General features: G+C 59.0%; 41 protein-coding genes, 6 tRNA genes and 2 rRNA genes (1 of these 49 cut by a window edge). 5 read left to right on the top strand and 44 right to left on the bottom strand.

Annotated elements, in window-relative coordinates; genetic code table 11:
• Window positions 1-319 carry the 3' end of a M48 family metallopeptidase gene (locus DWY03_RS04950; RefSeq protein ID WP_158558623.1) on the top strand. It extends 458 nt beyond the left edge of the window, so 319 of the gene's 777 nt are visible here — the last part of the coding sequence; the start codon falls outside the window, past its left edge; the stop codon is at window positions 317-319.
• A gap of 6 nt (window positions 320-325) precedes the next feature.
• On the opposite strand, the gene folB is transcribed toward DWY03_RS04950, so the two are convergent.
• From folB to uvrA, 39 genes are all read right to left on the bottom strand, one after another.
• Entirely contained in the window at window positions 326-811 is a 486-nt protein-coding gene (gene folB, locus DWY03_RS04945; protein ID WP_055251396.1) for a dihydroneopterin aldolase, read from the bottom strand.
• Window positions 812-854: 43 nt separating this feature from the next.
• On the bottom strand, window positions 855-1,436 hold the full coding sequence (locus DWY03_RS04940) for an HD domain-containing protein (RefSeq protein ID WP_172622418.1): 582 nt from the start codon (window positions 1,434-1,436) through the stop codon (window positions 855-857).
• A 2-nt stretch (window positions 1,437-1,438) separates the two neighbouring features.
• Window positions 1,439-1,996, bottom strand: coding sequence for a GTP cyclohydrolase I FolE (gene folE / locus DWY03_RS04935; RefSeq protein ID WP_022094399.1), 558 nt, complete (start codon window positions 1,994-1,996; stop codon window positions 1,439-1,441).
• Between the two features lie 66 nt (window positions 1,997-2,062).
• Window positions 2,063-2,644 carry an anaerobic ribonucleoside-triphosphate reductase activating protein gene (gene nrdG / locus DWY03_RS04930; RefSeq protein ID WP_117840032.1) on the bottom strand — a complete coding sequence of 194 codons (582 nt, stop codon included), beginning with the start codon at window positions 2,642-2,644 and terminating at the stop codon, window positions 2,063-2,065.
• 427 nt (window positions 2,645-3,071) lie between these two features.
• A complete protein-coding gene (gene nrdD / locus DWY03_RS04925; protein WP_117583876.1) occupies window positions 3,072-5,294 on the bottom strand; it encodes an anaerobic ribonucleoside-triphosphate reductase in 2,223 nt (740 codons plus the stop codon).
• A gap of 680 nt (window positions 5,295-5,974) precedes the next feature.
• Window positions 5,975-6,049: transfer RNA gene (locus DWY03_RS04920), tRNA-Val, on the bottom strand.
• Between the two features lie 3 nt (window positions 6,050-6,052).
• Window positions 6,053-6,128 (bottom strand) — tRNA-Gly (locus DWY03_RS04915).
• Window positions 6,129-6,270: 142 nt separating this feature from the next.
• The gene (locus tag DWY03_RS04910; RefSeq protein ID WP_147334502.1) at window positions 6,271-8,004 is read right to left on the bottom strand and encodes a glycoside hydrolase family 13 protein; all 1,734 of its coding nucleotides are present in this window, start codon (window positions 8,002-8,004) and stop codon (window positions 6,271-6,273) included.
• A gap of 523 nt (window positions 8,005-8,527) precedes the next feature.
• Window positions 8,528-8,603, bottom strand: a tRNA-Gly gene (locus tag DWY03_RS04905).
• A 42-nt stretch (window positions 8,604-8,645) separates the two neighbouring features.
• Window positions 8,646-8,719, bottom strand: a tRNA-Cys gene (locus DWY03_RS04900).
• 34 nt (window positions 8,720-8,753) lie between these two features.
• Window positions 8,754-8,829: transfer RNA gene (locus tag DWY03_RS04895), tRNA-Gly, on the bottom strand.
• 105 nt (window positions 8,830-8,934) lie between these two features.
• Window positions 8,935-9,681 (bottom strand): anti-sigma factor antagonist, encoded by a 747-nt coding sequence (locus DWY03_RS04890; protein WP_117786316.1) that lies wholly within the window; start codon window positions 9,679-9,681, stop codon window positions 8,935-8,937.
• An 81-nt stretch (window positions 9,682-9,762) separates the two neighbouring features.
• Window positions 9,763-12,108, bottom strand: a complete 2,346-nt coding sequence (locus DWY03_RS04885; RefSeq protein WP_117786315.1) for a GAF domain-containing SpoIIE family protein phosphatase — start codon at window positions 12,106-12,108, stop codon at window positions 9,763-9,765.
• A 59-nt stretch (window positions 12,109-12,167) separates the two neighbouring features.
• Window positions 12,168-12,257: transfer RNA gene (locus DWY03_RS04880), tRNA-Leu, on the bottom strand.
• Between the two features lie 590 nt (window positions 12,258-12,847).
• Entirely contained in the window at window positions 12,848-13,876 is a 1,029-nt protein-coding gene (locus DWY03_RS04875) for an ABC transporter ATP-binding protein (RefSeq protein ID WP_006236139.1), read from the bottom strand.
• Window positions 13,877-14,968 (bottom strand): ABC transporter ATP-binding protein, encoded by a 1,092-nt coding sequence (locus tag DWY03_RS04870; RefSeq protein WP_117635929.1) that lies wholly within the window; start codon window positions 14,966-14,968, stop codon window positions 13,877-13,879.
• Between the two features lie 2 nt (window positions 14,969-14,970).
• Complete coding sequence (locus tag DWY03_RS04865; RefSeq protein ID WP_117635930.1) at window positions 14,971-15,906, bottom strand: ABC transporter permease; 936 nt, start codon at window positions 15,904-15,906, stop codon at window positions 14,971-14,973.
• A 14-nt stretch (window positions 15,907-15,920) separates the two neighbouring features.
• Window positions 15,921-16,958 (bottom strand): ABC transporter permease, encoded by a 1,038-nt coding sequence (locus DWY03_RS04860; RefSeq protein ID WP_117635931.1) that lies wholly within the window; start codon window positions 16,956-16,958, stop codon window positions 15,921-15,923.
• 157 nt (window positions 16,959-17,115) lie between these two features.
• Window positions 17,116-18,792 carry an ABC transporter substrate-binding protein gene (locus DWY03_RS04855; protein WP_117635932.1) on the bottom strand — a complete coding sequence of 559 codons (1,677 nt, stop codon included), beginning with the start codon at window positions 18,790-18,792 and terminating at the stop codon, window positions 17,116-17,118.
• A gap of 290 nt (window positions 18,793-19,082) precedes the next feature.
• Complete coding sequence (secG, locus tag DWY03_RS04850; RefSeq protein WP_006236144.1) at window positions 19,083-19,337, bottom strand: preprotein translocase subunit SecG; 255 nt, start codon at window positions 19,335-19,337, stop codon at window positions 19,083-19,085.
• A 164-nt stretch (window positions 19,338-19,501) separates the two neighbouring features.
• Window positions 19,502-21,055 (bottom strand): 2,3-bisphosphoglycerate-independent phosphoglycerate mutase, encoded by a 1,554-nt coding sequence (gene gpmI / locus DWY03_RS04845; RefSeq protein ID WP_117635933.1) that lies wholly within the window; start codon window positions 21,053-21,055, stop codon window positions 19,502-19,504.
• Window positions 21,056-21,060: 5 nt separating this feature from the next.
• On the bottom strand, window positions 21,061-21,828 hold the full coding sequence (gene tpiA / locus DWY03_RS04840; protein ID WP_117635934.1) for a triose-phosphate isomerase: 768 nt from the start codon (window positions 21,826-21,828) through the stop codon (window positions 21,061-21,063).
• Window positions 21,821-23,011: a phosphoglycerate kinase gene (gene pgk, locus DWY03_RS04835; protein ID WP_117564871.1), complete on the bottom strand. Its 1,191-nt coding sequence runs from the start codon at window positions 23,009-23,011 to the stop codon at window positions 21,821-21,823. The genes tpiA and pgk overlap by 8 nt, the downstream gene beginning before the upstream one ends.
• Window positions 23,012-23,151: 140 nt before the next feature.
• Window positions 23,152-24,177, bottom strand: coding sequence for a type I glyceraldehyde-3-phosphate dehydrogenase (gene gap, locus DWY03_RS04830; protein ID WP_099431436.1), 1,026 nt, complete (start codon window positions 24,175-24,177; stop codon window positions 23,152-23,154).
• Between the two features lie 193 nt (window positions 24,178-24,370).
• A complete protein-coding gene (gene whiA / locus DWY03_RS04825; RefSeq protein ID WP_099431435.1) occupies window positions 24,371-25,300 on the bottom strand; it encodes a DNA-binding protein WhiA in 930 nt (309 codons plus the stop codon).
• A gap of 6 nt (window positions 25,301-25,306) precedes the next feature.
• Window positions 25,307-26,227: an RNase adapter RapZ gene (rapZ, locus tag DWY03_RS04820; RefSeq protein WP_022094878.1), complete on the bottom strand. Its 921-nt coding sequence runs from the start codon at window positions 26,225-26,227 to the stop codon at window positions 25,307-25,309.
• A 101-nt stretch (window positions 26,228-26,328) separates the two neighbouring features.
• A complete protein-coding gene (locus tag DWY03_RS04815) occupies window positions 26,329-27,015 on the bottom strand; it encodes an N-acetylmannosamine-6-phosphate 2-epimerase (protein ID WP_022094877.1) in 687 nt (228 codons plus the stop codon).
• Between the two features lie 140 nt (window positions 27,016-27,155).
• Window positions 27,156-28,121: an ROK family protein gene (locus tag DWY03_RS04810; protein ID WP_022094876.1), complete on the bottom strand. Its 966-nt coding sequence runs from the start codon at window positions 28,119-28,121 to the stop codon at window positions 27,156-27,158.
• A gap of 171 nt (window positions 28,122-28,292) precedes the next feature.
• On the bottom strand, window positions 28,293-29,213 hold the full coding sequence (locus DWY03_RS04805; protein ID WP_117647503.1) for a dihydrodipicolinate synthase family protein: 921 nt from the start codon (window positions 29,211-29,213) through the stop codon (window positions 28,293-28,295).
• A gap of 68 nt (window positions 29,214-29,281) precedes the next feature.
• On the bottom strand, window positions 29,282-30,133 hold the full coding sequence (locus DWY03_RS04800) for an acetylxylan esterase (RefSeq protein ID WP_117786311.1): 852 nt from the start codon (window positions 30,131-30,133) through the stop codon (window positions 29,282-29,284).
• The gene (locus DWY03_RS04795) at window positions 30,126-31,103 is read right to left on the bottom strand and encodes an acetylxylan esterase (RefSeq protein ID WP_117786310.1); all 978 of its coding nucleotides are present in this window, start codon (window positions 31,101-31,103) and stop codon (window positions 30,126-30,128) included. Before DWY03_RS04795 ends, DWY03_RS04800 begins: the two co-directional genes overlap by 8 nt.
• Window positions 31,104-31,183: 80 nt before the next feature.
• Window positions 31,184-32,011 carry an ABC transporter ATP-binding protein gene (locus tag DWY03_RS04790; RefSeq protein WP_006236159.1) on the bottom strand — a complete coding sequence of 276 codons (828 nt, stop codon included), beginning with the start codon at window positions 32,009-32,011 and terminating at the stop codon, window positions 31,184-31,186.
• Window positions 32,012-34,027 carry a dipeptide/oligopeptide/nickel ABC transporter permease/ATP-binding protein gene (locus DWY03_RS04785; RefSeq protein ID WP_035138893.1) on the bottom strand — a complete coding sequence of 672 codons (2,016 nt, stop codon included), beginning with the start codon at window positions 34,025-34,027 and terminating at the stop codon, window positions 32,012-32,014.
• A 3-nt stretch (window positions 34,028-34,030) separates the two neighbouring features.
• The gene (locus tag DWY03_RS04780) at window positions 34,031-34,987 is read right to left on the bottom strand and encodes an ABC transporter permease (protein WP_055251823.1); all 957 of its coding nucleotides are present in this window, start codon (window positions 34,985-34,987) and stop codon (window positions 34,031-34,033) included.
• A gap of 157 nt (window positions 34,988-35,144) precedes the next feature.
• On the bottom strand, window positions 35,145-36,758 hold the full coding sequence (locus DWY03_RS04775) for an ABC transporter substrate-binding protein (protein WP_035138897.1): 1,614 nt from the start codon (window positions 36,756-36,758) through the stop codon (window positions 35,145-35,147).
• Between the two features lie 365 nt (window positions 36,759-37,123).
• Window positions 37,124-39,064, bottom strand: coding sequence for an excinuclease ABC subunit UvrC (gene uvrC / locus DWY03_RS04770; RefSeq protein ID WP_117840031.1), 1,941 nt, complete (start codon window positions 39,062-39,064; stop codon window positions 37,124-37,126).
• A gap of 6 nt (window positions 39,065-39,070) precedes the next feature.
• Entirely contained in the window at window positions 39,071-40,675 is a 1,605-nt protein-coding gene (gene murJ, locus DWY03_RS04765) for a murein biosynthesis integral membrane protein MurJ (protein WP_231500775.1), read from the bottom strand.
• 81 nt (window positions 40,676-40,756) lie between these two features.
• Window positions 40,757-41,257, bottom strand: coding sequence for a Cys-tRNA(Pro) deacylase (gene ybaK, locus DWY03_RS04760; protein ID WP_117840030.1), 501 nt, complete (start codon window positions 41,255-41,257; stop codon window positions 40,757-40,759).
• Window positions 41,258-41,389: 132 nt separating this feature from the next.
• Window positions 41,390-44,269, bottom strand: coding sequence for an excinuclease ABC subunit UvrA (uvrA, locus tag DWY03_RS04755; RefSeq protein ID WP_117840029.1), 2,880 nt, complete (start codon window positions 44,267-44,269; stop codon window positions 41,390-41,392).
• Window positions 44,270-44,462: 193 nt separating this feature from the next.
• Here uvrA and DWY03_RS04750 point away from each other — a divergent pair, with 193 nt between their 5' ends.
• The 4 genes from DWY03_RS04750 to DWY03_RS04735 all read left to right on the top strand — a co-directional run bounded on the left by DWY03_RS04750 (window position 44,463) and on the right by DWY03_RS04735 (window position 50,585).
• Window positions 44,463-46,616 carry an LTA synthase family protein gene (locus DWY03_RS04750; protein WP_158549377.1) on the top strand — a complete coding sequence of 718 codons (2,154 nt, stop codon included), beginning with the start codon at window positions 44,463-44,465 and terminating at the stop codon, window positions 46,614-46,616.
• 145 nt (window positions 46,617-46,761) lie between these two features.
• Window positions 46,762-47,592, top strand: a complete 831-nt coding sequence (locus tag DWY03_RS04745; RefSeq protein ID WP_117840028.1) for an Mrp/NBP35 family ATP-binding protein — start codon at window positions 46,762-46,764, stop codon at window positions 47,590-47,592.
• On the top strand, window positions 47,593-48,864 hold the full coding sequence (locus DWY03_RS04740; protein ID WP_117840027.1) for an NAD(P)/FAD-dependent oxidoreductase: 1,272 nt from the start codon (window positions 47,593-47,595) through the stop codon (window positions 48,862-48,864). It begins immediately after the preceding gene.
• A gap of 80 nt (window positions 48,865-48,944) precedes the next feature.
• Complete coding sequence (locus tag DWY03_RS04735; RefSeq protein ID WP_117840026.1) at window positions 48,945-50,585, top strand: NAD(P)/FAD-dependent oxidoreductase; 1,641 nt, start codon at window positions 48,945-48,947, stop codon at window positions 50,583-50,585.
• Between the two features lie 65 nt (window positions 50,586-50,650).
• On the opposite strand, the gene uvrB is transcribed toward DWY03_RS04735, so the two are convergent.
• The 5 genes from uvrB to DWY03_RS04710 all read right to left on the bottom strand — a co-directional run bounded on the left by uvrB (window position 50,651) and on the right by DWY03_RS04710 (window position 57,588).
• Window positions 50,651-52,891, bottom strand: coding sequence for an excinuclease ABC subunit UvrB (gene uvrB, locus DWY03_RS04730; protein ID WP_117840025.1), 2,241 nt, complete (start codon window positions 52,889-52,891; stop codon window positions 50,651-50,653).
• A gap of 51 nt (window positions 52,892-52,942) precedes the next feature.
• On the bottom strand, window positions 52,943-53,524 hold the full coding sequence (locus DWY03_RS04725; RefSeq protein WP_117806848.1) for a lytic transglycosylase domain-containing protein: 582 nt from the start codon (window positions 53,522-53,524) through the stop codon (window positions 52,943-52,945).
• Window positions 53,517-54,158: a dephospho-CoA kinase gene (gene coaE, locus DWY03_RS04720; protein WP_117635947.1), complete on the bottom strand. Its 642-nt coding sequence runs from the start codon at window positions 54,156-54,158 to the stop codon at window positions 53,517-53,519. Before coaE ends, DWY03_RS04725 begins: the two co-directional genes overlap by 8 nt.
• 195 nt (window positions 54,159-54,353) lie before the next feature.
• Window positions 54,354-54,469, bottom strand: a 5S ribosomal RNA gene (gene rrf / locus DWY03_RS04715).
• A gap of 146 nt (window positions 54,470-54,615) precedes the next feature.
• Window positions 54,616-57,588 (bottom strand): 23S ribosomal RNA (locus DWY03_RS04710).
• Between the last annotated feature and the right edge of the window lie 83 nt (window positions 57,589-57,671).

Here is a 57,671-nt window from a genome sequence, read left to right as displayed (position 1 = left end):
CGCGTCCGAGGTCACCGCAGCGCTACGCGACATCGTGCACGCGTACGAAATCGCAATGGGCGTCACCGTGGCCCGCGTCTCCGTGCGCAGCATGAAAACGCGTTGGGGCTCCTGCACGCCCAAATCCGGCGCCATTCGCATCGCGCGCGAGCTCGCCGCCTACCCCGTCGAATGCCTCGACATGGTTGTCGCCCACGAGCTCGTCCATCTGCTCGAGCCGAGCCACAATCAGCGCTTTCACGCCCTGCTCGACACGTACTGTCCCAACAATAGAGCACTGTCTCAGCGGCTCAAGCAGCCACCCCTCAACAAGCTCTAGCGTCGACTAGCGCACGCGCTCGATCTCGACGCCGCAGCTTGCCAGGGGCAGGCCAACAGGAGCCCACGGCTTATCGAGCTTTATGCGCACACCAAGCAGCGAGGGATAACGGCGCAGCAGCATCTGGGCTGTCCCCTCGGCTGCCGCCTCGATGAGCTTAAACGTATGCTCGCGCAGATAGCCATCGACATCGTGGCACACCGAGCCGTAGTCAATCGAGGCGTCCAGGTTATCGTGCTCCCCCGCCGCGCGCAGGTCGGCATAGAGCACCAGAGAAACGATGAACTTCTGACCCAGCGCGTTCTCCTCGGGATACACGCCATGGTTGGCAAAAACCTCCAGGCCGTCAATGACAATACGATCGGCATGGCGCAAATCGTCATAGCTCACGTGAGGCACCGCCGTTGCGGTGGATATTTCGCCCCTTCCACGGCGGGCGAGCTCGGCGCCTTCGGTCTTGGTTGCATTCTCGGGCAGTTTCTTGTTACTCAACGCGATCGTCTCCTTCGTCTAGAACCCCGACCGCGCAAACTAACTACACGCGAATCGACAGGTTCTTTTTATCATCGCTCCAGTTGCAAGCGTTGCGCGCGGGGCATGCAAAGCAGGCACGCGACGCTTTGTCGGCTGCATAGAGCAGACGCTCAAGCGGTTGGCTGTTCACGCGCAGCTTTCGATGGCCCAGAATGGCCGTCTTAATGGCTGCGGCATCGGCCGGCTCAAACGCCACGTCATCGGGCATGCCGCCGAGAATCGCATCAGCGACGCGTTCGCTTGCAACATCATGGGATATACCCGATTCATACTGTTCATCTTTGCCGATATCGTGAAGAAGTGCTGTGGCGTAGATGACCTCGCGGTCAAATTCGAGCTGCTCCTCGAGATTCTTGATCCACATAATGCGCGCGACATCGAGCAGATGGTCAATACCGTGGCGGCAGAAGATGCGCCCCGATTCCAACTGTACGATGTTGCCCAGGTGCCGCCGGAACAGCCCGTTGGCACAAATGTAATCAATGCGAGGCATGGCACCAAAGGGGGCCAGGCCCGAAGCCATAAAGCCGCGACGCGACGTCCCCTCATCGGTCTTCGATGTAAAGTCGTTGACGACTCTCATGGTTAGCGGCCCAGCATCCTAAAGAAACGCTCCTCGAGCGCGGGATCGGTCTCAAAGACGCCGCGGCGAGCAAGCGTCACGGTCTTGGTGCCGGGCTTTTGCACGCCACGCATCGTCATGCACATATGCTCGGCCTCCATCAACACAATCGCTCCCTGGGGAGCGAGATAATCCATGAGGGCATCGGCAACCTGTGCGCACAGTTGCTCCTGCAGCTGCAGACGGCGGGCATAAACCTCAACCGTGCGGGCGAGCTTGGAAAGCCCAGCCACCCGACCGTTAGGGATATAACCAATGGCGGCCTTGCCATAAAACGGCAGCAGATGATGTTCGCACAGCGAGTAGAACGTGATGTCGCGCTCGATAACCAAATCGTTCGAAGCGACGGCAAAGGTTTTGGACAGGTGTTCCTCGGCACTCTGGTCCATACCGCCGGCGATCTCACCATACATACGGGCAACGCGCGCCGGGGTCTCCAGCAGGCCCTCACGAGTTGGGTCCTCGCCTATGCCCTCAAGCAACAGCTTAATGGCGGCCTCGACTTTTTCCTGATCGACCATCTGGGCCTCACTTTTCCGATTTCACGTTCGCACTATGGTACCACGCCCTCCGGCATCGACCACAAGCTACATAGTATGGGTCGAATAGACCGGATCATCGCGCCAAAGTTCAACCGCATCACAAAGCGCAACGCCCTCGCGCTCAGCACGGGCGCGCGTAGCGTTCATATCGATCACGCGCTGGTTGCTCGAGCCCCTAAAGCGCAGCGTGATATCGTACAGGTCCTGAACAAACGGGCCGTCCACCAACATGTCGAGGCAGGCAAGGATGCGGTCAGTCACCTCGGTATGATGACGGCCGCCCGGCATAAGCTCCTCGAGCACGTCACCGGTAAAGCACCAAATGGTCTTCCCCGACCCCACTGGATAGGCCGCGCGAACACGCTCGACAAACTCAACGAGCCCCGCCTGGTTCTCGGGCTCCATGGGCTCTCCGCCCAGAATCGTCAGGCCGTCAATAAAGGGATGATCGAGGCTCTCGATAATCTTGTCCTCGACGGCACGATCAAACGGCTCGCCCGCAGCAAAGTCCCACGCGACAGAGTTAAAGCAATTCTTGCACCCACGACGGCACCCACTCACAAACAGAGAAGTACGAACGCCTTCCCCATCAGCAATGTCGAAATACTTAATGTTCGCGTAGTTCATAGGTAACTCTCCCGGGAGGCCGGGACATATCATCCCGTCCTCAAACATTCTCGGCCTTCGGCCTGCGAAACTGCGGGCGGGACGATATGTCCCGGCCTCATGCAAAGGGTAACTCAATGAACGAAGCGAACATCGAGTATAGGGTTCGAGGTCCAATAAAAACTGGGTTGCGGCTCAACCGCCATCGCAAGTAAATCGCAGCTGCAGCTCGAATTATTTCCGCTAAGAACTTCGAGGAGTGAGCAGACCGCGCGCTGCATCTCAGCTACGTCAACTTGGCTGAGCCGAGAGGGCCGCTTGGGCTTTTGCTCGATATGAGTTCCGCACGCAAAGAAGGCCACTTAATGTGGCCTTCGTCTTGCGCAGGACTGTCCGAAATAGCGAGCAAATGCCCAAGCGGCCCTCTCGGTTCAGCCCCGGAGCGGTATTAGAGATGCAGCACGCGGTCGCGGATCTCCTCGGTTCGGCCCTGGTTCCAGAACTGGGTACCGATGTAGCCGCACGTGCGACGGGCGACATTCATCTTCTCCTGGTCGCGGTTGCCGCAGTTGGGGCACTCCCACACCAGCTTGCCATCGTCCTCAACAATCTTGATCTCGCCATCGTAGCCGCACACCTGGCAGTAGTCGCTCTTGGTGTTGAGCTCGGCGTACATGATGTTGTCGTAGATGTACTGCATCACGCGAATGACAGCCTTGAGGTTGTCCTGCATGTTGGGAACCTCAACGTAAGAGATAGCACCGCCCGGCGAAAGCTGCTGGAACATGCCCTCAAACTTAAGCTTATCGAAGGCATCGATCTCCTCGGACACGTGGACGTGGTAGCTGTTGGTAATGTAGCCCTTGTCCGTCACGCCCGGGATAATACCAAAACGGCGCTGCAGGCACTTGGCGAACTTGTAGGTCGTCGACTCCAACGGCGTACCGTACAGCGAGAAATCGATATCGCTTTCGGCCTTCCACTCCGCGCACTTGTCGTTCATGCGCTGCATGACCGCCATGGCAAAGGGCGTGCCCTCCTTCTCGGTGTGGCTGTGGCCCGTCATGTACTTGACGCACTCATACAGGCCGGCATAGCCAAGGCTGATGGTAGAGTATCCGCCCACGAGCAACTTATCGATCGTCTCGCCCTTCTTCAGACGCGCTAGGGCACCGTACTGCCAAAGAATCGGCGCGGCATCCGAAAGCGTGCCCATCAGGCGCTCATGACGGCACAGCAGAGCACGGTGGCACAGCTCAAGGCGCTCGTCGAAGATCTTCCAGAACTTGTCCATGTCCTGATGCGAGCTCAGCGCGACATCGGGCAGGTTGATGGTCACAACACCCTGGTTAAAGCGGCCATAGTACTTGGGTTTGGTCGGGTCATAGTTCAGCGCGTTGGCGACATTGTTAAAGCCGTTGCCCGAGCGGTCGGGCGTCAAGAAGCTGCGGCAACCCATGCAGGTGTAGCAATCGCCGTTGCCGGCGGTCTCGCCCTTCGACAGCTTGAGCTCGCGCATCTTCTTCTCGGAGATGTAGTCGGGCACCATGCGCTTGGCGGTGCACTTGGCAGCAAGCTGGGTCAGGTAGAAGTACGGGGAATTCTCGTGAACGTTATCGTCCTCGAGTACATAGATAAGCTTGGGGAATGCCGGGGTAATCCACACACCGGCTTCGTTCTTAACGCCCTCATAGCGTTGACGAAGCGTCTCCTCCACGATCATGGCAAGGTCGTGCTTCTCCTGGGGCGTACGGGCCTCATTGAGATACATAAAGACCGTCACGAACGGCGCCTGGCCATTGGTGGTCATAAGGGTCACGACCTGATACTGAATCGTCTGGACGCCGCGACGGATCTCGTCACGCAGACGGTCCTCAACGACCTCACGGACCTTTTCGGCAGATGCCGAAACACCGAGCTCCTCGAGCTCGCGGGCAACCTCGCCGCGAATCTTTTGACGGCTCACCTCAACAAAGGGGGCGAGATGGGTCAGCGAAATAGACTGGCCGCCGTACTGGGAAGAAGCAACCTGGGCGATAATCTGCGTCGCGATGTTGCAGGCAGTCGAGAAGCTATGCGGCTTCTCGATCAGCGTGCCCGAGATAACGGTGCCGTTCTGGAGCATATCCTCCAGGTTCACCAGGTCGCAGTTATGCATGTGCTGGGCAAAGTAGTCGGAATCGTGGAAGTGGATCAGGCCCTCGTTGTGGGCATCCACGATCTCCTGGGGCAGCAGCACGCGCTGAGTCAGGTCCTTGGAAATCTCGCCGGCCATGTAGTCGCGCTGAACGGAGTTGACGGTCGGGTTCTTGTTAGAGTTCTCCTGCTTGACCTCTTCGTTATTGCACTCGATCAACGACAGGATCTTGTCATCGGTCGTGTTCTTCTGGCGCTTCAGGCTCTGAACATAGCGATAGATGATGTAGTGGCGGGCGACCTCGTAGCAGTCGAGACGCATGATCTCGTCCTCGACCAAATCCTGGATCTCCTCGACCGAAACGGTGTGGCCCGCGTTCTCGCATGCCTCGGCGACGTTTTGCGCCGCATAAACCACCTGGCGGTCGGTTAGACGAGAGCTCTCCTCGACCTCCAAGTTTGCGGCGCGAATCGCATTGACGATCTTATCGATGTCAAAGACAACCTCGGTGCCGCTGCGCTTGATGATCTTCATCCTCTTGCCTCTTTCGCGTCGTAGTCTCATTGCGCTTCAGAGCCAAACGATGCCCGGCAGGGCTTGCCCCTGTCTTGCGGCGCCGTCGCGCAATCTGTGTTCTCGATAAACCATAGGTCCTCATGCGGACAATCCTCGCGGCCGATCAAGCGGCTCAAAGATCTATCCAAATGGGGCAAATAAGGTCCTCGTTCTCTGTCCGCCATCTATCATACGACAAAGAGGCATCTATATCCTGTATTCTTTTTTTAGTTCAAACACAACATATAGTGTTTCAGCAGGTCAAAGCAATTGGTCATTTTGCAGACGCATTAATTATGAGGGGTTCTTGGCAAGTCGGTAAAACGTTACCAACACGGCTACCTGCATGGCAGTTATAAAACCCCCTTAGTCAAGCCGCTGACAAATCCTACCAAAACCAAGCCGCTCACGCCAAAAGAATCCAAAAGATTATGCTTGACCAACATGTTGCGGTCGTGCCTTGCCGAGCCCCATGTAACCGCGGCACGAATCCTTGAAAGATATGTGTATGCAAACAGAGAAGATGAGAGTTTTCTCGGATGACTACTGAGAAGCATCCCAGAAGATCAAAAAACTCGAAATTTGGTGACGTATTTGGCGACCCATTTGGCGAGCAAAACAAAACAGCCCAGAGGCTAAGCCTCTGGGCTGTGAACATTTGGTGGGCGTTAGAAGATTTGAACTTCTGACCTCTTCCGTGTCAGGGAAGCGCTCTCCCCCTGAGCTAAACGCCCAAATGGAGCGGACAACGGGGCTCGAACCCGCGACCCCAACCTTGGCAAGGTTGTGCTCTACCAACTGAGCCATGTCCGCTTACGAGGATTAATCTTACGTGATACCCGCATCCTATGCAAGAACTTTTTTTGAAAAGTTTTGCGACGCCCTCTCGAACCTCGCGAAGACATCAGCCACCACGGAAAGCGCGAGCAAACGCAAACTCGCCGCAAGAGGCCCCCTACAACTCAGCGAGCATGATCCAGGCAGAGCTGTCCTGCGCAAGTCTGCCGTCTGCAAGCGGTGATGAGGTGAGCAGGACCTTGCCCGCTGGCAGCTCCACGGGTGCTGCACCGAAGTTCGTCACACACGCCCAGCCGCTGTCGCGGCGATAGGCGATGACGCCGCCCTCAGCGCCCTCGGCACCATCCGCAAGGCCGGTGCGCCCGTCAAGATCGAGCCACGCAAGATCGTTAGCGCACCCGCGCAGCTTGCGCCGCAGCCAGAGGGCGTCACGATAGAGCGCAAGCATCGATGTCGGGTCCGCCTCTTCCCTATCGGCAGCGTAATCGGAAAACCATGCAGGCTGCGGCAGATGGGGCGCCGCATCGGCGTCCATCGGCGAAAATCCAAACGATCCGCCCTGCGCGGGATCGTCCGTCGCCACCCACGGCAGGGGTACACGACAGCCGTCGCGCCCCTTCTCGCGCTTCGATCCGTGCGTATTGGTCGCAGTGGGATCTTCGAGTGCAGCCCACGGGATGTCAGCCACCTCAAAAAGGCCGAGCTCCTCACCCTGATACACGTATGCCGAGCCCGGAAGCGCCAGCTCAAGCAAAAGGGCCGCCCGCGCGCGGCGCTCGCCGAGTTCACGGTCCTCGTCATAAGACGACCCGTCGCGTAAGAGCCAGTCGAGCGCAATCTGGTGGTAGCGCGTCGCCTTGATCTGCGGCAGGGCGAAGCGCGTCGCCACACGAGGCACGTCGTGGTTGGAAAGTACCCAGGTCGAGGCGGAATCGGATTCGATGGCTGCCTTCAAGCCCTCCTCGATTGCAGCGTGCATGTCATCATAGGTCCAAGTGGCCTTGGCGAACTCAAAGTTAAATGTCTGGCCAAGCTCGCTGGGGCGCGCGTAGAGATACTGGCGCTCGGGCAGCACCCACGCCTCGGCAACAGCGCTGCGCGGCGGATTATAGCGGTCGAACACGCGGCGCCACTCGCGATAGATCTCGTGAACCTCGTTGCGATCCCACAGCGGATGGGTGCCGTCGTCAACCATGTCATCGCCCTCGGCGAGATGCCACTGGTCGAGATCATCGCGGTCGAGATCCTTGGCGAGACCGTGCGCCACATCAATGCGAAAGCCATCGACGCCTCGATCGCTCCAAAACGCCAGGACGTCGCAAAAGAACGCCTGAACCTCGGGGCATGTCCAGTCAAAGTCCGGCTGCTCGGGCGTAAACATGTGCAGATACCACTGACCGTCCGCAACACGCGTCCAGGCGGGGCCGCCAAAGTTGGCATTCCAATTGGTGGGAGGCATCTCGCCATGCTCGCCGCGACCATCGCGGAAGATATAACGGGCGCGCTCGGGCGATCCGGGGCCGGCGGCAAGAGCAGCTTTGAACCAGGGGTGCTGGTTGGATGAATGGTTGGGCACGATGTCGACGATGACCTTGATGCCGCGCGCGTGAGCCGCAGCGATCATGCCATCGAAGTCGTCAAGCGAGCCGAGACGTGGGTCGACATCGCAGTAGTCCGCCACATCATAGCCGCCATCGACAAGAGGCGATGGGTAAAACGGGCTCAGCCAGATGGCCTCGATACCCAGCCGCTCAAGATAGTCCATCTTCTGGGTAATGCCCGCGATATCGCCCAGACCCGAACCAGTCGAATCCTTAAACGAGCGCGGGTAGATCTGATAGATCGCGGCGTCGGACATCCATGAGCGCGAAGAGGACTTTTCTGTAGCCATGGGGCGAGTCTCCCTTGCAACGAGGTTTTGCGAGATGCCCACGATGATACGCCCAAAGCTGTCATTCGCGGTAAACAACGCCACAGCCACGCCCCAAAAAGCTCGCCCCCTCTCGGGCTCGAGCCTCCTGGGACGAATCGATCGATTAGTGAAAAGAACGGAAGACCCACTCCCCCGGCCACAACAGCGAGCGGGCTCCGGGTGCCCCAGGTTGCCGCGAAAGAGGAGGGAAGCGTACTTTATGTACGTGACCGACGATTGAGGGGCAAGATGGGGTGCCCGGGGCTCGCGCAACGTCAACAAAAAACGCGGTTCGTTAGAACCGCGTAAGATAGTTGGAGCGGACAACGGGGCGTCCGCGTATCCGCTTCGCGGATCCGCACCGGCTTCGGCCGCCTGCCGGCGCCCTCGCCAGCTCGCTACAAACGCTCCGCGCTTGCTTAACGCTCGCTCCCTCTCGGGTTCGAGCCCAGGCGATGGGTACGAAAAAGCCCGGCTACCGTGGTAGACGGGCTGTTGCGCTTGGAGCGGACAACGGGGCTCGAACCCGCGACCCCAACCTTGGCAAGGTTGTGCTCTACCAACTGAGCCATGTCCGCATATGTAAAACAAAACGGGCGCCGGAGCGCCCGGATGTTGCCTGGAGGCGAAGCCCGGATTCGAACCGGGGGTAAAGGCTTTGCAGGCCTCTGCCTTACCACTTGGCCACTTCGCCGAAAAAGGACCGCCTAAACGGTCCGGAAATGCAATGGAGCGGACAACGGGGCTCGAACCCGCGACCCCAACCTTGGCAAGGTTGTGCTCTACCAACTGAGCCATGTCCGCTTGCGGGTTATTAATTTACGCGAGTTGTCCAAAAGACGCAAGTACTTTTTTCAAAAAAGTTGTTCAAAGCAAGTTCACGCAGGGAAATCATGTCAACCTAAGGCGCTAAGCGCACGATTCCAATGCCGAGCTAAACAGCTTCACCATCCGAACGCGTGTGCCGGCGCCATCCGCACGACGGGCAACCTCCACATTATCGACGAGCATGCGCATAAGCTTGATACCACGTCCGCGCTCCTCGGATGCCACCGGCTCGCTCGCCCCATCGATAGAATAGCCAGCGCCCCGATCAAGCACTTCAAGAACAACACGGTCCCCATAGGCCTGAACCGTCAGGATGCAGCCAACACCGCCCGCATGGTCATACGCGTTACCCAATGCCTCCCCCAACGCCAATGCGACGTCATAACGCTCATCACGCCTCAGGGGAAGCGATTCGAGAAGCTCGGCCACACGGTGCCGATAATACGGGAGGTTCTCGATGCCTCGCCGCACTTCGATGCTCTTGCTCCATCGTGGCAACTCTCCCACCGGAATGGCGGGAATCGACTCACGCGCCGGACCCGCAACATGAAGGATGTCGACAAGTCGGGCAATCTCCAAAAAGCGAATGACTTCATCGGAGGCGTTAACGAGCGAAAGCAGGCCCTCTCGCCTCATAAGCTCTCTGGCACGTGTAAGCAAAAACGCCAAACCCGTCGAGTCGATAAAGCCCACGGCCTGGCAATTGATAACAACACGACGCACGCCCCGGTCGATGAGATTATCCAACCGTGGGCGCAGCACGGACACCGAGGCGATGTCGACATCACCCGGTGGCGTCAAAACCGCTATGTCATTCCACTCATTCATACGACCATGGTTCCCCAAAAGAGCTCGCTCGATGCATACGTATCTGTAACTGCGAAGATTTTGCCCGTCAAGCGTCGCGGCCTACGATCGACCCCGTAAAAACTCAAGAGAAACCAGCGCGATGTCATCGTCCAACGCCGACTCGGTAAAGCGGTCAAGCTCGCCCAAGACCTTACCGCAGATTCCCGATACGCCCTCACCCGAGACAGAGAGCAAAAGGTCACGAAGGCGCTGCTCGCCAAAGAAAGCACCCGAGCGATCACGTGCTTCGATTGTTCCGTCGGTATACATAAATAGCATGTCACCAGGAGCGAACGTAAACACGCCCGTCTCATACACCATACTCTCAAAGGCGCCGATCACGCCCGATTGGCACCCAAGGAGCTCCACTTCTCCCCCTCGGATTTCTCCACCGCCAAGCGGCGTCGACGAGGGCCTAATGACCATAGTGGGAGGATGTCCCGCAGAGCAATAGGTAGCGCGACCCGCTTTAAGATCAATCTTGGCGATAAACGCCGTCACAAACGTCTCGACCCTCGAAAAGCCCATAAGCATGCTGTTAAGGGAGCGTGCCATGCGGGCAGGCCCAGCGCCCTCCCAAGCATAGGCCGTCAGCGCCGTCTTGACGAGCGCCGACATCGACGCCGCCTCGATTCCTTTGCCGGATACATCGCCCAAAATCATTACGGCGCAATCGTCGGGAAGACGGACAAGCGTATAAAAGTCGCCGCCGACCAACGCCGAATTCGTTGCCGAAAGGTATACCGAATCGGTCGCGATACCCGGAACATCCCCTAGGGAATTTCTCATGCCGATCTGGAGGGTCTGAGCGATATGGCGCTCCTCGCGCTTTTGAGATTCGCCTTCATAGATCAGTTCAAAGTCATGCGCCAAGTGCACCAAGTAGTCATATTCAAGGTCATCAATCGGCTCTTGACTACCATCACGAAGCAGCAACGCGCGCGTCGTCGGGCCCTTCGCAACAGAAGCAGGAACAATCGCGTCGTTACTGCGCTTGCCATCGCCCTCAGAGCGCGGACGCCCCGCCTCGATGCCGGTGTCGACGTAGAGACCCTGGCAAGGCAGACCATGCGCCCTAAGCCAGCCTCCCATAGGCATCGATTCGTCAACGCGAGTTATACGGACGTGTTTAAGGTCCTCGGCACTCGTGCCGCCCAAAACAGATGCCTCAAAGCCATCAGGGCCAGCCCCCAGACGTGCCGCCGGCGCCGTCGTGGAAAAGAAAAGCTTCTCGGGATCGTCCGGCAAAGCAACGCGACTGCCGCCTTCAAAATCTATGACGTAGGAGTCCAGACCGGCGTCATACTCAACAGGGCAAAAATGGCAGTTGAGCATATTGCAGATCTCGGACGATACCGCCTGGGTAGCCGCGGCGGAATCGTCTAGAAAGGTAAACAACTCATCACGTAAGACATTGAGCGAGCGGCCAAGCTCGGCCGTGCGACGAGAGCGAAGGCTCGATGCCATGCCGACCAGCTGGATAGACAGGTAATCGCAAATGACCTCGAGTACATTGACGTCATAGGCGAGCGGTGCCTGGGGGCGCTTCCAACCAACTTCCAGCACGCCAAGGACCTGCGTACCGTAAAAAACGGGAAGACAGATCTCGCTGCGGTACGGAGGCATATCCTGAACGCGCAACAGGTGCTTAGAACGATTGTCCAGGTCCATGAACATACCGGAGGCGACCCTATCACCCTCAAGGTCCTGTTGAATCGACAAGCGACAGGCGCGCGACTCGCGAAGCACATACGTCGGAATGCCAGCGCCATACGGCAAAAACTCGGGCAGGTAGCTGTCGTACAGCTCCTTGGAAACACCGCGAAGCTTAAAACCACCGCTCTCAGAAAAATAGATAGCGGCACCCGATGCATCGAGCGTTCCTACAAGTTGGTTCAAAACGGTATCGATCAGACTGGGTAACTCATCGGAGCCCACCGTGCTCATAATGACCGAGAGCGTGCCAGAGAGACGCTTGTTCGCCACTCTAAGCTCCGATAACGCACGCTTGAGCTGACGGTCGTGAGAATACTGTTCCTCGATACTATGAAGTGCCACCAGGACACGTGGCGCGCGGCGCCCAAAGATGCGTGGAGGCGTTACGGAGCCCGCGCGAACCAAGACGGGGATAAAAGAGCCGTCACTCAGCTTAAGCATCAGTTCGTTCTCGGAGCCATCAGTTTCAAATGGCAGACGATGTTCCGTCGCACGTTCAAAAGCGGACGAGTACAAGACGTCTTTGACATCTCCACCGATGACGTCGGCGCGTTCCTCGCACATCAAGTCGAGCAAGCGATTATTCACATGCAGAATGGTTCCGTCGAGCTCGCAGATGATGACAGCATCGCTCGTGATCTCGACTAGTTGGGCAACGTCTGCCCACTCGTTGCGCTCAAGCGTTTCCATCGTGAACCTCACCGTCTATCGGTAACAAAAAAGCCTCCGAAGAGGCTTCTCAAATGCGATGGTGTCGGAGGCGGGACTTGAACCCGCATGACCAAAAAGCGGTCACTAGCACCTCAAGCTAGCGCGTCTGCCAATTCCGCCACTCCGACATGCTATGTTGTTGATTCGCAGTTCGTTTTGTTCGACCCGCGCGTTCAACCAAGAAGATGATAACCTATGATTCGAGAACTGTGCAAGCACTTTTTTCAAAAAAGTTTACGAATTTGTAAATGCGCAGGTAGATCCGTATGCCCGGCCCCGAATCGGTGTTGCCTCCCGGCGCGTCCTCGGGCATGGGCGATATTTTGCTACGCACTTCGTGCTGCAAAATATCGCTCCCCCTGCGGAATGCGCCGGGAGGCAACACCGATCCGGGACCTGCTAATACGTACTTCAGGCACAATTCTCAAGCATATTCTGAGGCTGATAAGAATTTAGTGGCTCGGCTTTGCCGAGCCCTTATATGGGGAGGCCGGAGCTAAAGCTCCGGCCTCACTCAATTACGAATTAGGCTAAGTGAGCGATCACGGAATCGCACTCCCCCTGCCGAGTTACCGCAGGGCCCGCCCTGGTGTTATTTTTCAGAACATTCCGCAGGACGGAGGAAGCCCCGCGGCGCGTAGCGCGCAGCGGGGCTTCCGACATGTCCGAGGACGTTCTGAAAAATAACACCAGGGCGGGCCCGGACGAAAACAACCGACTACAGGTCGATGTGCGATTCCTTGATCGGGAACGGCTCGGCGAAGTGGCAGGCGCAGCAGTGACCCGGTGCAACTTCCTTAAACTCAGGAAGCTTCTCGGAGCAGATGCCCTGCGCGATCGGGCAGCGCGTGTGGAAACGGCAGCCGGTCGGCGGATCCAGCGGCGACGGCGGGTCGCCAGCGAGGATGATGCGTTTGCGGGTCTTCTGGATATCTGGATCGGGCACCGGCACGGCAGACAGCAGCGACTGCGTGTACGGGTGGTGCGGCTCACTGTAGAGCGTCTTCCAGTCCGAAACCTCGACCATCTTGCCCAGATACATAACGGCAACGCGATCAGAAATGTGCTGCACGACAGAGAGGTCGTGAGCAATGAAGAGATAAGCCGTACCGAACTTGTCCTGGAGCTCCTTAAGAAGGTTCAGAACCTGGGCCTGAATGGATACGTCAAGCGCAGAGACGGGCTCATCGCAGATAATCAGCTTGGGCTTGAGCGCAAAGGCGCGGGCAATGCCGACACGCTGGCGCTGGCCGCCCGAGAACTCATGCGGATAGCGGTTGATGTGCTCGGGGTTCAGTCCAACGACGTCGAGAAGCTCGCGGACACGCTCAATGCGCTCCTCTTTGGTGCCCACGCCGTGAATGGTCATGGGCTCGGAGACAATCTCGCCGATGGTCATACGAGGATTCAGCGAAGCATAGGGATCCTGGAAGATAAACTGCATCTCGCGACGCATGTCCTTGATCTCATGCTTGCTCATCTCGGCAACATCTTTGCCCTGGAAGAACACCTTACCGGCAGTCGGCTTGGTCAAGCGCATAATCGTGCGGCCCGTCGTGGACTTACCGCAACCAGACTCACCAACCAGACCAAAGGTCTCGCCCGGATAAATCTCAAAAGAGATGTCGTTTACAGCAGAGACGACGCGCTTGGAAAAACGCTTGGCGAACATGCCGGACTCAGCGGGGAACTCCTTAGAGAGGTGCTCGACCTTCAGCAGCGGAGTGCGCTCGTTATTGTCTGCCATTTACGCCTCGCCTCCCTTCTTGGAATCCTTGCGCGTACGAGACGTCTCGGGAGCGTTCTTGAGGAACTCGGGGTCACCGGAATAATGGCACGCAGAATAGTGGCCGGACTCGGTGACAACGCGCTCGGGGCGCTGCTTGCGGCACTTATCGGTTGCATAGGGGCAACGAGGCGAGAACACGCAGCCCTCGGGCAGGTTCATGAGCGAAGGCGGGTTGCCGTGAATCGGCGTAAGCGGCTTCTTCTCATCGATGGCCTGCTCCGGGATGGAGCGGATCAGGCCCCAGGTGTAGGGGTGGCGGCTCTCGTAGAAGATTTCCTCAGCAGTACCGAACTCGACGGGACGGCCGGCGTACATAACCATAATCTTGTCGGCCATATCGGCAACAACACCCAGGTCATGGGTAATCATGATGATGGCGTTGCCGTTCTTCTCCTGCATTTCCTGCATAAGCTCAATAATCTGAGCCTGGATGGTAACGTCCAGGGCAGTCGTGGGCTCGTCGGCAATCAGAATATCGGGATCGCAGGCAAGGGCCATGGCAATCATAACGCGCTGACGCATACCACCAGAGAACTGGTGCGGATACTCATTGACGCGCTTCTCGGGCTCGGGAATGCCAACGAGGTCCAAAAGCTCAGTGGCGCGCTTGAGCGCCTCCTGCTTGGAGTAACCACGGTGCAGACGAAGGCCCTCGCCCACCTGCTTACCAATCTTATAGACCGGGTTCAAGGAGGTCATAGGATCCTGGAAGATCATCGCGATATCGTTACCGCGAATGTGCTGCATCTCTTCCTCGGTCATGTGGAGGATGGAACGGCCGCGATAGCGAACGTCACCGCCCTCAATCTTTCCCGGAGGCATCGAGATGAGGCCCATGATAGTCATGGCGGTCACGGACTTACCGGAGCCGGACTCGCCGACGACACCCAGAGTCTCGCCGCGATCGAGTGTGTAGGACACACCGTCGACAGCGCGGACGACGCCATCCTCGGTATGGAAATACATCTTAAGGTCATCGACCTCGAGCAGATGCTGGCCCTCGGGAACCGGCTGGTCCTTCAGGTCCACATAGTTCTTGTTCTTCTTCATCCTTATGCGTCCTTCATCTTGACGTCGAGGGCGTCGCGCAGACCGTCACCCAGCAGGGTGAAGGCGAGCACCGTCGAGAGAATTGCCAGACCGGGCATGATCATCATCCAGGGAGCAGTCAGAAGATACTGCTGACCGTCCTGAATCATAGAGCCCCACGAAGGCGTAGGCGGAATAACGCCCATACCGAGGAAGGACAGAGCGGACTCGGTCAGAATAGCGCCACCGATGTTCATGGTCGCATAGACCACGATGGAAGCAACGGAGTTCGGGAAGATGTGGCGCATAACGATACGGGCATCGGATGCACCCATAGCGCGAGCGGCGTCAACATAGTCGTTTTCCTTGACCGTCAAGATTGCAGATCGGAAGACACGGGCAATCGAGGGCCAGCCGAGAATACCGATGGCGATGAAAACATTTTGAAGACCACGGCCGATAACGGCGATCATGGCGACAACGAACAGCACGTACGGGAACGCCAGGAAGATATCCGCGAAGCGCATGATGATCGTATCCCAGATGCCGCCATAGAAACCGGCCAGGGCGCCCATGATCAGACCGATCACCGTGGAGATGGCGGTGGCCATAATACCGACGGAAAGCGAAACGCGCGCGCCGTAGATAACTCGGACGAGAATGTCGCGGCCAAGGGCGTCGGTACCAAACGGGTGCTCGGCACACGGAGCCAGCAGCGAAGTCTCGGCCATGGTCGTCGAGTCAGAAGCCGTCGGCGACCCGAGCCAGGGCTTAGCCCACAGGTCTGCGGTCAAGGCAACCAAAACGACGATGATAATCCAGCAGATACCGATAACGGCGAGCTTATTCTTGCGAAGACGCTTGAAAGCGTCGCCCCACAGCGTGCGGGACTTGGCGGGAGCAGATGCGGCCTTGGTGGCGGTAGCCTGCTCCTGAGACTGAGAATCAGTTTCCTGCATGAGACGTACCTCCCTTAGGCCTTATCCGACGGACCGCCGAGGCGGATACGCGGGTCGAGGAATGCATAGCTAATGTCGACGAGAAGGTTGATCACCATAACGACGACAACGATGAGCGTAACGCCGCCCATAACGATGGGCCAGTCGCGCATGCTAATGGCGCGGTAGACCTCAGAGCCGATACCGGGCCAGTTAAAGACCGTCTCGGTCAGGATGGCGCCCGAAAGCATGCCGCCGAAGTCGACACCAATATAGGTAACAACGGGGATGAGTGCATTCTTAAGCGCATGCTTGACGATGATCGCGCGATTGGAGAGACCCTTGGCCTTTGCCGTGCGGATGTAATCCTGATTCATGACGTCGAGTAGCTGCGAGCGCATGATGCGGGCAGCATAGGCGGTCGAAACCGAAGCCAGCGTGATGGTCGGAAGCACATAGTGCATCCAATCCTGATACTGAGAGCTGGAGCCGCCGGCACCCGAAATCGGCATGGAGAAAGCGCCGCCGGTGGCATCCTTAAGGATGACGCCAAAGAACAGCTGCAGCAGCATGCCGAGCCAGAAGGCAGGAACAGCAACGAGGATCGACGTGGTGAGCGTTACCAAAATATCCCAGAAGGAATAGCGCTTTACCGCCGAAATGATACCCGCACCGATACCCATGATTGCCTCGAGCACAATGGCGCACGCGGCGAGTTTAACCGTATACGGATACTTCTGGGCAAAGATTTCCGCAACCGGCAGCTTGCGCTGATACGAATTGCCCAGATCGCCATGAAGCAGACCATTCATGTAATTCAAGTATTGGTCCACAAGCGACGTTGGAACGGGATCGCCGTTCTCGTCAAGGATCGCGTTGCCGTCCTCGTCCGCCTGGACCAGGTGATAGCGCACGCGAAGTTGAAGCTCTACCTCGGGGGACAGAGCCTTGTCTCCACCGATCAGCTTGATCGGGTCTCCCGGCACAATATTCTGGAGGGCGAACAGAATCAACGTAACGCCCAAAAATACCGGGATGAACTGAAGCACACGTTTAACGATGTACTTACCCATACCACTCCCCTATCTAGGGATTAACCTAAATGGGATGCCGATCGCCAGACCGGCATCCCAAAATTACCATCAGCCAGTTTACCCCAGGTTAGGGAGAACTGTATGTTTCCCATGAGGTCTACGTAAATACTTGACCCTCATGGAAGCTGCAAAACTCTTAGGCGAGCTCAGCGGTACCCAGATCGGCGTGCTTCTGCGGATCGACATAGAGGTACTTGACGCGATCGGAGCCGACGATGGTGTGCGTGTAGAACATCACCGGGATAACCGGGCAGTCAGCGGCGACCATAGCGTCAGCCTCCTGCATCTTGGCGATGCGCTCGTCGTCGTCAACCGTGGCACGGGCCTCATCGACCTTGGCATCGAACTCGGAGTTGTTGTAACCAGAGCGGTTGTCGCCACCGAGGGAGTCGGAGTGGAACAGCGGGTACAGGAAGTTGTCCATGATCGGGTAATCGGCGATCCAGCCCAGACGGCCGAACTGATAGTTGAAGTTCTGATACTGCTCAAGCAGGGCAGACCACTCGGGAGTATCGGAGACGGCGGTGACGCCCACCTTGGCGAGGTCGCCGATGATGGACTCCATGATCTCCTTGTGGCCACCGTCCTGGTTGTAGGACAGGGTCACATTGATGCCACGATCGCCGTTAGCGCCAGCGGGAGCGACCTTGTCGAGGTACTCGTTAGCCTTGTCGACGTCATAGGCGCAGAACTCCCATGCGCCCTCCTTGTAGCCGGCGATTCCCGGAGGAACGATGCCGTCAGCGGGGGTACGGGTGCCCTTGAAGATGGTCTTGCAGATGGCCTCACGGTTGATAGCCAGGGAGATACCCCTGCGCAGGTCAGCGTTGTTGAACGGCTCGGCCGTGGTGTTGCACGTCAGATAGTACGTGGAAGGCTCGGAGCCGAGCAGCATGCGCTCGCCATCACCCATGGTGTAGCCATCCTTGGACTCGCCGCGGTCCTTCTTGGCGGCGTCGATCTGAGCAACGGGAACGTCGCAGACATCGAGGTTGCCGGCCTGGAACTCCTTGTAAGCGGTCTCCACGTCCTTGATGACCTGGAAGTGGATGGCGTCGATCTTGGCCTTGTCGCCATAGTAATCGTCAAACTTCTTGAGGTTGATCTCCTGACCATCCTCCCACTTGCCGTCCATCATGAACGGGCCGTTACCGACCGGGGCAAGGTAGAAGCTCTTGACATCGGACTCGGCGCACTCGGGAACCGGGGACAGAGCCGGGTGAGAGGCGACGAACGGGAAGTCGGCGTAGGCGGAAGTCAGCTTGACGACGAGGGTCTCGTCATCCGGGCAGGTAACGCCGGACAGCTCGGTAGCATTACCGGCAAGCAGATCGTCATAGCCCTCGACCATGGAAAGGTGGTAGGAGACCTCGGAAGGACCATACTCGGTAGCGATGGCTGACTTAGTGTTGACCAGGCGCTCCCAGCCGAGCTTGAAGGACTTGGAGGTAACGTCGTCACCGTTGTGGAACTTAGCCTTCTTGATCTTGAAGGTGAACTCGGTGGCGTCGTCGTTAGCCTCAAAGGACTCGCAAGCCAGCGGAACGATCTCGCCCTTCTCGTTATCGTACTCCGTCAGAGCGTCGAAGAGCTGGTACTCGACCTGAGTGCCCTGATCCTCCTGGACGTTGTAGGGGTCGATGCAGACCGGGTTGTTGATGTAGAAGTTCAGCGTCGAACCGGACTCAGAACCGGAAGCGTCGCCGCCCTTCTTGCCGCATGCGGCAAGAAAAGCCATGGAGCTCGCAGCAAGGGTACCGCCGACAAAGGCGCGACGACCCATAACGGGCTGGTGGAACATAGAATCAGCCATGCCATCCTCCTTATGAGATAGGACAAAGTGAATTCGGCCGGGCAACGTCGAGACAGCCCTTTCGAACCATTCAAACGCGGTCCGCCGTTATGGCTGGTTATGCAGTGCGGACCAACGTTTCGCAATACAGTAGCGCATTTTATGCACAATATGGCGCTAATTCCGGTTAACGGTCGAGAATTTCTTTAGTTGGGCGAAGTATGTGGGGATATTTTGACTCTGTTACAAGTCTGTAAACAAAAAGGGTCCCGCACGTGCGGGACCCTTTACAAACGTATATACGCCGATGCTTAGTAGCCGACGATGCCCTGCGGGAAGAAGAACATGCACAGAACGACACACACGGCAAATACGACAGCCATGATGACGGTCAGGCGATCGAGGTTCTGCTCCATGACGCCCGTGGCAGAGCTGGAGTTATACAGCGAGCTAGCGATCATATCCGAAACGCCGGTGCCCTTACCGGAATGCATCAGGACGAGAATCGTCAACGCCACGGCAGAGACAGCCCAAACGACAAACAGAAGAATCTGAAACGGACCCATAGATAAGCTCCTTAATAGAACAATTCAAACTCCAGTACTGTACCACAACCCCCAGCACTCCCCCACCTGCCATTTGGGGACGGGGTAGAAATGGCAGAAATACCAAAAAGGGGGTTGTCCGGTTGCGGACAACCCCCTTACTAGAAAACGGTATTTGTTTTCTATTAGGCCTCGGTGGCGAGTACGCGACCCGTCATCTCGGCGGAAGGCTCAATGCCAGCCATGGTGAGCATGGTCGGAGCGATATCGGAAAGACGGCCGTCCTCGATACCGGTGAGCTGCGCCTTCTCATCAACGATGATGAACGGCACACGGTTGGTGGTGTGAGCCGTAAACGGATGCTTGGAACCGTCGGAAGCAACGTCAAACATGTGATCGGCGTTGCCGTGATCGGCGGTAATCAGCGCAAAGCCGCCCTTGGCGAGAATCGCCGGGACAACCTTGGACAGGGCATCGTCAACAGCCTCGACGGCCTTAACGGCAGCGTCGAAGACACCGGTGTGACCAACCATGTCGCAGTTTGCGAAGTTCACGATGTAGAAATCAGCGCGATCCTCGTTGATAGCGGCAACAAGCTTCTCGGTAACCTCGGGAGCGCTCATCTCGGGCTGCAGATCGTAGGTAGCGACCTTGGGGGAAGCGACGAGCACGCGCTCCTCGCCCTCCTTGGGCTCCTCGATGCCGCCGTTGAGGAAGAACGTCACGTGGGCGTACTTCTCGGTCTCGGCGGTGTGCAGCTGCTTCAGGCCATTGGCGGCGATAACGTCGGCCAGGACGTTCTCGGGGAACGTCTTGGGGAAGGCGACCTCGACGTCAAACGTCGGATCGTACTCGGTCATCGTCACGAAGTGCGAGAGCTTAATCTGCTCGCGCTCAAAGCCATCGAACTCCTTGTCCGTGAACACGCGGGTCATCTGACGAGCGCGGTCGGGACGGAAGTTGAAGAAGATGGCCGCGTCGCCCTCGTGGATGCCCTCGTTGTGGGCCGCGAAAGGCTCGACGAACTCGTCGCCGCGCGGATCCTTCTCGTAGTAGGCCTTGATACCGGCAACGGGGTCGGTATCGGCATCGGACGCGTTAACCATGACGTCGTAGGCGCGCTGGATGCGCTCCCAACGGTTGTCGCGGTCCATGGCCCAATAGCGGCCCGAAACGGTGGCAACGCGAGCGTCGCAACCGGTCTCCTCGGAGATCTTAGCCAGGAAGGCGCAGAACTCGCTCATGTAGCCGGCACCGGACTGCGGGTCAACGTCGCGGCCATCCATGAAGGCGTGGACGCGAACGGTCTTGACGCCATGCTGGGCAGCCATCTTGACCAGAGCCTCGACGTGGTTCATGTGAGAATGAACACCGCCAGGGCTCATAAGGCCCATGAGGTGGAGAGTCTTGCCGTCAGCCTTGACGTCGTCCATAGCCTTGACGAAGACCTCGTTCTTGGCGATGGAGCCGTCCTTGATGGCATTGTTGATGCGCGAAAGCTCCTGGAACACGATGCGGCCGGCACCGATGTTGAGGTGGCCTACCTCGGAGTTGCCCATCTGACCGTCGGGAAGGCCCACGTCCTCGCCCGAAGCACCGAGCGTGGTGTGAGGATACTTCTCGTACAGGCTATCAAGGAAGGGCGTCTTGGCAGCGGCGACGGCGTTCTCGCCATCGGCCGGAGCAAGGCCGCAGCCATCCATGATGATCAGGAGTGCAGGAAGATGACGCTGTGCCATATGTCCTACTCGCCTGCCTTGACGACCATAGAGGCGAAGTCGGCAGCCTTGAGCGAAGCGCCGCCCACGAGGGCGCCGTCAACGTCGGGCTTGGCGACGAGCTCGGCAATGTTGCCGGGCTTAGCGGAACCACCGTACAGGACGCGGATACCGTCGGCGAGCTCCTCGCCAAACATCTCCTTGAGGGTCTCACGGATAGCGCCGCAGACCTCCTGGGCGTCCTCAGCGGTAGCGGTCTTTCCGGTGCCGATGGCCCAGATGGGCTCGTAGGCGACGACGACCTGCTTGGGGCAGGTGATCTCAAGTCCAGCAAGGCCAGCCTTGACCTGGTTCACGACGTGCTCGACATAGGTGCCAGCCTCGCGGACCTCGAGGGACTCGCCGCAGCAGAAGACGGGAACAAGACCGGCGGCAACGAGGGCCTTGGCCTTCTTGTTCTGGTCCTCGTCGGTCTCGTGGAAGTAGTCGCGACGCTCGGAGTGGCCGATGATGCAGTAGGTGCAGCCAGCGGACTTGAGCATGTCGCAAGAGGACTCACCGGTGAAGGCACCCTTGGCCTCCCAGTACACGTTCTGTGCACCGAGGGCGATGGGGGCAGCCTGAATGCGGTCATGAACCGTGGTGATGTCAATGGTCGGAGGGCAGACGAGCACCTCGACGCCAGCCGGAACCTCGGGCAGAGCCTGAGCCAGCTCGTCGGCGAGCTTGGCGGCCTCAGCGACGTCGTTGTTCATCTTCCAGTTACCAGCGATAAGAAGGGTGCGACTAGGCATCGAGAAGCGCCTCCACTCCGGGCAGGGCCTTACCCTCGACGAGCTCCATGGAAGCGCCACCACCGGTGGAGATCCAGCTCATCTTGTCGGCCAGGTTGAACTTGTTGACAGCCGCGACAGAGTCGCCACCGCCGATGATCGAGGTGCAGTCGGCCTCGGCGACGGCCTCGGCGATAGCCTGGGTGCCGTGAGCGAAGTTGTCGAACTCGAAGACACCCATGGGGCCGTTCCAGAACACGGTCTTGGCACCCTTGACGGCCTCGGCGTAAAGCTCCTCGGTCTTGGGGCCGATGTCCATGCCCTCACGATCGTCGGGGATAGCGTCGGAAGCGACAACCTCGGGGACAGCGTCCTCGCCAAAGTGATCGGCAACGCGGTTGTCGATGGGGAGCAGGATCTTGACGCCCTTCTCCTCGGCCTTCTTGAGCATCTCGCCAGCGCGCTCGACCCAGTCCTCTTCCTTGAGGGACTGACCGACGGTCAGGCCCTGAGCCAGGAAGAAGGTGTAGGCCATGCCGCCACCGATGATCAGGGTATCAGCGGAGTCGATGAGGTGATCGAGAACGCCGATCTTGGAGGAAACCTTGGAACCGCCGACGATAGCGACGAAGGGGCGCTCGGGCTCGGCGAAGATGCCAGTCAGCGTGTCGACCTCCTTCTCGAGCAGGAAGCCGGCGACGGCAGGCAGGTAAGCGGCGGGACCCACGACGGAACCCTGGGCGCGGTGAGCGGTACCGAAAGCATCGAGAACGAAGACGTCACCATAGGAAGCGAGCTTCTTGGCGATCTCGGGATCGTTCTTCTTCTCACGCTTGTCAAAACGGACGTTCTCGAGAACGAGGACCTTGCCCGGCTCGACGGCGGCAACAGCCTCAGCAGCCTTCTCGCCGTAGGTGTCGGCGACAAAGGCAACATCGAGACCAGAGAGCTCAGCGAGCTTCTTGGCGACAGGCTCAAGGGAGAGCTCGGGCTGGAAGCCGGTGCCATCGGGACGGCCGAGGTGGCTCATGAGGATGACGCGAGCGTTGTGCTCAACGAGGTAGTTGATGGTGGGCAGGGCAGCCTTGATGCGGGTGGTGTCGCCAACGACGCCATCCTTGATAGGCACGTTGAAGTCAACGCGGACGAGAACGCGCTTGCCGTCGACATCGATGTCGCGGACGGTCTTCTTGGTAAAGGCCATGTTTGCTTCTACCTTTCGTACGTGTCTGCCTCCCATTACGGCAGACGATTTCCTATAAAAAGGGCGCGACCCTAGGGTGTAAGCCCTATGAGGCCGCGCCCTTCTTTAGACGCTCAACGAGCTATTCGCTAAAAGCTAAATTAAGCAACGAACTTCTCGAAGTACTTGATGGTGCGGACCATCTGAGAGGTGTAGGAGTTCTCGTTGTCGTACCAAGAGGTGACCTGAACGAGGGTCTGGCCGTTGCCGAGGTCAGAGCACATGGTCTGAGTGGCGTCGAAGATGGAGCCGTGGGTCTCGCCGATGATGTCGGTGGAGACGATGTCGTCCTCGTTGTAACCGAAGGTCTCGGAGATGGTGGAAGCGTAGGCCTTCATAGCGGCGTTGACCTCGTCGACGGTGACCTTCTTGTCAACGACAGCGTAGAGGTTGGTGATGGAGCCGGTCGGCGTCGGGACGCGCTGGGCGGCACCGATGAGCTTACCGTTGAGCTCGGGGAGAACCAGGCCGATAGCCTTGGCAGCACCGGTGGTGTTGGGGACGATGTTGACGGCGCAGGCGCGGCTACGACGCTTGTTGCCCTTGCGCTGCGGGCCGTCGAGCGGCATCTGGTCGCCGGTCCAGGCGTGAATGGTGGTCATGATGCCGGACACGATGGGAGCGAAGTCGTTCAGACCCTTGGCCATCGGGGCGAGGCAGTTGGTGGTGCAGGAAGCAGCGGAGATGATGTTGTCCTCAGCGGTCAGCGTCTCGTGGTTGACGTTGTACACGATGGTGGGCAGATCGCTGCCGGCCGGAGCGGAGATGACGACCTTCTTGGCGCCAGCGTTGATGTGGGCCTGAGCCTTAGCCTTGCTGGTGTAGAAGCCGGTGCACTCGAGAACGACGTCGACGTCGAGGTCGCCCCAAGGCAGGTTGTTGGCGTCGGCCTCCTTGTAGATCTTGATCTCCTTGCCGTCAACGGTGATGGAATCCTCGCCAGCAACGACCTCGTGATCGCGAGCGTAGTTGCCCTGCGTGGAGTCGTACTTCAGCAGGTAAGCGAGCATATCGGGAGAGGTGAGGTCGTTGATAGCGACGATCTCGGAGCCCTCATGACCGAACATCTGACGGAAAGCCAGACGACCGATGCGACCGAAGCCGTTAATAGCAACCTTTACTGCCATTGTGTCTCCTTTCGTAAGGCCCCCGCAAGCTACAGCGCCCGCCGTTGAGGCCCACAAACTAACCACTCGCCTAATATACCTTTTTTTTGACTTGAATTTCACGAGAATAGTCGAAATTGAAAATCAAATTTACGTTAAAACGTTTTAAAGAATAAAATAGCAGCTAAATCCGTATATAAGTCGATACTTTAAACTACCGATTTGCTTCAATGAGCTTTTCAAGCCTCAAAACTCGATGGTAGAGGGCCGACTTCGACAAGGGAGGGTCAGCCATCTCCCCTAAATCACGCAGCGACAGATCGGGATAGCGCTCGCGCAGGTCGCAAAAGACCGCCAAGGCATCCGGAAGCGCATCGCGAAGGCCGCGCTGCTCGAGCTCATCGATAAGCGCAAGCTGATGTTGGGCAGCACCGGCGCTTCTGGTCTGGTTGGCGAGCTCGGCGTTCACGCGACGGTTCACATCGTTCTTAACCAACTTGACCGCGCGCGCCTCCTCAATCTCGGCAACGCTGCGCTTGGCACCAATCAGCTTTAATAGATGCTCGATTTCCTCGGCGCTCTTAATGTACACGGCATATGACCCCCGCCGTGCATTAACACGAGCATGGACCCCAATCTGCCCCAACAGGTCGCAAAGCCCCTTAGCATATTGCTCGCCCTGCACCGCGATCTCCAAATGAAAATCGCCGCGTGGATCGGCCACGAAGCCGCCCGCGATGAGCGCGCCGCGGATGTAGGCAAGCCTGCAGCAGGGACGGGCAACGATGTGTCGGGGAACACCAGCAACGAGCCCTCCCCTGCGGTCTAGAATGCCCAGCAGCACCAGAGCCTTGTCCAGGTCGGGTTGATCGGGCAGGGTAATGAGATAGTTACGGACCTTATGCAAGACCGATTTACGAACGGTGAATTCCGTTTTGAGCTTAAGAATGCGATGCGTCAGCGTGATCATCGTGCGCGCGACGGCTCCCGTCTCGGTCGCGACCGTCAAACGATACCGCCCGGAGCCGGCCAACGAAAGCGTACCGCTCACACGCGTCAGGGCGGCAAGCGTCGACAAATCGCAGTATTCACATTCGGGTTCGCAGCGCGCAAGCTCGTCACGCACCTCGGCGGTAAACGACATGCAGGCCTATGCTTTCGTGTTGGCGCGCGACAAGTCGCGATGGGAAATGCTCACGTGATACTGGGCGCCTTCCAAATAACGTGCCGTGGCCTCGGCGATGGCAACGCTGCGGTGCTGACCGCCCGTGCAACCGATGGCAATAGAAAGCTGCGGCTTGCCCTCTGCGATATAACCGGGCATGACCGTATCGAGCAGCTGCGTCCAGGCCTTCCAGAACTCCTGCGTCTTAGGATGGTCCAGAACAAAGTCGGAGACTTTCTTATCGAGACCGGTCATGGTGCGCATCTCGGGATCGTAGAACGGATTGGGCAGGAAGCGAACGTCAATCATAATGTCCGCCTCGACGGGCATACCGTGCTTAAAGCCAAACGAGAACACGTGAACGTCCATGAGCTGCTGGTCGGACAACTCGGAGAACGCCATGCGCAATTTGTTGCGCAGCGCAGAGGTGCGTAGGCGGCTCGTGTCGATAATCATATCGGCTCGATCGCGCACACCCTGCAGCTGCAGGCGCTCGCGCTGAATCGCATCGGCCGTAGTCTCCCCCGGCTTGGCAATGGGATGACGGCGGCGATTTTCGCTGTAGCGACGAATCAGTACCTCGTCAGAAGCCTCCAGGAACACGATGTCGCAGCTCATCTCGCGCTCTTCGAGCGCGGCGACCGCATCGAGCAGCTCATCGAACAAGCCCTGGCTACGCAAATCGCAGGTGACGGCGAGATGCCTGCCCACGCCCGTATTAATGCCGACGAGCTCGGCAAGCTGGGCGATCAGACGCGGAGGCAGGTTATCGATGCAAAAATAGCCCATGTCCTCGAACACGTGCATGGCCTGCGTGCGGCCCGATCCGGACATTCCGGTGATGATGACGATATCGGGGATGCGCTCCGAGCGCTCCGCCGCATCCATGGCATCTCCCTTTTGCATGTGCTGCCTCCCAAAAACAAGCGCGGGACCCAGCAACCCAGATCCCGCGCGGTCAATTGCCTATATTGAGTATACCGCCCCGAGCGGATACGAGGCCTGTCTTACGCCTCAAGCGCAGCCTTGAACCAACTCGTAATACTCGTGGGGTGCGTGATGGCGGTGCCGACGACAACGGCCCAGGCGCCAGCATCGATCGCAGCGCGAGCCTCCTCGGGCGTGTGCACGCGGCCCTCGCAGATGATGGGAAGACCGGGGAATTCCTCGGTCGCCTGACGCAGGAGTGGCAGGTCGGGGCCATCGGCCATGGTGCAGTCGATGGCGGCGACGCCGTGAGAAAGCGTGGTGGATACCAGGTCGAAGCCCATATCAACCGCACGGCGAATGTCCTCGATGGTGGCACAATCCGCCATCAGGAGCACGCCCTCCTCGTGCAGCGGGCGGAAGGTATCCTCGACGGTCTTGCCATCGGGACGCGGACGATCGGTGGCGTCGATCGCCACGATATCGGCACCGGCAGCAACGCAGGCGCGAGCGTGACGCAGCGTCGGCGTGATGTAAACGCCCTCGTGTCCATCCTTCCACAGGCCGATGACGGGAACCTCACAGCGACCCTTAATAGCGGCAATGTCGGCAAGGCCCTGACAGCGAATGGCGGCGGCGCCGCCAAGCTCGCAAGCGCGAGACATTTGAGCCATGGTCTCGGGCGTACGAAGCGGCTCGCCCATATACGCCTGAACGCTCACGACGAGCTTGCCCTTCAGGGATTGAATCAAAGGATCAACGGTCATGTGCGACTCAACCTTTCTCAAAACAGCCTTCTGAGACACCGCACCTTGACGTTCAAACCGTCGCTCGCGTACCGAAGTACGCTTCGCTCCTCTTTCACGTCAATCTGCGGCACCTCAGAAGGCGCACTTGGTAGTTATGTTTACTTCAACGAGGCAAGAAGATGCTCAGCGGCACCGATGAGCGGAGCATCGCCCTCCAGAGAACCGATGAGGATCGGCGTGTCCTGAAGCGGATCGAGCGCCTGGCTGGCATAGCCCTCGTGCACCGAATCCTTCCACGTCTGCGAACGCCAATCGGGACCTTGGTGAATCACGCCGCCCGAAAGCACGATGACCTCAGGGTCCAGGATGTTAGCGAGCGAGCCCAAGCTGGCACCCAGCGCAAAGCCGGCATCATGGATGACCTCGGTCGCCTTTGCGTCGCCTGCACGGCACAGGTCGTTCACATCGCGACCGACCGAAGGACGGCTGGGGTCGACGCGGCCAAAGCGCTCATCGTACATACGACCAATGGAAGTGCCCGAAGCAACCGACTCCAGATGGCCGGAACGCCCGCAGGCGCAGGGAATGCCGGCGGCAGCCGAGCACTCGATGTGGCCCATATGGCCAGCAGCACCATGGAAGCCCTGCATCACGCGGCCGTTCTCGACATATGCGCCGCCGATACCCGTACCGATGCCAAGACACAAGACGGAGAACTTGCCCTTGCCGACACCCCAGTGGGCCTCGCCCAGAGCATGAGCCTGCACGTCGCCCACAACGGCAACGGGAAGACCAAGGTCCTCGCGCAGACGCGGCCCCAACTGAACGCCGGACCAGCCGGGCATGATCTCATTGGCATACGCAATGGCGCCCGTCTTGGGATCGACGACGCCTGCGGCACCGATACCGACACCGAGAACCTCGACATCGGGATTCGCCTCAAGAGCGGCCTTGATAGACGCCTCGATACGCTGGAAGACGGCCTCGCCGCCCTCTTGGGCCTCTGTGGGAACCTCGGCCTCAAAAACGGGATGGGGCACACTACCGTCAGCCGGGTACTCCATGATGGCAGTCGCAATTTTAGTTCCGCCGATATCGACAGAGCAGACGTACTTGTTCTCCATGTCGCTCTCCTTCGGAGATAAAAACAACTACAGGAAATGCGCCGTCAGGCTAGCCGTCACAGCGCAGTAAAGGTTTTCCAGGTGTCCGAGATCGCCGAGAAACCGTGTGGCCATTGACCTAATGGGTCATGGCCACACGGTTGAACGGCGAGGTCGGGTGCCTGGGAAGCTTTACAGGAGACCGTTGTCCTGAAGGACCTTCCTAATCGCCTCGACGTTCTCGCCGGTCATGGCCTTCACCGGGCGCGGCATGGTCGGGCTGTCGAAGATGCCCATGAGGTTCATAGCGGTCTTGAAGGCGCCGACGCCACCGGCATAGCCCTGGACGCCCGAGGTGACATCCCAGATGTGGGAGATCTCGTTGAGGCGATCCTGCTCGGCCTTGACGGTAGCCCAGTCACCGGCCTGAGCGGCCTTCCACTGGCGCACGTAGCCCTCGGGCTCAACGTTGGCAAGGCCCGGGACAGAACCGTCGGCGCCACCGAGGTAAGCGCCGTCGACGACAACCTCGTGACCGGTGAGGATACTCATCGGATGGCCGTTCTTCTCGTTCTCCTGAACGAGGTAGCGGAACGAGATGTCATCACCCGAGGAATCCTTGACGCCAGCAAGGACGCCCTCGGCGCCGAGCTTGGCAAGGAGCTTCCAGGGGAGCTTGGTGTGAACGCAGACGGGAATGTCATAGGCAAAGATGGGCAGGTCGAGCTCCTCGTGCAGGATGCGGAAGTGCTCCTCGACCTCGGTCATGCCCTGCAGGGCATAGAACGGGCAGGTGGCGACAAGCGCATCGGCGCCCAGCTCCTGAGCGACCTTACCGTGCTCGATCATGCGCTCGGTCTCGGTATCGATGATGCCGACCAGAACAGGCACGCGGTGATCGACGATGCGCACGGCCTCGGCGATAATCTGGCGACGGCGCTCGTCGGTGGAGAAGACGACCTCGCCCGAGGATCCCAGGAAGAACAGGCCATCGACGCCGGCATCGATCATGCGGTTGATGCTGCGCTCAAAGGAGACAACATCGAGCTGGTGATCTTCGGTATCGGGAACAACGACGGGAGGGATAACGCCGGTGAATTTCTGAGTTGCCACAAGAATCTCCTTAGTTGTCTGGCGGGCGGCCCTATGCCACCCACTCTTGTTGGCAGTGTCCAGGCCGTCTAGGCCAAAGAACACGGGTAGAACGTTTGGTTAAAAAAGTCGATGACTTCGTTTTCGAACGCGTTGATGCGCTCATGAGCGTATTTGGCATAGATGATATGCCTCCGGTCACACTCAAGACCGTTGAATACGGCAAACTGGCCCTTGGGATCACTCACGGCATCCATGAGCGATGTGCCCATGAGCACCGATCCACGCACCCGAGACGACAACGCCTCGAGGCCACCGGGAATTGGATTGGCAACCGCCGTGCAGGCGAGGCCCCGCTCGTCCAGAGCAGAAACCGCCAGCGCGACTCCGCCGCCAAGGCCCTCGCCCCATGCAAAGATGCGGTCGGGGTCCACGCCATCAAGATTGCGCGCCACCTTCGCCATCGCGCAACCCCAACGGACGCGCTTGACAAAAGCAGGAGAGGCAATCCCCTGCTGCAGCTCGCTGGATCCAATCGCCTCATCGTCCAGCGCAAGCACGGCATATCCCATGGCCGCAAACCTCGTCATGTGATGCCATCCCCGCACGGGTCGGTCGATGTCGTGAAACATCAGACATAGCGGCACAAGCTCGGATGCTCGGGCGCGACCGGCAGGCTCGATCAAACGTGCGTGGACCACATCGCCACCAAGCTCAAAGGAAACCTCGGAGTAGCGGGCATACGGATTGGCAAAATCGATCGCCGTAATACTCGGCCCGCAAACCTCAAGGTCCGAAGCGGCTATCTCTAATTCGGAAACATCCGCAGAAGCATCACCGCGCCAATCCCGGAAATCAGCGAGCCTTGACGAGACCGTTCCGGGAATCCCCACAAGGTCGGAGACAATCAGCTCATTGACATTGCTCTCGCACTTAGACATGAGCCTCCCCTCCCTTGCAGAAAAACGGAATGATCAGATCGTCAAAATCCTGAATCTCCTCGTGGCCAAAGCCTTCAAAGAACTCATGACGCTTTTCACAGGTCAGGTTGTTATAGACCGCAAACTGCGTCGCTGGCGGACAGACGGTATCGGCTGTGCCGGTGCCAAACAGCACGGGGCATTTGACCATAGGGGCAAAGTTCTTGGAATCGAAGTACGCCAGCTTGGCATAGGCTTCGTCGATACGAGTCGAGTCCTCGTCAAACCAGCGAGACCAATAGCGCAGGCCCTCGTAGGCAATGTCGTCGGCATCCAAATCCCAGACCAGGCGGAAATCCGACAGGAAGGGATAGAGGATGGCGGCGCGATTGATAAGCTCGCTGTTAAGTGCACAGGTCGCAATGCCCAAACCGCCGCCCTGCGACGCGCCGTTCACAAACACACGGGCAAGATCGATGCCCTCGAGCTCGCGAACGATGCGGCACAGGATGCGAATATCTTGGTGCAAGCGGACATAGTAGAGGTTGGCCGGATCGCCGTCGATACCGGCGACGATATGGCCCGCGACCGTTGTGCCCTCAAATCCACCAATGTCCTCGGAGGGACCTCCTTGGCCGGGGCAGTCGAGGGCGATGAGTGCCATGCCCATGCCCGCAAACGACGCCTGCTCAAACCAGCTGCGGCTTGCACCCGGATACCCATGGAACTGAAGTACCAATGGCACGGGCTCGTCCGAGACGGGTTTAAGGTACTTGGCATGCAGGCGAGCGCCACACATGCCGGTATACCAGAGGTCGAAAAGCTGGCAGGTCACGGCATCGGTGACCGATGCCGTCTCGATCGCATAGTCAAGCCCGACGGCGTCGGCCTCGGCCATGCGGTCCTTCCAAAAGAGATCGAAATCCGATGGACGGGGCATAGCGCCTCGATATTCACCAAATTGCTGTTGTAGCTCCTGAGCACTTGGCATGGCTCGTGAACCCAACCTTTCGAAATCGCAACGGAGGTGCGCCCGGCAAGGGAACCGGGCGCACGGGAGGGAAAGCGAGGCTACTCGCCGAGCTTGGGATGCAGCAGCGACGGCGCAGCGCCGAGCAGCATCTTGGTGTAGGGGTCCTGGGGGTGCTGGAAGACCTGCTTGGCCTCGCCCTGCTCGACGATCTTGCCGCCATTCATAACGATGATGTCGTCAGAGATATAGCGGACCGTCTGGATGTCATGGCTGATGAACACCATGGCCAGGCCGAGCTCCTTCTTAAGGTCGGTCAGCAGGTTCAGAATCTGCGCGCGGACCGAAACGTCCAGAGCCGAGGTGGGCTCGTCGGCGATGATGGCATCGGGGTTCAGCGACAGGGCACGGGCAATTGCGACGCGCTGGCGCTGGCCGCCCGAAAGCTGACCGGGAAGAACCTCGGCGGCGGAGCTGGGCAGACCGGTGAGCTCCAGGAGTTCCTTGACGCGCTTCTCCTGCTCGGCTTCGGTGCCCAAGTTGTGGACGCGCATGGGATCGAGCAGCTGCTCGCGAACGACCATGCGGGGGTTGAGCGCCGTGGCCGGGTTCTGGAACACGACCGAGATGACGCGACCCATGTGGCGACGGTCCTCGGCGGTACGTTTGGTAACGTCCTTGCCCTTAAAGTAGACCTTGCCGCTCGTGGGGGCCTGCAGGCCGCACATGACGTTGGCGGTGGTGGACTTACCGCAACCGGACTCGCCGACGATGCCGATGGTCTGTCCGGGCATGAGCTTAATCGTTACACCCTGGACGGCGTGAACCAGGTTGGGGTGCAGGATCGAGCCGGTACGGGTCCTAAAGGTGACGTGAACGTCATCAAGGAAGATGATCGGCTCGACGCCGTTGACTGCGGTCTCGCTCATCTACATCACCTCCGCGTGAGGGGTCAAACCATTTGCCTTGAGCACCTCGTCGGGGAGCTCGGAATAGAAGTGCTCGGTGCCAGGCACGCGCTTGAAGACCGGACGGGTGTCCAGGCCAATACGCGGATGGCTCGAGCGGGGCGCGAAGCGATCGCCCTTGGGGAAATCGCGCGGGCTCGGAACGGCGCCGGGCACCTGGTGCAGACGGCCCGAACCGCTCTCGATGGACAGAACGGAACCCAGAAGACCGCGGGTGTACTCGTGAATCGGGTTGGTGAGCAGCTCCTTGGTGGGTGCCTGCTCGATAACCTGACCGGCATACATAACCGTGATGTTATGGGCGACCTCGGCGACCAGCGCCAGGTCATGCGAGACGAAGATCATGGCAAAGCCGAGCTTGGCCTGAAGGTCGTTGAGCAGCTTGATGACCTGCTTCTGGACGGTAACGTCCAGAGCGGTCGTGGGCTCGTCGCAGATGACCAGCTTGGGGTCGCGGGTAAGGGCCATAGCAATCAGAACACGCTGACGCTGGCCACCGGAAAGCTCATGCGGGTAGCTCTCGAGCGTACGCTTGGGGTCGAGGCCCACGAGCTCCAGAAGTTCCTCGGCGCTGCGGGTGCCGCCGCGCTTGGTGAGCTGCTTCATCTGGGCAGAGATGAGCATGGAGGGGTTGAGCGAGGACAGGGCGTCCTGATAGACCATAGCGATATCGGTACCGCGCAGGCCGAACCACTCCTTCTTGCTCATCTTGAGCAGGTCGCGGCCCTCCCAGAGGACCTCGCCGGAAAGGTGCTCGTCATCGTCGGTCAGGCCCATGATGGCCAGCGTGGTGATGGACTTACCGCAACCGGACTCGCCCACCAGGCCCATGGTCTGACCAGGACGGACGTCAAAGTTGACATGGTCGACGACGTTGATATCGCCGTGGTGCTCGAACTGAATGCAGAAGTCACGGACCGAGAGAATCGGTTCGACAGACTCGTCAGGCACATGGCGATCGTCACGCTTGAGCTCGACATCGCGCAGGGCGCCAAGGCGAGCGGAGAGGGACTGGGCCTGCTCCTTGTAGGCGCGAACGGGGTCGGAGACCAGCAGGTCGGCCTCGCGACGCTTGGAGGAATCGGTCGGATCCAGGGCGGCGGAGGGAGCAGCGGCCATGGCGTCGGTAATGCCCTCGGAGAGGATGTTGAGCGCCAGGCAGGTGATCATGATGGCCAGACCCGGGAACAGTGCCTGCCACCAACGGCCAGCGAGCACGCCGCCGCGGGCGTCGGCGAGGATGTTGCCCCAGGTAGCGGTGGGCTCCTGGATACCAGCGCCGATAAAGGTCAGCGAGGCCTCGAAGATGATGGCGTCGGCGACCAGGGTAACGGTGAAGACCATGATCGGGGCGATGCAGTTACGCAGAACATGCTTGATCAAAATCCACGGAGCCTTGGCGCCGGAAACGATGACCGCGCGGACATAGTCCTCGCCGTACTCGGACACGATGTTGGCGCGCACGATACGGGCAATCTGCGGAGTGTACATAAAGCCGATGGCGAAGATGATCGACGGCACGGAGTTGCCCAGGATGGAGACGAAGACGGCTGCGAGGGCGATGCCCGGGATAGACATGATGATGTCCAGGATACGCATGATCGTCTCGGAAACGGCCTTGCGCGAAACCGCCGCAAGGGCGCCCACGACCGAGCCGCAGACCAGAGCCATGGCAGTGGCGCCAAAGCCGATAATCAGCGAGTAACGACCACCGTAGAGCATGCGCGACAGAATGTCGCGACCCTTATCGTCGGTACCGAAGATAAATCCGTTGCCGGGAGCCTGGCGAGCCGTAAAGATCTCGACCGGGCTATAGGGGGCAAGAAGGGGTGCCAGAATCGCAGTCAGGGCGACCAGCACCAACACGACGGCGGCAATCTTAGAAGACAGCGTCATCTTCTTCCAGCCACCGAGCTTGAGCCCCTTGGAGGCAGCCTTCTCGAGCTGCTCGGTTTGCTTCTCTCGAATCTTTACCATAATCTACACCGTCCTGATGCGCGGGTTGATGAGCAGGTAGAGCATGTCAACCACGATGTTGATGATGATGAAGGCAAGAGCAACGACGATGACGACGCCCTGAACCAGGTTCGCCTCGTTGCCCTGAACGCCCTGCAGGATCGCGGTGCCCATGCCGGGGAGGTTGAAGATAACCTCGATGACGACGGCGCCGCCCATGAGGTAACCGATCTTAAGACCGAGGGTGGTGACCGGGGTGATCAGCGCATTGCGAAGTACGTTGATGCCAACGACGACCTTCTCGGGAACGCCGGCGCCGCGAGCCATACGGACATAGTCCTTGTCGAGCTCCTCGACCATGGCGGTACGCACGATACGAGTCATCTGGCCCGTCAGCGGAAATGCCAAGGCGATGGCGGGCATAATCATGCGGCCCAGATAACCAGCCGGATTCGTGGTGAAGTGAGGCAGAGCACCCGATGCCGGGAGCACCTTAAGGTAGGAAGAGAACAGCAGGATCAACAGAACGGCAAGCCAGAACGACGGGGTTGCCAAGCCGGCGATGGAAAAGACGCGGATCACTTGGTCCGGCCATTTGTCGCGATACAGTGCCGCGATGACGCCGAGCAAAAACGAAACGACCGCACCGATGGCAAGGCCGATGAAGGTCAGCTGCATCGTGACGGGCAGGGCCGTGGAGATGCGCTTGGCAACGGAGTTGCGAGCAGCACCATAGGTGCCCATGTCGCCATGGATCAAATCGCCCATATAGCGCACGTAGCGCACGGGCCAGGGGTCGTCCAGACCATACTTCTCATGGTACTCGGCAACCGCCTCGGGCGAGGCACCGTCACCCAACGCCGTGTAGGCGGGGTCGGTCTTGGAGAACGACATAAGGAAGAACACCAGGACGGTGACGCCCAATGCCATGATCGGCAGCGCCACAAGACGCCTTCCAATCAAACGTAGCAAGTTGTTCACGTTCTCTCCCCTTTCTTTTGTCGGTAGGACCAACTGGTATATGAGTACGGATACTCATTACAAGACCCGAGCGACATCGAGGTCGCCCGGGTCTTTGTTTCAACTATGAGGATACGGTCCCAACGACCGACATCCTGCATACAGACTCAAGCGAGTCTTACGCCTTGACGGTCGCAACGCCCCTGAAGGACATGCTCGTCGTGCCGATGCCCTTGAAGCCATCGAGGGCCTCGCCGTTGGGCGCAGTGGACGGATCGTCCCAGGAAGCGGAGACGGTCTTGACGTGGACAACGGGGTACAGAACGGCGTTGTCGGCAATGATGTCGAAGCACTCGTTCCACTTCTTCTGCTGCTCGTCGCCCTCGGCGGCAAGAGCCTCGTCCATGAGACCGTGGAGCTTCTGCCACTCAGCGGACTCCTTCCACGGGCAACGGGTCTGCATCCAGACGTTGTCGCCGTACCACCAGTTGAGCAGCAGGTCGGGGTCGGCGCCGAAGCAGGAAGGATCGCCAGGGGCAAGGAGGATATCGTAGGCCTCGCCGCCGTCGATGGCAGCGTAGGTGGCCGGCGAGGTATCGGTCTGGATGGTCACATCGAAGCCGAGAGCGTCGAGGTCGTTCTTGACCTGGGCGGCCATGCCCTTAATCTGCTCGTTGTCGGTGGTGCGCAGGGTGATGGCACCCGGGGTGATGCCAGACTCCTCGATGAGCTTCTTAGCCTTCTTGGCGTCGGTCTTGTACACCGTGGAAGCCTCATGATAGTTGGTGAAGCTCTTGGGCAGGTAGCAGCTGGCAGCGGTGGCAAGGCCGGCGAAGGTGTTGCTGACCATCTTCTCGGTGTCGAGCGCATACATGACAGCCTGACGGACCTTGACGTTGTTCCAAGGCTCCTTGGCGACGTTGAACATGATGAAGCGGGTGCCGAAACCCTGAACGTTATCGATCTTGCAGCCGGCGCTCTCGAGCTGGTCGACGGCGTCAGCGGTAACGAGCTCCATAACGAGCGTGGAGCCCTCCTGCTGAGCGGTAACGCGAGCGGTGGGGTCGGTCAGGATGCTGTACTGGATCTTCTTATCCTCGGCAGCATACTCACCGTTGTACTCGGGGTTGGGAACCAGGGTGATCTCGGTATCGGAGATAGAGTCGTACATCCAGGGGCCGGAGCCGATCGGCTGCTTGGCGCGATCCTCCTCGGTCTGGGTGGCCGGGGTAACGCGGACGATGGCCAGACGATCCTTGAGCAGGGAGAAGTTGGGGACCTTGGTCTTGACCGTCACGGTGCTGGCGTCCTTGGCCTCGATGGACTCGAAGGGCTGGAAGAACGGAGCATAGGTAGCGGAAGCGGCGCAAGCGGTGTAGGAGGCAACGACATCGTCAGCGGTGACCTCGGTGCCATCGGAGAACTTGGCACCCTTGCGGATGGTGACCTCGAAAGTGGTGTCGTCCACAGACTTGGGATCGTCGGTGGCGAGCTCGTTGAAGGTGCTGTAGTCGTGGTAATCGATGCCGTAGAGGCCCTCGACGACGTGCCAGTTAGCACCCAGGCCCACAGCGGAGCCGGTGCTGGCGGGATCGAAGCTGGACGGAGCGTAAGCGGAACCAGCGGTGATCACGCCGCCGCCACGGTTGGCGGAATCGGTGGAACCGGAAGCGGAACCCTCGTCGCTGGAGCTGCCACCGCAGCCGGTGAGACCAAGCCCCGCGACAGCAGCGACGCTGCCGGTGAGGCCGAGGAACGAACGCCTGGACATACCCTTGTTGATGATGGCCATGTCTTCTCCTATCAATAGAGAATCTTACCCGGGAGCACCTAGACGTGCCCCCGCGCAACTTGCGGACGATATATACCTTACCTACCGACGAGCCCAACTGAGGTGCCGCGCTCGGCGACCGATACATACATACGCTTGAACGGTATTTACTACCGTTCACCGAATTCATTGACAAACGATTCGCCAGACAGTATGTATAGACGAGGTGAGATATCAGTCTTCGTCAACCCGCAGGATAGCAGGGTTGTTCACCATGGCTAGTCAAACGTTTTAGCGTTAATAAAACCCGAAATCGGCTGGTAATCGCCGTGAAATTAATGATTGAAAATCACGCAATCATGTATATCAGTTGTTTAGAGGCGTGTTTAGTTTTCGGATTGCTTTGCCGCCATCTCGGAGCGCTCGGCATTCCACGCAACAAGTGCCTCGTGGACCGCTTTGGCGACATCGGCCGGAACGCCTCGAACTTCTGCAATCTCCTGCTCGCTCGCCGCGCGCAAACGCTTCATCGAGCCAAAATGGCGCATAAGGGCACGTTTTCTGGTGGGCCCCACGCCAGGAACGTCATCGAGTACCGAAACTGTCATGGCCTTGTCGCGCAATTCACGATGGAACGTGATAGCAAATCGGTGGGACTCATCGCGCACCTGTTTAATTAGATAGAGCGAGGCAGACCCGGTCGGCAGCACGACGGGAGTCTCGTCCCAAGGCACGAAAACCTCCTCATCGGCCTTTGCCAAACCACAAACTGGTATATCGAGCCCAAGAGCCTCAAGTTGCTTGATCGCAGCGGTTAATTGCGGCTTACCGCCATCGACAACGAGCAAATCGGGGCGCGAGCCAAAGCGCTCGTCGGCCATGCGCTCGGGAGCATAGCGTCGTCCCAAAACCTCGGACATCGACACGAAGTCGTTTGCCTCGTCCAATTCGGCCTGAATTTTAAAGCGACGATACTGGCCCTTGTCGGCACGGCCGTTGGTAAATACCACCATAGAAGCGACGGTAAAAGTGCCGTGCAACGTCGAGATATCGAAGCACTCGATGCGCAACGGCGGCGCAGGCAGCGCCAGTGCACTTTCGAGCTCCAGGAGCGCTTGATTGGTGCGATCGTCAGCATACCCCGTGCGCATCATGTAGCGCATGAGGGCATGGCGCGCATTTTTGGAAGCCATATCGAGCAGGCGGTGCTTTTCGCCGCGCTGCGGCCTATGGAGATGGCAAGAGCGCTCGCGCTTGCCCGCAAGCCACTCCCCCAGCGCCTCCGCATCCTCAAGCTCGACGGAAAGGTTGACCTCAGCTGGAATATCAGCCGTCTCGTCGTAATAGCGCTTAAGAAAGCCCGACTGGAGCTCTTCCTCGTCAACATCAAGACCCTTGTCGAGAATGAACTCGCAGGTGCGAACTGTTCGGCCCTCGCGAACGACGAAGACGCAAGCGGCGGAGATGGTCTCCTCGCGATAGAAACCGATGACATCTATATCGACACTGGAGGGAAAAACGACTTGCTGACGATCGTCCAGACCCCTGATGACCTCCAAACGACGTTTGACGCGTGCCGCGCGCTCAAAGTCGAGCGCCTCGGCGGCATCCGTCATCTCGGAGGTCAGCTCATCGACGACATCCTTGCGATGGCCCGACAAAAAGTGCTCGACACGCTTGACGTTCTTGGCATAGTCTGCCGGGGAAATCGCGCCGACACACGCACCCGGGCCGCGCCCGACATGGTAGTCAAAGCAGGGGCGCCCGTTTTGCGCGCAAATCATATTGACGATGTCTTCCTCGCCCTTGTGGGACTCGACGATACGGCGACAACGACGCCACTCCGCACAGGATGCGGAGCAGATGGGGATAACCTTGCGCAGCGTATCTATCGTCTCACGTGCCGCGCGGCTATCGGTATAAGGTCCAAAATAGCGCGTTCCCGGCTTATGACGCTCACGCGTGTATTTGATAGCGGGATACAGGTCGCCCTTTGTAATGGCGATAAAGGGGTAGCTCTTGTCATCCTTGAGGTCGACGTTAAAGTACGGATGGTACTGACCAATCAAATTGCGCTCGAGCACCAACGCCTCGTGCTCGGTCTCCACCACGATATAGTCAAAGCTCGCCACCAGCTGCATCATCAGCGGGATCTTCTGGCGCTCGTCCTGCAGCGTCACGTACTGACGCATACGGGCGCGCAGGTTTTTCGCCTTGCCCACGTAGATGACATCGCCCTTGGCGTCTTTCCAAAGGTAGCAGCCGGGCTGCGTGGGAACGCGCGAAACCTGCTCGGCAAGCGTTGGAATGTTGTCGTGACCTGCCACGCGTACCTACTCGCGACGAAGCAGCGCCGAGACCTCGGGCATCTTAAAGACGAAGGCAAGACCAAAAGTTACAGCAAGCGAGACGACGCCTGCAACACAAACGTAGCCCAGGGTAATTAGGATCGAGCTGCCAAGCACTCCGACAAAGTGCTCGAGTGCCCACATGACGCCGGCGCCTGCGGCAGCACCCAGGCCACCAAGAAAAAGGCCAAAGAACCCGCCATGCAGGATAGATTTGACCTGAAGGCCACGCAGGCGACGACGCAGCCACCACAGCGAACAACCGACCAAGATCATGTAGTCAACGACATACGAAAGCGCGATTGCCGGCATACCGAAGCCCAGCACAACGCCAAACAGCAGCACCGAGCCGGCCTGGCCGATGGCGGAATACAGGCAATAGCGGCTATAGGGCTTCATGTCGAGCAAGGCAGAGAAGCTCTTCTGCATCAACACGACCACGCCGTAGAGCGGCAGCGAGAACGCCAGGTAGACAAGGAACTCGGACACCAGCGCCACGCCGGACTCATCAAACTTACCGGCACAGTAAATCATGTTGAGCGGACGCGCGAAGACAATCAGGTACAGCGCGAACGGAACCAGGAAGAACAGCATCTGGGCGACGCCACGCGAAATGCCCGTGCGAACGCTGTCGTAATCCTTCTCCTGTGCGTCGTGAGAGAGCTCGGTATAGAGCGCCGTCGAAAGCGAGGCGGCAATCAGCGCGTAGGGCAGCGTGTACCACAGGCGCGCATAGGCTATGACGGAAGGACCAGTCTCGGGCTGGACCACCAGCGCGGCAGCGTTGGTGATAGAAGTCGAGACAAACATGCACACCGTGGCGAGCAGCGTCGGGATACCGAGCGCAATCGTCTGGCGCAGTGCGGGGTCCTTAAAGTCGATATGGATATGGGGATGCACGCCGTGCTTGCCAAGCGCGGGGATCTGACATGCCATCTGAACAAAGACACCGAGGGTCGTACCGGCCGCAATCAAGATGATGCCGGCACGTTCGCCAAACTGTGCGGACACGGGCGCAAAACCCATAAAGCTCGCAATGACGATCACATTGTTGAGGACCGGGGCAAACGTCGACCAGAAGTAGTCGCGGTGTGCGTTGAGAACGCCCGAGAACACCGAGCCCAAACCATAAAACAGAATCTGGATGGCAAAGAAACGGAACATGAACGCAGCGGTATCCATGCTGCCGCCGTCACCCGAAAGAAACGATTGCGTCCAGATAAAGCCCGGGGCGAACACGGTCCCCAGCAACGAAATGCCACCCAGCACCAAAAGCAGAATGCCGAGCAGGTTGCCCACGTACTCGTTCGAGGCCTCGCGACCCTGCTCACGCCTCACGCCCATGTACACGGGCAAAAACGCCGTCACGAGCATGCCGCCCATCACGAGTTCGTAGAGCATATTGGGCAGGTTGTTGGCGACCTGATAGGAGGACGAGAGTAGCGACATGCCGATAGCGGCCGCCATTGCCCACGTGCGGATAAAACCGGTGACGCGAGACACGATGGTCAGGATGGTCATAAGCCCGGCGGAACGACCAACCGTGGAGTAGTCCGACGAGCCCATGTCGTCAGTGTCATCTCGCGACAAAGAAGCTTCAGATGAGGGTGTCTGAGGCGCAGATTCTTTTGCAAAATGAGCTCCGCACTTCAATTCTTCCTGCGGCATCGCTCAGTCCTCTCTCGTAATCGCGGCAACCGTCGCCCCGCAAAATGCAATTAAATCATCGGGTGCAAGCTCGAGCTGATAACCACGCTTGCCTCCCGAAATAAAAATGGTATCCCAAAGGACACATGTCTCATCAATGAGCGTCCGGTAGCGTTTTTTCATACCGACCGGACTGCAGCCGCCGCGAACGTAGCCAGTCGCCGCAAGCAAATCCTTCACATGCATCATGGCCAAGGACTTCTCCCCCGCGGCACGCGCGGCGGACTTTAGATCGAGCTCGTCGGCAACAGGGATGCAGCACACAACATGGTCGTTGGACGGCGTCACGCAGACCAAGGTCTTAAATCCTTGACCGGGCTCCTCGCCAAGCTGCTCCGAAATCGCGACCCCCAGGCCCGCCGACTCATCACCATCGTCTTCGTACGTATGTAGAACATAGGAAATGTCGGCGCTTTCCAGCTCGCGCATCGCATTGGTTTTTAGCGTCTTTACAGCCTTTGCCATGACATATCCTTTCCCTCGCATTCGGACGCAAGGATTAAGTATATGTCCAATTCGGCTGCATACGTCACTTCGACACAGCAAGCGCCATCGAATCACAAGGAGTCGATGGCGCCCATAAAATGAATCGCCTATTTATTGAGCATCAAGTTGAGCCTGACGCTCCCGGTCACGCCTGAGCAACGGCGCCAAAAACTTGCCCGTATAACTCTGCGGACAGTCTGCAACCTGCTCCGGTGTGCCCGAAACCACGACGGTTCCGCCGCCGTTACCGCCCTCGGGGCCCATATCGATCAGGCGGTCGGCAACCTTGATGACATCAAGGTTGTGTTCAATCACCAGCACCGTGTTGCCCGCATCGACCAAGCGCTGCAGCACATCGAGCAGTTGGCGGACGTCCTCAAAATGAAGGCCGGTCGTCGGCTCGTCCAAAATATAGAACGTCTTGCCCGTCTGGCGTCGATGAAGCTCCTTGGCGAGCTTCACACGCTGCGCCTCGCCGCCCGAGAGCGTCGTGGCGGGCTGGCCCAGGCTCACGTAGCCCAAGCCTACATCGTACAGCGTCTGGAGCTTGCGCTTAATCTGCGGGATATTCCCAAAGAAGGCCAGCGCCTCGGTGACGCTCATGTCGAGCACGTCAGAGATGGTCTTACCACGGTAGGTGACCTCAAGCGTCTCGCGGTTATAGCGTTTGCCGCCGCAGGCCTCACAGGGGACATAGATATCGGGAAGGAAGTGCATCTCGATCTTAATTTGTCCGTCGCCCTTGCATGCTTCGCAGCGACCGCCGCTCACGTTAAAGGAGAAACGTCCCGGCGAGTAGCCGCGCGCCTTCGACTCCGGCGTACTCGCAAACAACGCGCGAAGATCATCCCACAGGCCAATGTACGTAGCAGGGTTGGAACGCGGCGTGCGGCCAATCGGCGACTGGTCGATATCGATAACCTTATCGATACACTCGATGCCCTCGATTTTCTTATACGGACCCACAGGGCGCGTCGAACGGTGAATGGCATTCGTAAGGGCAGGCGCAATGGTGTCGGTAACCAGGGAGCTCTTGCCCGATCCCGACACGCCGGTAACAACCGTAAGCGTACCAAACTCGATCTTGGCGGTAACGTTTTTGAGGTTGTTGGCGCGGGCGCCCGTGATCTTAAGGCAGCCACGACCGGGCTTGCGGCGTTCATCGGGAACCCGAATCATTCGCTTGCCGGTCAGGTAGGCACCCGTCATCGAATCGGGGCACGCCATGATATCGGCAGGCGTTCCCGCGGCGACCATGTATCCGCCGTTCACGCCCGCGCCGGGGCCCATGTCGATCACATAATCGGCAGCACGAATCGTATCCTCATCATGCTCGACGACGATGACGGTATTGCCGATATCGCGTAGGCGCTCAAGCGTCTTGATCAGGCGCTCGTTATCGCGCTGATGGAGGCCGATCGACGGCTCGTCCAAAATGTACAGCACACCCATGAGGCCGGCGCCGATCTGCGTTGCCAGGCGAATGCGCTGGGCTTCGCCTCCGGAAAGCGTCGCCGAGGCACGGTCGAGGGTCAGATAGTCGAGTCCGACATCGACCAGAAAGCGCAGGCGCTCCAGGATTTCCTTAACGATGCGCCCGCCGATATATTGTTGGCGCTCGGTAAGCTCCAAGCCCTCAAAAAACTCGAGCGACTCGCGGCACGATAGACAGCAGACCTCGTAAATGGACTTACCGCCTACGGTAACGGCGAGCATCTCGGGGCGCAGACGAGCACCATGGCAACTCGAGCACGGCTCCTCGCGGATGTACTTCTCCAAGCGCGCCTTGGTGTTCTCATTCGTCGTCTCGGTATAGCGCTCGTACAGGATATTGCGCACGCCCGAGAACTTGGTGTCCCACTGGCTACGGCGCCCATCGAGCTTTTGATAGTCGACCGAAATCTTCTGGTCGCCCATGCCGTCTAAAAACGCGCGACGCACCCGCGGAGGCAGATCCTCCCACGGCGTATCGACGCTCACCTTGAAGTGCTTACAAACCGCAGCGAAAATCTGCGGATAGTAGTTAGAGTTGCCAAACAGGCTGCCAAAGACCCCGTCGGCGATCGACTTCGAGGGGTCTTCGATTAGGGCCTCGGCGTCGACCGTCTTCTTAAAGCCCAGGCCATCGCACTCGGGGCACGCGCCATAGGGCGCGTTGAACGAGAAGTCACGCGGCTGCAAGTCATCGATGGAGTGTCCATGCTCCGGGCACGCTAACGCCAGCGAATACTCCAGCAACTCGCCTTCGGTCCCCTCGGGAGCGTCGCGGTCGGGCAGCAAGTATACGTTCACATTGCCGTGCGCCAGCGCAGTCGCCTGCTCAACAGACTCGGCGATACGGCCCAGAGAGTTCTCACGGATCACGATGCGATCGACCACGACCTCGATATCGTGCTTGAACTTCTTGTCCAGATCGATCGGATCGTCGAGCGAGCGCACTTCACCGTCGACACGCACGCGGCTAAAGCCCTCGGCGCGAAGGTCCTCAAACAGTTTGGTGTACTCGCCTTTTCGCCCGCGCACCACCGGTGCCAGCACAAACGCGCGGCGGCCCTCCCCCGCCGCCAAGACCTTGTCGGCAACCTGATCGGTCGTCTGACGCTCAATGACGCGCCCGCATTCGGGACAGTGCGGGGTGCCCACACGGGCGAACAGCAGGCGCAGATAGTCATAAATCTCGGTTACGGTGCCAACCGTCGAGCGAGGGTTTTTAGATGTCGTCTTTTGGTCGATCGACACCGCCGGCGAAAGGCCGTCGATTGAATCCAAGTCGGGTTTGTCCATCTGGCCCAAGAACTGGCGCGCATAACTCGAAAGGCTCTCGACGTATCGACGCTGGCCCTCGGCATAGATAGTGTCGAATGCCAGCGAACTCTTGCCCGAGCCAGAAAGACCGGTAATGACCACGAGTTGGTCACGCGGAATGGAAACATCGATATCACGGAGGTTGTGCTCACGAGCGCCGCGAATAACGATAGAGGAATCAGACATGGAAGCTCCTTGCCTCCTATTGCATCGAATCATACTGCCGATGAGTTTAGCGCACTCGACGCGCACAGATGTTCGTAATACAAGATTCGCAGACCTTTAGCTTTGCGTATCGGGCGCTTTGTTTCTCGAAATGCCGTGGAAAGGTTACAGTAATCTAATACTGAACTTAATTTGCTGTACCAGAGGAACGTCCATGACCGAAGATATCCCCCTTGAAATCACTTCGAGCGACATGGCCAATCTGCCCATATTCATCGCCGTCCTTATCGTGGCCGCCGTCGTCGTGCGCGTGTATTTTTCAATCAAACGCAACGAAAAGCCACCCATTGCCCGCGTCTTTTGGTGCGCGACGCTCCTCATCCCGCTCGGCGTGGTAGCTGCATGGATTACGAATCAATCGCTCGTAAATGAGGGCAGCTCCCTATGGGTCCTTTCTTATTCGGCGCTCGGTGCTGCCGCCGTCATGCTTCTTGTCGAGCCCTTGGTTTCGGGACTTATCGACCAAACCGACCTTGCGACGGGAACGGTTGCCTGTATTTGCCGCGACATCCTTGTCATCGCCGCTGTTTCAGCGCTCTCGTTCGTTTCAATCGAAATTGCCTGCAACGAAACGTTCTATCGCATTCCCGCCAACTCATTCGGGTTTTCCGTCGGGTTGCTCGCGACGGTTCTGCTCTCCCTTTATTTGCTGGGACAGCGTCATGGAGGCGTCATGGTCCTCGTGCCCGTCGTCTGTTGCGTCCTTGGCATTGCCGAGCACTTCGTCATAACGTTTAAAGGCGAAGCCATCCTGCCAAGCGATATCTTGGCCCTTGGCACCGCAATGGAAGTGAGCGAGGGATACGAGTTTACCTTTACCGCCGGAATCGTAACCTCTCTCGCCCTGCTGGAGATTTCCCTGGGGCTTCTTTCGCTCATCCGACCGCGAAAGCTCCGTACGCCCACCCATGTCTTCCCCGCTATCGCCGCTAACCTCTGTGCTTTTCTGCTAGTGACCGTTGTGGGGCTCTCAGGCTTTTCCAACATCGACTTGGAGCAGGCGCTGGATTTTGGATTTGACCGTTGGCAGCCCATCACCACGTATGCGTCTCAGGGTTTTATCACTTCGTTCACCGAAATGGTCAACGAGTTGCCCATTGAGAAGCCCGAAGACTATACGCCCGATGAGGCGCAGAGCATCGAGCAGGAGCTCGCCGCCGTCTACGACAGCACATATGGCTCGAGCGAACAGCGCGCGGCGGCCGTTGCCCAGTTCAATGAAATCAAGCCGACGATTGTTGCCGTCATGAACGAGAGTTTTAGCGACCTTTCGTGCTTTGAGCAGCTCCAGGCGGCCGGGTACTTCGGCCCCGCATTCTACAACTCGCTTCCCGACACACTTGTTCGCGGCACCATGCTCGCTTCGGTCGCCGGTGGCGGAACGGCGAACTCCGAATTCGAATTTTTGACCGGAGCGACAACGGCCTTTGTCGGATTAGGCAAGATCCCCTATCAGCTGTATCAGATGAATGGCGTAAACAGCCTGGCAAAGGACCTTAAAGAGCTTGGGTATACCACTACCGCTATGCACCCGCAAAACCCCGTCAACTACCATCGAGATAAAATCTATCAGCAGCTGGGCTTTGGAGACTTTCTTTCAATCGGCGATTTCGAAGGTGCGCCCTATTACCATGCCGGCGTATGCGACTACGCCACCTACGACAAGATACTCGACCTGCTTAGAACCGACGAAGCGCCGCAGTTCATCTTTGACGTCACGATGCAAAATCACGGCGGCTACGACTATGGCACCGTTCCCGCCGAAGAGCTGACAAACTATTGGGTCGAGGGAGCCAGCGAGGGTGCCAATAGCGCGCTCAACACCTATCTCACCTGCATCAACGCATCCGACCGGGACCTCGAGTACTTTATCAACGAGCTCCGCAATATCGGCAGACCGGTTGTTCTTGTCTTTTTTGGCGACCATCAGCCGAGTGCCGCAACGACTCTCAACGACGAGCTGTACCCTCAGGAAGATACGGCAAGCCACGCTTTCCGTATCTATCAGTCGACATATCTCGTCTGGGCTAACTATGAGATCGCCGGCAATACCGAGCTCAACGTCTACGATACCGTCGGGGCAAACGAGATTGCGGCCATTACCCTTAATAAGATCGGCGCCCCGCTCACCAACTATCAAAAGGCTCTGCTTGCAACAAGGTCAGATGTGCCCACCATCAATGTCGCCGGCTATCTCGGCGCCGACGGGCTGCGCTACGACTTGGAATCTGAAGACAGCCCATACGCCTCGACGATCGACAAGCTGCAGCGCATGCAGTACCTCGAGTTTGCTAGCAAAGTTCAGTAAGCCCGCCCATTCGCTTGGGCCCATCGTATTGTAAGCGCGCTCGGCCCAAACGCATCGCAAATGACTCCCGCTCGCAAACGAGGGTACAATGACGCTCGTGTCACATCACGGGGCCCCGGCCCCAACATTTACAAAGGAGTCACACATGGGTTGCGAGCACGCACAGGCCGCCGGCGGACAAACGTCGCCGTCGCAATTTGAGGAGAACACGCTGTCCGAGGTCAAACGCGTCATCGCCGTGCTTTCCGGCAAGGGCGGTGTCGGCAAGTCGTTTGTCACCGGTGCCATCGCCACCGAGCTTGCCCGTCACGGCCACAAGGTCGGCGTCCTCGATGCCGACATCACCGGTCCCTCTATCCCCAAGATGTTCGGTATGAGCGGACGCCACGTCCATGCCCTTGGCAACCTTATGCTGCCCGAAATCTCCGAGCACGGCGTCAAGGTCATGAGCTCCAACCTGCTGCTCCAAAACGAGACCGACCCCGTCCTTTGGCGCGGTCCGGTCATCGCAGGCGCCATTAGGCAGTTCTGGAGCGAGACCTCGTGGGGTCCCATCGACTACCTGCTGGTCGACATGCCTCCGGGAACAGGCGACGTCGCGCTCACCGTCTTCCAGTCGCTGCCCGTCGACGGCATCGTCATCGTCACGAGCCCGCAGGATCTGGTCTCGATGATCGTCGCCAAGGCGGTCAACATGGCCGAGAAGATGAACGTCCCCATTCTGGGAATCGTCGAAAATATGAGCTATATCGAGTGCCCCGATTGCGGCAAGAAGATCGAAGTCTTTGGCAAGAGCAAGCTCCCCGAGGTCGCCGAGCGTTACAACCTCGAGATCCTAGGGCAGCTTCCCATCAATCCGGCACTCGCCGAGGCCTGCGATAAGGGTGAAGTCGAGACCGCGCTGCCCGATGGCATGCTGCCCAAGGCCGTCTCTGCCGTCGAGGCCATTGCCCCGCACGAGACCGCCGAGGCCTAAGTGAACACAAACGCCTCCTATGACGTCTTGGTAATCGGCGGCGGGGCCTCGGGTCTCGCCGCCGCCATTACTGCCGCACGCGCAGGCAAAAGCGCCTGCATCGTTGAGCGCGATGTTGCCTGTGGCCTTAAACTCCTTGCGACCGGCAACGGCCGCTGCAACCTTTCCAACGAATCAATTGATTTCCAGCGGTACAACCACCCCGCATTCGTCGAATCCGTCATGGGTCCCCAGCCTGAGCAAGAGCTCGGCAGTTTCTTCTCCTCGCTGGGCATCATGACGACCTCCGAGGAGGGCCGGCTGTATCCGCGCTCCCTTCGTGCCGAATCGGTGCGCGACGCGCTTCTCAGCGTTTGCGACCGCCTAGGTATCACCTTAATCTGCGGAGCCAACGTTGCCTCGGCGCACAAAGCTTCCGAAGGCTGGGCACTCCAAATAGACCGTCCAGCGCGGGCGCTCAAGGCAAAAAAGCACGACGACCGAAAATCGGAGCTCCGCTCGCTTCGGAAGGCGCTCGCCGATGTCCCTCGCAAGAACGAGACCCTGCAGGCACATGCCGTAATTATCGCCACGGGCGGCAACCCCACCGACATCGCCGATACGTTTCGCCTTCCCCTCACTTCGCTGCGCCCCATCCTCTGCCCCGTATCGGCAACGGTCGTTGGCGATCGGGCGGCACTCAAGACGTTGGACGGCCTGCGCGTCCGCGCCCGCTTGACGCTCGCCCGCAATCATAATGAGCTCTGGCACGAAGACGGTGAAGTGCTGTTTCGAACCTTCGGCATCTCGGGCGTCGCTGTCTTCAACCTCTCCCGTCGTATCCAGCGCGGCGATACGATCCTGCTCGACGTTTTCCCCGACCTCTCTAAAGACGAATTGCTCGAGCAGCTCAACCGGCGCATTGAGCTGCTCGGCGGCTTTTCACCCCGCGATCCCCGTTGGCTCGACGGCATGCTCGCCCCGCAACTCTCCCACGTCGTCTGCACAGCGTTCGAGCAGTGCCATCCAGGCTCCAACGATGTCATCCACCTGGTCTCGATTCTCAAGCACTTTAAGCTGTTTGCCGAGGGAACGACCGATGAGCGCTCGGCGCAGGTCACGCGTGGTGGCATATCTGTCGAGAGCATCTCGACACCCAGTCTACGCGCGCGCAGCGTTGTCGACGCCCCGCTTTACGTCTGCGGTGAAGCGCTCGACATCGACGCCGATTGCGGAGGCTTTAACCTTGCGTGGGCCTGGATCTCGGGCATTCGCGCTGCAAGCAGCCTGTAGCCGCGCAGTCTATAATCAAAAACGCATTCGGGCCGTCTGGGATACCGGACGGCCTCTTTCTTGCCTCTAAGGAGACCTCGATGATTGAAATCACCCAAGTCAACGCGTCGCTCGATGAAGCCGGCGATGAAAATGCCTGTCTCATTGTTGGCAAGCGAGTCGCCAAGCGCGTCCTACGTTGCAAGGACTCCGAGATCAAGTCCATCGAGCTCCACCGCAAGTCAATCGACGCTCGCAAAAAACGAGACGTCCATTTTATCCTGAGTTTTCTTGTTGAGCTGACTAGTCCCCACCTCGAGCGAGAAGCGGTCGACAGCGTTGCCGAGCGTGACCGCTCGCGCGTACGCGCGATAGAAGACGATGAGCCTTCATTCCCCTCCCCCGCCTCCGACGCGCCTCAAGAACGCCCTGTCGTTGTCGGCGCCGGATGCGCCGGCCTTTTCGCTGCGCTTACGCTCGCCGAAGCAGGTCTTAAGCCCTTGCTCATCGAGCGCGGCGACCCGGCATTTCGCCGCTCGCGGGCGATCGACCTCTTTCTAAAGGAGCGCATCCTCGACCCCGAGAGCAATATCCAGTTTGGCCTGGGCGGCGCGGGGACTTTCTCGGACGGCAAGCTCAATACGGGAACCAAAAATCCCGCCCATCGCCTTATCCTCGAAACCTTCGTCGAGGCGGGTGCGCCCCGCGATATTCTGTGGGATGCCAAGCCGCACATTGGCTCCGACATCCTTCCCACGGTCGTCACCGCTATATCCCAGCGCATCGAGCAGCTCGGAGGTGTCGTCCGTTATCGAACGAAGCTCGTCGACATTCGCATCGACGCGTCTGGCGCCATCACCGGTATTGATGTCCAATCGTCCCAAGACACCGCTTGCGAGCCAATCGAGACAAAGCACCTCATCCTCGCCTGCGGGCATTCTGCTCGCGATATTTTTGAGCTCCTTAAGGACCACAACGTGGTCCTCGCACAAAAGACCTTTGCCATGGGCGTTCGCATCGAGCATCCGCAGCGCGACATCGACCGAGCCCAATTCGGAGCCTCGGCGGGACATCCTGCCCTCGGAGCAGCCCCCTACAAGCTCGTCGCCCATCTTCCCAACGGCCGCAGCGTGTTCTCGTTTTGCATGTGTCCCGGCGGGCAGGTTGTCGCCGCCTCTTCCGAGCAGGGCCACTTGTGCGTCAACGGCGCCAGTCTCAATGCCCGCGACGGACGCAACGCAAATGCCGCCCTGCTCGTTAACGTCACGCCTGAGGACCTTCCCAACGATGACCCACTCGCCGGCATCGAGCTCCAGCGCGCCTGCGAGGCGGCCGCCTACCGCCTGGGCGGTTCCAACTGGAACGCACCGGCACAGCTCGTCGGAGATTTCCTCGCAGGACGCGCCAGCAAGGCGCCCGGAAAGGTAAAGCCCACCTATCCGCTCGGTGTGACCTGGACGGCAATTGACGAAGCCCTGCCGCAACATATCGTCGAGTCGCTCCGCCTAGGACTTCCCCTACTTGGAAAAAAGCTACGAGGCTACGACCGCTCCGATGCTGTCCTTACCGGCGTGGAGACTCGCTCGAGCTCACCGGTCACCGTCACCCGAGACCGAACATGCCATGCCGTGTCGACCCCGGGCCTCTACCCTTGCGGTGAGGGAGCTGGATATGCCGGCGGCATCATGAGCGCCGCCACCGACGGCATCCGTTGTGCCGAAGCCCTGATCGCAGACCTCTAACGCACGAATTCCAGCGCGCAAAAGACGCATGCCCCGAGCTCCGCAGGGAACTCGGGGCATGTTCGCTATTTCTTAAACCGTGCACCCTGGCGTTTTCTGCCCGATGCGAACGTGGAACCCTTGCGAGCCTGCGAACGTAAGCGCTCGATCGTCTCGTCCTCAGACGCACCCTCGAGCATCGCCCGAATCTGAACGACGGCATCGCGCAGGCGCGCCGCCTCCTCAAAGTCCATGGCGGCAGAAGCGTTACGCATATCCTCTTCCATGGTTTCGACGATCCGCACGAGCTCGTCATGCGGCAGTTCTTCCAACTGCTCCGCAAGTGTCTGCTCGGGCGCCACCGTTTCCGGCACGCCACCCTCGCCCGACTCATCGGGCGTATAGAATGCGCCATGGCCAAGAGAGTCGCCCTTCGAGCGTCCCTTGGAACCCACGGTTTTTTCGGCCTCGGCAATAAAACTTGAGATGTCGTTGATGGCCTTGCGCACCGTCTTGGGCACAATGCCATGCTCTTCGTTATATGCCATCTGAATCTCGCGACGGCGCTGCGTCTCCTCGATGGCCTCTTTCATCGAATCGGTCACAACGTCTGCATACATGATGACTTCGCCATCGGCGTTACGGGCCGCGCGGCCAATCGTCTGAATCAGCGAACGGCGGTTGCGCAAGAAGCCTTCCTTATCGGCATCGAGAATTGCCACCAGTGAGACCTCGGGAAGATCCAAGCCCTCGCGAAGCAGGTTGATGCCAACGAGAACATCGATCTTGCCCTCGCGCAGCGTTCGCAGGATCTCGACACGGTCCATTGTCGCCGTATCAGAATGCATGTAATTGACCTTAATGCCCGCATCAAGCAGATGGTCGGTCAGGTCCTCGGCCATGCGCTTGGTCAACGTGGTCACCAGCACGCGCTCCTTGCGGGCAACGCGCTCGCGAATCTCGTCCTCAAGATCGTCAATCTGACCGCGAACCGGACGCACATCGATCTTGGGATCGAGCAGGCCGGTCGGACGAATAATCTGCTCAACATCGTTCTGGCTCACCCGCAGCTCGTAGTCGCCCGGCGTGGCCGAAACGTAGATGAACTGGGGGATCCTTGCCTCAAACTCATCGAAACGAAGCGGGCGGTTATCGAGTGCCGAAGGAAGGCGAAAACCGTGTTCCACCAGCGTCACCTTACGCGAGCGGTCACCTTCGTGCATGCCGCGAATCTGCGGCACCGTCACATGGCTCTCATCGATGATGCAGAGCATGTCCTTAGGGAAGTAATCGATCAGGGTAAACGGCGGCTCGCCCGGCTTGCGACCGTCCAGATGACGCGAGTAGTTCTCGATACCGTTACAAAAACCCATGGTCTCGAGCATCTCGAGATCATAGTCGGTGCGCTGCTGCAGACGCTGTGCCTCGAGCAACTTGTCGGTCGCCTTGAGCTCGGCCACACGCTTCTCGCACTCTTCACTGATTGATTTCAGAGCCGCCTTGACCTTCGGCTTCTCGGTCACGTAGTGCGATGCCGGCCATACGGGGATGGCCTCGTACTCACGAAGCATCTCACCGGTAACCTCATCGATCTCGGCAATAAGCTCAACCTCGTCGCCAAAGAACTCAAACCGCAACGGATGCTCGGCATAAGGCGGATACACGTCGACAACATCGCCGCGCACGCGGAACGTGCCGCGTGCCAGGTCATAGTCATTGCGATCATATTGAATGTCAATAAGTGCATGGATAAAGTCATCACGCTCGAGCGGCACCTTCTTGTCGACGTTTGGAGCCAGACCCGCATAGTCCTCAGGAGAGCCAATGCCATAGATACACGAGACCGATGCGACAACGATCACATCGCGTCGAGAGAGCAGCGATGCGGTCGCCTGATGTCGCAGCATCTCGACCTCTTCGTTAATCGAGGAGTCTTTCTCGATATATGTATCGCTTTGCGGCACATACGCCTCGGGCTGATAGTAGTCGTAGTACGAGACAAAGTAGACCACAGCGTTGTTGGGAAAGAACTCTTTGAGCTCGCTCGCAAGCTGAGCGGCGAGCGTTTTATTGGGAGCCATGACCAGCGTCGGCTTCCCCAGGGCCTCAATAGTCTTAGCCATCGTGAAGGTCTTGCCCGAACCAGTCACGCCCAGCAAAACCTGATAGCGATCTCCGTCCCTCACGCCCTGCACAAGCGACTCAATGGCCTTAGGCTGGGAACCAGCGGGCTCGTATGGAGACACGACCTCAAACGGCACCGCAGAGCCCTCAACGCCAAAACGTTTGAGCTCTCCTCCAACACGCTCAACTTCAAATTCCGCCATGGATACTCCTAACTCATATATCTGCAGTATACGCAGGCGGCAGGTATAGTCCTATACGAACCGATCGGGATAGAGGGTCTTGTAGCGAACCCAGGCATTATTGACACGAATCAGATACGCCTGCGTCTCGGGAAAGGTGATTGCATTATGAAGCGACGTGCTCTGCTGCGCCCATCCGTCAACATTGCCCATGCCGGCGTTATAGGCGGCAATGGCGCTGTCAGTCGACCCGTTAAAATACGTTAGAAGATACGAAAGATACGCACAGCCAAACTCGATGTTCGTAGCGGGATCGTTAAGGTTGTCGGCCGAATACCCCCCACCGTCGACAAGACCCTTGGCGATCATATCCTGGGCAGTCTCGGGCATCAGCTGCATCAATCCCTGAGCACCCTGATTCGACTCAGCCTCGGGATCCCAATTCGATTCCGACTTAATGACAGCGCACACCAGATACGGATCCAGATTATGCGAAATACTAGATTGCTTTACATACGCCTCGTAGTCAATGGGATACAGCGGCTTAAAGAAAGCCGCAGGAGCACACGAGTAAACGAATGAGATAAGGCCGAAGGCAAAAACGGCAGCCAGCGGTATAAGGCGATACCACGCAAAGAAACGTGTCTTAGGCATCGGCATCCTCCTTATTCGCAGTGTCTATAAACCCATGGCATGCAAGCCATGAGTCAAGCTGCTCAAAGAGCGAATTATCGCCTGCGGCATTATCAATCACCGTTGTAGCGAGATTGCACAGCGCAGACTCATCGGGCTGGCAAGCAGAACGGGCATCGAAATCAGATGGCTCCATGCCACGCTGAATAGCACGCTCGCGACGAACTGACAAAGGGGCGCTAATGACCAGAATTTCATCAGCCAAGCCAAATGCATCCTCAAAACCAGTCGGAGCAGAAACCTCGACAACCGCAAAGGGATAACGGGGAGATGAAACCGTACAACAAACCGGATCGAGAATCCTAAGCGAAAGCTGTTCAATGAGAACGGGGTGCACAATGCTATTGAGCCTCGCGACCGCATCAGGAGAAACAAAAGCTCGAGAAGCGAGGATGTTACGGCGAACGCCTCCCTCCTCGTCCAAAATATCCCAGCCAAATTCTTCCGCGAGGGCATTGACGATATCGGAGCCTGGCACATACAGCGATTTGGCAAGCTCGTCCAGATCGATAAGCATGGCGCCATGAGATTCGAGATAGCGGCAGGCAGTCGACTTACCCGAAGCAATATTGCCCAAGACAAAAACGGTAAACATCAAGTCCTCCCTAACGCCAATGGGAGTTATTATCGCGCAAATACAAAAGAAGGACTCAAAATACAGCCAAACAGTAAGACAAGCTAAAAGAAGGCGAGTTCTTGTATTACAGCTCTCTATAAAACGCAAAAAGGGGGGAGGCCGCGAGGCCTCCCCCCTTCTTCAAGTCAAGCGTACGGCTCGGTGCCGTCCACCGGTCAGCGGCGCCCTGGCCTCCCACGGGCTGGCCCCGCAGTACTCTCGGCGCGATGGGGCTTAGCTTCCGGGTTCGGAACGGGACCGGGCGTGCCCCCCATGCTCTGGCCGCTGACCGGTGGGCGGCGCCCACCGTTACGGTGTCCTGGGTCTCATCTACGTGCCCTGGGGGCCGCATGGCGCATAGGGGAGACGACTCGGGGGCATCCTCGTGCCCGGACCGCGCTTCAGAGCGCTCAGTCCCGCGGGCCGCGAGGTGCGGTTCCGGAAGAGCTCGGGCGATTAGTGCGGCTCGGCTGAGGCTGTCGCCAGCCTTGCACCTGCCGTCTATCGACCAGGTAGTCTACCTGGGCCCTTACCGGAAGGAGAACTAATCCCTGGAACGGCTTCCCGCTTAGATGCCTTCAGCGGTTATCCGCGCCGCACGCGGCTACCCGGCCGTGCCGTTGGTCGACAACCGGTTCACCGGAGGTGCGTCCACCCCGGTCCTCTCGTACTGGGGGCAGCCTCCATCGATTCTCCTGCGCCCACGGAGGATAGGGACCGAACTGTCTCACGACGTTCTGAACCCAGCTCGCGTACCGCTTTAAACGGCGAACAGCCGTACCCTTGGGACCTGCTCCAGCCCCAGGATGCGATGAGCCGACATCGAGGTGCCAAACCTTGCCGTCGATGTGGACTCTTGGGCAAGATCAGCCTGTTATCCCCGGAGTACCTTTTATCCGTTGAGCGACGGCCCACCCACTCGGGGCCGCCGGATCACTAGAGCCTGCTTTCGCACCTGCTCGGCTTGTGGGCCTCGCAGTCAAGCCCGCTTGTACTCTTGCATTCAAAAGGACGGTTGCCGACCGTCCCGAGCGGACCTTCGCGCGCCTCCGTTACCCTTTAGGAGGCGACCGCCCCAGTCAAACTGCCCGCCTGGCACGGTCCCCGAGCCGGTTGACGGCCTCGGGTTAGGACGCCGGTCGCGCGAGGGCAGTATTCCAAGGGCGGCTCCCCGGGGGCTGGCGCCTCCGGATCTGTGCCTCCTGCCTATCCTCTACACGCGGGACCAGCGGCCAATGCCAAGCTGCAGTGAAGGTTCACGGGGTCTTTCCGTCCTTCCGCGGGTAAGTCGCATCTTCACGACCAGTGCAATTTCACCGGGTCCATGGTCGAGACAGCGCCCAAGTCGTTGCGCCTTTCGTGCAGGTCGGAACTTACCCGACAAGGAATTTCGCTACCTTAGGACCGTTATAGTTACGGCCGCCGTTTACCGGGGCTTGGCTTCGGGGCTTCGCCTTGCGGCTAACTCCTCCGCGTGACCTTCCGGCACCGGGCAGGCGTCAGACCCTATACGTCGCCTTGCGGCTTCTGCAGAGTCCTGTGTTTTTGGTAAACAGTCGCTTGGGCCTCTCCACTGCGGCCCGCCTCCGCTCCCGGAGCAAGTCCGTTCACGTACGCGCGGGCACCCCTTCTCCCGAAGTTACGGGGCCATTGTGCCGAGTTCCTTGACCATGGTTGACCCGATCGCCTCGGTATGTTCTACCCACCCACCTGTGTCGGTTTGCGGTACGGGCGCGCACGCGCCTGCCTAGGGGTTTTTCTAGGGACCTCGGGCTCACTCGCTTCGCTCAATCGCTTCGTCCGGAGCCTCGCCCTCCTGCGGACCGGATTTCCCTGGTCCGCGGGCCGCGCTCCATCACGGGGACGTCCAGAACCCCGCCGAGCCACCCCCATCCGTCGCCCCGTCGGTCGTAGCGCCGCGTGCGCGGTGCAGGAATGTCTGCCTGCTGCGCGTCGGCTACGCCTCCCGGCCTCGCCTTAGCCCCCGACTGACCCTGGGAGGATTAGCCTTGCCCAGGAAACCTCGGGTTCACGGCGGACGAGTTACTCTCTCGTCTCTCGCTACTCATGCCAGCATTCTCACTCCCATGCGCTCCACCGCCGGTCGCCCGGCGGCTTCACCGCCCATGGGAAGCTCCCCTACCGATTCTGAAAATCAAAATCCCGCCGCTTCGGTGTCCAGCTTAGCCCCGTGTATTGTCGGCGCATGTCCACTCGACCAGTGAGCTGTTACGCACTCTTTGAATGCATGGCTGCTTCTAAGCCAACATCCTGGTTGTCTGGGCGGACGCACATCCTTTGCCACTCGGCTGGAACTTGGGGACCTTAGCGGGCGGTCCGGGCTGTTTCCCTCTCGAGCACACAGCTTAGCCCACATGCTCTGACTGCCGCGCTCTGGGCCGCCGGCATTCGGAGTTCGGTTGGATTCGGTAGGCGGCGAAGCCCCCTCGTCCATCCGGTGCTCTACCTCCGGCGGTGAACGCGCGACGCTAGCCCTAAAGCTATTTCGGGGAGAACGAGATATCTCCGGGTTTGATTGGCCTTTCACCCCTATCCGCAGGTCATCGCCGCCGTTTTCAACCGACGTGCGTTCGGCCCTCCACGGGGTCTTACCCCCGCTTCAGCCTGCCCACGGATAGCTCACCCGGCTTCGCGTCCGCGGCGCGGGACTCAAGTCGCCCTGTTAAGGCTCGCTTTCGCTCCGGCTCCCTTTCGGTTAACCTCGCCCCGCGCCAGCGACTCGCTGGCTCATTCTACAAAAGGCACGCCGTCACACCACAAGGGTGCTCCGACTGCTCGTGGGCGCACGGTTTCAGGTACTGTTTCACTCCCCTCCCGGGGTGCTTTTCACCTTTCCCTCACGGTACTGGTGCGCTATCGGTCACAGGGTAGTACTCAGGCTTGGATGGTGGTCCACCCAGGTTCGGACCGGGTTTCACGTGCCCGGCCCTACTCAGGGACCGCGTCGCGCCGTCCGGTCTGGGTTCGCGTACGGGGCTGTCACCCGCTGCGGCCGGCCCTCCCATGCCGTTCCGCTCCCCAGCCGGACCTGCGCCCGGGGGCGGCAGCCCCCGGATGCGCGGCCCTGCAACCCCGTCGGCGGAACCCCTGCCGGGTACGCCCGCTCGACGGTTTGGCCATCGGTCCCCTTTCGCTCGCCGCTACTCGGGGAGTCTCGAGATTGATTTCCTCTCCTCCGGGTACTTAGATGTTTCAGTTCCCCGGGTTGTCCTCCCCGCCCCTATGTGTTCGGGGTGGGGATATCCACACCTCTGTGGATGGGTTCGCCCATTCGGAGACCCCCGGGTCGAAGGATGTGTGCTCCTCGCCGGGGATTATCGCAGCTTGCCGCGTCCTTCATCGGCTCCCTGTGCCAAGGCATCCGCCGTGCGCCCGTGGTATCTTGCGGGACCGCATCGGGCCCGCGGGATATCCACGTGTCGCTAATAAAAATTAATCGATATCATGAATAGCGCTCGTATGTCGCAATTC

This window comes from Collinsella sp. AF23-2 (assembly GCF_003459245.1).
Classification (GTDB): domain Bacteria; phylum Actinomycetota; class Coriobacteriia; order Coriobacteriales; family Coriobacteriaceae; genus Collinsella.
Note: the sequence above shows the minus strand (reverse complement) of the source record. Positions and strands in the feature narration are given on the sequence as shown.

Excerpts from the sequence above, each read along its gene's own strand:
- DWY03_RS04940 (WP_172622418.1), bottom strand. The coding sequence starts at position 1,436 with ATGAGAGTCGTCAACGACTTTACATCGAAGACCGATGAGGGGACGTCG.
- folE (WP_022094399.1), bottom strand. The coding sequence starts at position 1,996 with ATGGTCGATCAGGAAAAAGTCGAGGCCGCCATTAAGCTGTTGCTTGAG.
- nrdG (WP_117840032.1), bottom strand. The coding sequence starts at position 2,644 with ATGAACTACGCGAACATTAAGTATTTCGACATTGCTGATGGGGAAGGC.
- nrdD (WP_117583876.1), bottom strand. The coding sequence starts at position 5,294 with ATGAAGATCATCAAGCGCAGCGGCACCGAGGTTGTCTTTGACATCGAT.
- DWY03_RS04910 (WP_147334502.1), bottom strand. The coding sequence starts at position 8,004 with ATGGCTACAGAAAAGTCCTCTTCGCGCTCATGGATGTCCGACGCCGCG.
- DWY03_RS04890 (WP_117786316.1), bottom strand. The coding sequence starts at position 9,681 with ATGAATGAGTGGAATGACATAGCGGTTTTGACGCCACCGGGTGATGTC.
- DWY03_RS04885 (WP_117786315.1), bottom strand. The coding sequence starts at position 12,108 with ATGGAAACGCTTGAGCGCAACGAGTGGGCAGACGTTGCCCAACTAGTC.
- DWY03_RS04875 (WP_006236139.1), bottom strand. The coding sequence starts at position 13,876 with ATGGCAGACAATAACGAGCGCACTCCGCTGCTGAAGGTCGAGCACCTC.
- DWY03_RS04870 (WP_117635929.1), bottom strand. The coding sequence starts at position 14,968 with ATGAAGAAGAACAAGAACTATGTGGACCTGAAGGACCAGCCGGTTCCC.
- DWY03_RS04865 (WP_117635930.1), bottom strand. The coding sequence starts at position 15,906 with ATGCAGGAAACTGATTCTCAGTCTCAGGAGCAGGCTACCGCCACCAAG.
- DWY03_RS04860 (WP_117635931.1), bottom strand. The coding sequence starts at position 16,958 with ATGGGTAAGTACATCGTTAAACGTGTGCTTCAGTTCATCCCGGTATTT.
- DWY03_RS04855 (WP_117635932.1), bottom strand. The coding sequence starts at position 18,792 with ATGGCTGATTCTATGTTCCACCAGCCCGTTATGGGTCGTCGCGCCTTT.
- secG (WP_006236144.1), bottom strand. The coding sequence starts at position 19,337 with ATGGGTCCGTTTCAGATTCTTCTGTTTGTCGTTTGGGCTGTCTCTGCC.
- gpmI (WP_117635933.1), bottom strand. The coding sequence starts at position 21,055 with ATGGCACAGCGTCATCTTCCTGCACTCCTGATCATCATGGATGGCTGC.
- tpiA (WP_117635934.1), bottom strand. The coding sequence starts at position 21,828 with ATGCCTAGTCGCACCCTTCTTATCGCTGGTAACTGGAAGATGAACAAC.
- pgk (WP_117564871.1), bottom strand. The coding sequence starts at position 23,011 with ATGGCCTTTACCAAGAAGACCGTCCGCGACATCGATGTCGACGGCAAG.
- gap (WP_099431436.1), bottom strand. The coding sequence starts at position 24,177 with ATGGCAGTAAAGGTTGCTATTAACGGCTTCGGTCGCATCGGTCGTCTG.
- whiA (WP_099431435.1), bottom strand. The coding sequence starts at position 25,300 with ATGTCGTTTACCGCCGAGGTGCGTGACGAGCTTGCGCGCTGCGAACCC.
- rapZ (WP_022094878.1), bottom strand. The coding sequence starts at position 26,227 with ATGCAAAAGGGAGATGCCATGGATGCGGCGGAGCGCTCGGAGCGCATC.
- DWY03_RS04815 (WP_022094877.1), bottom strand. The coding sequence starts at position 27,015 with ATGACCGTTGATCCTTTGATTCAATCCCTGAAGGGCAAGCTCGTCGTG.
- DWY03_RS04810 (WP_022094876.1), bottom strand. The coding sequence starts at position 28,121 with ATGGAGAACAAGTACGTCTGCTCTGTCGATATCGGCGGAACTAAAATT.
- DWY03_RS04800 (WP_117786311.1), bottom strand. The coding sequence starts at position 30,133 with ATGTCTAAGTGCGAGAGCAATGTCAATGAGCTGATTGTCTCCGACCTT.
- DWY03_RS04795 (WP_117786310.1), bottom strand. The coding sequence starts at position 31,103 with ATGCCAAGTGCTCAGGAGCTACAACAGCAATTTGGTGAATATCGAGGC.
- DWY03_RS04790 (WP_006236159.1), bottom strand. The coding sequence starts at position 32,011 with ATGAGCGAGACCGCAGTCAACGGCGTCGAGCCGATCATCTTCCTTGAT.
- DWY03_RS04785 (WP_035138893.1), bottom strand. The coding sequence starts at position 34,027 with ATGGTAAAGATTCGAGAGAAGCAAACCGAGCAGCTCGAGAAGGCTGCC.
- DWY03_RS04775 (WP_035138897.1), bottom strand. The coding sequence starts at position 36,758 with ATGGCCATCATCAACAAGGGTATGTCCAGGCGTTCGTTCCTCGGCCTC.
- ybaK (WP_117840030.1), bottom strand. The coding sequence starts at position 41,257 with ATGGCAAAGGCTGTAAAGACGCTAAAAACCAATGCGATGCGCGAGCTG.
- uvrA (WP_117840029.1), bottom strand. The coding sequence starts at position 44,269 with ATGTCTGATTCCTCTATCGTTATTCGCGGCGCTCGTGAGCACAACCTC.
- DWY03_RS04750 (WP_158549377.1), top strand. The coding sequence starts at position 44,463 with ATGACCGAAGATATCCCCCTTGAAATCACTTCGAGCGACATGGCCAAT.
- DWY03_RS04745 (WP_117840028.1), top strand. The coding sequence starts at position 46,762 with ATGGGTTGCGAGCACGCACAGGCCGCCGGCGGACAAACGTCGCCGTCG.
- DWY03_RS04735 (WP_117840026.1), top strand. The coding sequence starts at position 48,945 with ATGATTGAAATCACCCAAGTCAACGCGTCGCTCGATGAAGCCGGCGAT.
- uvrB (WP_117840025.1), bottom strand. The coding sequence starts at position 52,891 with ATGGCGGAATTTGAAGTTGAGCGTGTTGGAGGAGAGCTCAAACGTTTT.
- DWY03_RS04725 (WP_117806848.1), bottom strand. The coding sequence starts at position 53,524 with ATGCCTAAGACACGTTTCTTTGCGTGGTATCGCCTTATACCGCTGGCT.
- coaE (WP_117635947.1), bottom strand. The coding sequence starts at position 54,158 with ATGTTTACCGTTTTTGTCTTGGGCAATATTGCTTCGGGTAAGTCGACT.